This window comes from Streptomyces sp. NPDC002467 (assembly GCF_042889825.1).
Lineage (GTDB): Bacteria > Actinomycetota > Actinomycetes > Streptomycetales > Streptomycetaceae > Streptomyces.
The window spans coordinates 1-54,641 of the sequence record NZ_JBIARJ010000033.1; the positions used below are offsets into that span (position 1 = coordinate 1).

Sequence of the window (54,641 nt, forward strand, 5' to 3'; positions counted from 1 at the left end):
AGGGCCTGTCGTCAAACTCCCGTCTGCCCCGCGACGCCTGGCACGCGCTCTCGCCGCACCGGGCGGAAGCCAAGTACGTCCAGTACGCGGGCTTCCGCCCGGCGCACCGAGAGCACGCACCAGACGCCGCGGGGCCGCCCTCCGGGCGACGACGGGAGTTTGACGACAGGCCCTAGGCGGACGCCCGCCGCACCAGGGACGTGGCGGTGACCACGGATCTGGGCGCGGCGGGCTCCCCGGGCATCCCGGGCTCCCCGCCCAGGGTCTCCAGGAGCATCCGCGCCATCAGGCGGCCCATGCCCTCTATGTCCTGACGTACCGTCGTCAACGGAGGGTCGGAGCTCTCCGCCACCGGTTCGGCGTCGTCGAAGCCGACGACCGCCACCTGCGCCGGAACCGTCAGCCCGCGCTCCCTCAGCACCCGCAGCGCACCCGTCGCCATGAGGTCGTTGGCGGCGAACACCGCGTCGACGTCCGGACGGCGGTCGAGCAGTCCCGCCATCGCGCGGGCCCCGCCCGCCACGGTGAAGTCGCCCTCGGCGACCAGCGCGTCGTCGGCGGCCGGCAGCACGTCCCGGTAGCCGCTCAACCGGTCGGCGGCCGAGGTCTGGTCGAGCGGGCCGGCGATGTGCGCGATGCGCCGGCGCCCCTGCGCGACCAGGTACCGTACGGCCTCCCGAGCGCCCCCGCGGTTGTCCGCGTCCACGTACGCCACGTCCCCGGGTTCCGAGGAGTCGCCCGTCCAGCCCGGTCGGCCGCCGTAGACCGTGGGCAGGCCGATCCGGCGGGTGATCCCGGGCAGCGGGTCGTCGGTGTGCAGGGAGAAGGCGAGGGCCCCGTCGACGTGCCCGCCGGCCAGGTAGCGCTCGATCCGCTCGTAGTCGCCCCGGTCCTCCACCAGCAGCAGCACCAGCTGCGCGTCGTGCGCGGTCAGTTCCTTCGAGATGCCGCGCAGCTGCCGGGAGAAGAAGGGGTCGGAGAAGATCCGGGTCTCCGGCTCGGCGATGATCACCGCCACGGCGCCGGTACGCCGGGTGACCAGGGTGCGGGCGGCGGGGTTGGGCACGTAGCCCAGGTCCCGGACGGCCTCGCGCACCTTGTCCACCAGGTGCGCGCGGACCCCGTCGCCGCCGTTGACCACGCGGGAGACGGTCGCCCGGGACACGCCGGCGCGTGTCGCCACCGCTTCCAGGGTGGGTCGGCTGCCGGGACGCTGTTCGGGCATCGGCGCTCCTCCTGGGTGTCCGCGGGCGGTCGCCGCGCCGGGCAGCAGGTTAGCCCGTACCGCCGGGAGGCCGGGGGCGCTCCGGGCGGTACGGGCCGTCCGTGGTCCGGACCTGTCCGGTCCGGGCCGGTCAGTGGCCGAAGTCGAACCAGTTCACGTTCACGTAGTCGGAGCCCTGGCCGCTGGTGAAGGTCAGGTAGACGTCGTGGGTGCCCGTGACGCCGCCGATGTTCGCCGGGACCGTCCGCCAGCTCTGCCAGCCCCCGGTGTTCGCCACGGAGAAGCTGCCGATCGGGGTGCTCGTGCGGCTGTCCAGCCGGACCTCGACGAGCCCGCTGACCCCGCCGGCCGCGCCGGAGGCCACCCGCCCGTAGAACTGCCGCGCGGGAGCGGACCCGAAGTCGACGCCCCGGTACAGGGCCCAGTCGCCGTTGGCGAGGGCGGCGAGGTTCTGTCCGCCGCCGGTGTCCGAGGTGGTCTCCTTGGCCACCCCCGCATGGTCGTCGTACGACTCGGCCTGGATCGCGGCGTACGCGTCACGGTTGCCCGCCGGAGGCGTGGTGGGCGGAGGCGTGGTCGGCGGGGGCGTCGTGGGCCCGGTGCCCGTCGACCGGAGCACGGACACGTAGTCGACCACCATGGGGTGGCCGGGTTCGGTGCCGGCGTCGGGCCCGCCGCCGAAGGCGTCGGGGAAACCGCCGCCCATGGCGACGTTCAGGATGACGAAGTAGCCGTGGTTCGTGGCGTTGGTCCAGGTGGCCGCGTCCACCTGGTTCGCGCGCACCGTGTGGAAGTTCACCCCGTCGACGTAGAAGCGCATCTCCTCGACGGCCGTCGACCTGTCCCACTCCACCGCGTACGTGTGGAACTCGCTCTGGCAGCTGGATCCGGGGCAGGCGCGTTGGCCGCCGATGCCGGTCGTCTCGTTGCAGGGACCGCCCGGGGTCGTGCCGCAGTGCATGGTCGCCCAGACGTTGTCCATGCCCTGGACGTTCTCCAGGATGTCGAGTTCGCCGATGCCCGGCCAGTTCCACCAGTTGCCGCGGTACGGGGCGCCGAGCATCCAGAAGGCCGGCCAGTAGCCCTTGGCCGCCGGGCCCGTCACGTTCGGCATCTGTATGCGGGCCTCCGTGCGGAGCTTGCCGCCCGGCGCCGGGGCGAAGTCGGACCGCCGGGTTTCGACCCGTCCGGAGGTCCAGTTGCCCGCGGCGTCCCTCCTCGGGGTGATCCGCAGGTTGCCCGTCCCGTCGAGGGAGACGTTGGCGGGGTCGGCGGTCATCGTCTCGATCTCGCCGGTGCCGAAGGCCGCGGGGCCGCCGGGGTAGCTCGTCCCGGTCGTGTACTGCCAGTCGGCCGTGTTCACGCCGGAGCCCGCGGGTCCGTTGAACTCGTCCAGGAACACCTGGGTCCAGCCGGCCGGGGTGGGGGGAGCCGCGGCGCCGGCGGGCAGGGTCGCGGCGGCCGCGGCCGCCAGGACCACGGCGATCGTGCCGAACGCGGTCAAGACGGCCCGCCGCACGGGCGGCCGCTTCCTACGGGGTGTCTCTCGCATGGGTGCCCTCTCTGAAGCGCCGTGCGGCGCGGTGCGGGGGGAAGAGCCAGGGGAGTTCGCCGTTCGGAGCCGCCGAAAGCCTTTGAGAGCGCTCTCAGGCCGGCGCCGCTGGACACTGTGCTCCCCACCCGTTCGGGCGTCAAGAGATGGAACCGGGAAAGGGCCTGCGGGGCGGAGCGGTTCATTGGTCGAACGCTCGGCCGTCACCCGTCAGGCCCAATCGGCAGGAGGAGATCAGTACGCCGGGCCCAGGACCTCCTGGGCGCCCGGGAGTTCGTGGACGGAGGCCGCCGTTCCCGTGAGCGGCAGCAGGGAGGAGAGCGGGCACACCACGGGCATCTCGTGGTCCACCTCCCAGTCGCCGACCGTGCCGCGGCCGCCGCGGCCCGCCCGGTCGGTGGTGCATACGGCGTACAGCTGACCGGCGCAGCCCCGGCAGAACAGGAGCCGGTGGCCGCTCACCGCGCCTCCCCGTGCACCGGGCCCGGCACGGCCGCCGGAGCGGGGGCCGGTCGGGGCGGCCGCTTCTCCCGAGTGCCGGGCGGGCCGGCCGCTTGTAGCGTCGGTCGCGTCAGGAGTCCCGGTGAACCGACAGGACTTCCCAGGCCGGTTCGCATCCGCGGAACGAAACCCGCCGGTGCACCGAGCCGCACGTGTGCAGCCCGCGCCGGCGCCGAGCAGGTCCGCCCCTCGCGACCCGACGACCGGGCGCACGCGCAGCCCCCGTGAGAGAGGCCGTGCCGATGACGAACGACGCCCCGATAGCGCCGAGCACCCCGATCGCCGCGGAGCCGAGCTTCCTCCGCATCGAGAAGGGCTCCGCCGGTCCCGAGGAACTGGCCGCGATCGCCCTCGTGGTCGCCTGCTGCGCGCGGCGCACCTCCGTCGACGCCGTCGGCGGCGCGGGCCGGGACCGGTCCGGGAACGCGGCGCGGCGCGCCGGGCACCGCCCGGGGCTCCGTCCCGCCCGGTCGAACACCGGCTGCTGGGCGGGCTGCTGGGCCTGCCGCTGAACCCCGCCCGCCGGCCGCGCGCACGGCCGGCGGGAGGGAGAACGAGGTGGTCACGCCCGGCGCAGCACCGTCGAGAGGGCGCCCCGCAGCGCCGCCCGGGGATCCGGCACGGCGCCCTCCGAGCGCCACGCCACGAACCCGTCCGGACGTACGAGCACGGCGCCCTCGGCGCTCGTCCCGTGGACCTCCGCCCAGTCGGCGCCGGCCTGCGGGACCAGGTCCGCGTCGGGCCCGGAGCCGATGGCGTAGGCGTCCAGCCGCATCGACAGGTCCCCGGCCACCTGTTCGGCCGCCGCCCGCCACGGCGTGCCCGCGCCGCTGAGCAGCACGAACGAGCGCTCGTACAGGTCCAGCGAGGACACGCGCTCACCGGACCGGGACAGCCACATGTGCGGGGCCCGGGTGCCGGTGTCGCCCTTCAGTCGCAGGGCGTCGGGGATGATCGGCCGGCCGGGGTCGCCGCCGACGACGGCTCCCCGCGGGTAGCAGTAGCCCATCGCGGTGGTGAGCACCCCGCTGCCCGGCCCGCCGCCCATCGTGGGCGGCGGGGCGTACCCCGGGTGGCTGTGCTCCGCCGAGCGGGCCGAGGCGCGCTCGCTCGTGGCCCTGGCCACCGGGAGGCGCTCGGCCTCGTACGTGTCGAGCAGCTCCATCCCGGCCGAGCCGTCCAGCACCGCCGCGATCTTCCAGGCCAGGTTGTGCGCGTCCTGGATGCCGGTGTTGGAGCCGAACGCGCCCGTGGGGGACATCTCGTGGGCCGCGTCGCCCGCGAGGAACACCCGGCCGACGGAGTACTGCTCCGCCACCCGTTCGGCGGCGTGCCACGGGGCCTTTCCGCCGATCACCACGTCGAGGTCGGGCACACCGATCGCCGCCCGGATCTGCTCCACGCACCGTTCGTCGGTGAAGTCCTCCAGCGTCTCGCCGTCCTCCGGGTGCCAGGGGGCGTGGAAGACCCACTGGGTGCCGTTGTCCACCGGCAGCAGCGCCCCGTCGGCGCCGGGACGCATCAAGTAGCAGACGATGAACCGCAGATCGCCCAGCACCTCGGGGAGCCGCTGCGAGCGGAAGGTCACGCTCACGTTGTGGAACAGCTCGCCGCCACCCGTCTGGGGGATGCGCAGCTGCTCCCGCACGGGGCTGCGCGGACCGTCCGCGGCGATCAGGAAGTCCGCGCGCACGGTGGTGTGCTCGCCGGTCTCCCGGTCCTTCACCACGGCGGTCACCCCCGTCGCGTCCTGGTCGAAGTTCATCAGCTCGGTGGAGAAGCGGATGTCACCGCACATCGCCCCGCTCTGCGCCGCCAGCACCGGCTCGATGTTGTTCTGGCTGCACAGGCACCAGCCGGTCGGGCTGAAGCGGCTCAGCTGGCCGGACGGATCGATCTCCTTGATCAGCCAGTTGTGCTGCTCGCTGTCGATCAGCGAGGTGGCCTGCAGAATGCCCTGGTTGCCCTCCAGTACGGACGCCGCCCGGCGGATCGCGTGCTCGGCCCCCGCCGTTCGGAACAGCTCCATGGTCCGGGCGTTGATGCCCCTCCCGCGCGGGTGCAGGGACGTACCGGAGTGCTTCTCGACCAGCAGGTGACGTACTCCGTGGCGGCTCAGGAAAAGCGACGTGGACAGGCCCACCAGGGAGCCGCCCACGACGAGAACCGGTACGCGAACATCGGCTTTGTCTTCCATCAGCTGCGGGCTCCTGTTTTCTGTGTGGGGGAGTGGAGTCTTTATGCCACCGATCGAACTCCAGGCCCGGTTGATTCGCCGGTTGTCACCCGCTTGATCCGGACATGTAGCGGTACGCCCCCACCCGGACGACGATGAGCGACAGCGGCGCCCCCGACAGACGCGCCCGGCCCGCCGTTCCCGACCGAGGCGGCCGCCGGCCCGGGTGGACGCCACCGGTGACGGACGAGGGGTCCGTACGCGATGGATCTCCACCCCCTCATGAAGGAGTGAGTAGATGACAACCACCTTGTCCGAACGGGTGTCGCAGTCAGCCTTCGACGGCTCCATGCTCCGGGTCGTCCTGCTGATGGACCTCCACGAGGGCCGCCAGCAGGAGTTCTTCGAGGCGTACGAGCGGCTCCGCCACGACATCGCGTCGGTCCCGGGACACATCAGCGACCAGCTGTGCCAGTCCTTCGAGAACCCCTCCCAATGGCTCATCACCAGCGAGTGGGAGAGCGCCCCGCAGTACCTCGCCTGGGTCAACAGCGACCACCACGCCGAACAGGTGAAGCCGCTGGGAGCCTGCGCCCGCGCCATGCGCCCGCTCAAGTTCACCGTCCTGCGCGAGACGGGCCGCGGCTACGACCAGGCCTCCCGCCCGGCCGGCGCCCGCCTCCAGCCCGTGCCCCGGCTCGGCGCCGGGATCGTGCGCCACGCGCTGACCTTCACCGTCAAGCCGGGCAGCGAGAAGGAGGTCGCCGCCATCCTCTCCAGCTACGCCTCCCCGGCGGCCCGCGTCGACGACCACACCCGCCTGTGCCGCACCTCGCTCTTCATGCACGGCAACCGGGTCGTACGGACGGTGGAGGTCCAGGGCGACCTGATGGCGGCCCTGCGCCACGTCTCCGAACAGCCCGAGGTGCGCGCCGTCGAGGAGGCCATCAACCCCTACCTCGAAGTGGACCGCGACCTCGGCGACCCTGAGTCCGCCCGCATGTTCTTCATGCGCGCGGCCCTCCCCGCGGTCCACCACATCGCCGCCGAGGCACCGGACTCCGCCGACGTGACCCGCCACGCGCTCTTCTACCCGGCCAAGCCCGGCTGCGGAACCGCGCTCGCCGAGTTCCTGGCCCGGCAGGACGAGGAAGCCGCGCACCTCCCCGCGAACCCCGTTCGGAGCAGCAGCATCTTCCAGCGCGACGACATCGTCGTCCGGCTGATCGACGTGAACGGCCCGTTCGACGAGGAGCGGGTGGCCGCCCTCGGCGCCCGCGACCCGCGCAAGGCGGCCGAGCTCGACCGCCTGATGGACGCACCCGGCGGGCGCTCCGGCCCCGCGCGACACACCATGAACCTGATCACCGACCGCCGGGCCCCCGCTCGGTCCTGACCCCCCGTCCCCCACCGGGACCACCCGTCCTCACCCCCACATCCCCGTCCAGGCACCCCACACGCCAGGAGGAACCCGTCATGACCAGACAGCGCCCACGCATCGTGGACCTCGGCGAGACGCCGCCCAACCGCAGGCGCGGAGGCGACCTGAGGGCCGTGCTCACCCCGACCTCGGTGGGCTCCACCAGCGGCTTCATGGGCATGGCGATCATGGCGCCCGGGGAGTCCATCGCCGAGCACTACCACCCGTACTCGGAGGAGTTCGTGTACGTAGTCGCCGGCCGGCTGGAGGTGGACCTCGACGGCGAGGCCCATCCGCTGCGCACCGACCAGGGCCTCCTCGTCCCGCTCAACGTGCGCCACCGGTTCCGCAACATCGGCGACACCGAGGCCCGCATGGTCTTCCACCTCGGCCCGCTCGCCCCGCGCCCGGAACTCGGCCACGTCGACACCGAGGAGGCACCGCACCCGGAGGGCACCGCCTGGGAGCAGCCTCCGGACCGCACGGGAGTCGTCTCGTGACCCGCCGCCGGGTGGCGGTGACCGGGGTCGGCGTCGTCGCCCCCGGCGGGATCGGGGTCTCGGCCTTCTGGGACCTGCTCTCCAACGGCCGCACGGCGACCCGGGGCATCACCCTCTTCGACCCGGAGGGGTTCCGCTCCCGGATAGCCGCCGAGGTCGACTTCGACCCCGCCGCCCACGGCCTCACCGAGGAGGACGCGGCCCGGGCGGACCGCTACATCCAGTTCGCCCTGGTCGCCGCCCGCGAGGCCCTGCGGGACTCGGGACTCGACCTCACCGCGGACGACGCCTGGCGCACCGGGGTCTCCCTCGGCACCGCCGTCGGCGGCACCACCCGCCTGGAGCACGACTACGTCGCCGTGAGCCAGTCCGGTGCCTGGTGGGACGTCGACCACAAGCTGGCCGGACCCCACCTGCACCGGGCGTTCACGCCCGCCACCCTCGCCTCCGCCGTCGCGGAGGAGACGGGGGCGCGGGGCCCGGTGCAGACCGTCTCCACGGGGTGCACCTCCGGACTCGACGCCATCGGGTACGCCGTCCACTCCATCGCGGAGGGCCGGATGGACGTCTGCATCGCGGGCGCCTCCGACTCGCCGATATCGCCGATCACGGTGGCCTGCTTCGACGCCATCAAGGCGACCTCGCCGAACAACGACGACCCGGCCCACGCCTCCCGCCCGTTCGACGCGGACCGGGACGGGTTCGTCCTCGGCGAGGGCGGAGCGGTCCTCGTGCTCGAAGAGATGGAACACGCCCGCGCCCGCGGTGCGACCGTCTACTGCGAGATCGGCGGCTACGCCACCTTCGGCAACGCCCACCACATGACCGGGCTGACCGCCGAGGGCCTGGAGATGGCCAGGGCCATCGAGACCGCCCTGGCCCAGGCCCGGGTCGGCGCCGAGGAGATCGACTACGTCAACGCGCACGGCTCCGGCACCAAGCAGAACGACCGCCACGAAACGGCGGCGGTCAAGCGGGTGCTGGGCGACCACGCCTACAAGACGCCGATGACCTCCATCAAATCCATGGTGGGCCACTCCCTCGGTGCCATCGGCGCGATCGAACTCGCCGCCTGCGTCCTCGCGATGAACCACCAGGTGGTCCCGCCGACCGCCAACTACGAGACGCCCGACCCCGAGTGCGACCTGGACTACGTCCCCCGCACAGCCCGCGCCCGCACCCTGCGCAACGTCCTGTCCGTCGGCAGCGGCTTCGGCGGGTTCCAGTCCGCCGTCGTCATGTCCCGGCCGAAGGAAGAGGTGTCATGACCAGCAGTCGTACGGTCATCACGGGCATCGGGGTCGTCGCGCCCAACGGCATCGGCGCCGACGCCTTCTGGAAGGCGACCCAGTCCGGCACCAGCGTGCTGGACCGGGTCACCAGGGCCGGGTGCGAGCACCTGCCGCTGCGCGTGGCCGGCGAGGTACGGGGCTTCGACCCCGGCAGCCTGGTCGAGGACCGCTTCCTGGTCCAGACCGACCGCTTCACCCACCACGCGCTCGCCGCGGCCGACCTCGCGCTGGAGGACGCCCGCCTCGGCCGCGCCGACTACGAGGGCGACCCCTTCTCCATCGGGGTCGTCACCGCCGCCGGCTCCGGTGGCGGCGAGTTCGGGCAGCGCGAGCTCCAGCACCTCTGGGAGCAGGGGCCGCGCTACGTGGGCCCGTACCAGTCCATCGCCTGGTTCTACGCCGCGAGCACCGGCCAGATCTCCATCCGGCGGGGCCTCAAGGGCCCCTGCGGGGTCGTGGCCAGCGACGAGGCGGGTGGACTGGACGCCTTCGCCCACGCCACCCGGGCCATCCGCCAGGGCAGCCGGGCCATGCTGGTCGGAGCCACCGAGGCGCCGCTCGCGCCGTACTCCATCGTCTGCCAACTGCAGTACGAGGGGCTGAGCACGCAGGACGACCCCGAGCGGGCCTACCGGCCGTTCACCGTCAAGGCCTGCGGGTACGTCCCCGCAGAGGGCGGTGCGATGTTCGTCGTCGAGGACGAGGAGGCCGCGCGGCGCCGCGGAGCCACCGCGCGCGCCGTGCTCGCCGGCCACGCCGCCACCTTCAGCGGCACCCAGCGGCCGGAGGAGTCCGGCGAGGGCCTCGCCCACGCGATCCGCGGGGCACTGCGAGAGGCCGGCTGCGCCCCCGAGGAGATCGACGTGGTCTTCGCGGACGCGCTCGGCACCCCGGAGGCCGACGCCGCCGAGGCCGCGGCCATCACCGCCGCCCTCGGCGCGCACGGGCGCCGGGTGGCGGTCACGGCGCCCAAGTCCGGTACGGGACGGGCCTACTGCGCGGCGCCCGCCCTCGACACGGCCGCCGCGGTCCTGGCACTGGAGCACGGGGTGGTCCCGCCGACCCCGAACGTCTTCGACGTGTGCCACGACCTCGACGTGGTGACCGGCAGCGCCCGCCCCGCGGAGCTGCGCACCGCGCTCGTGCTCAGCCGGGGCCGGATGGGCTCGAACTCCGCCCTCGTGCTGCGCAAGGGCTCCTCGGCGCCCCAGTAGTCCGGAGGGACTCGTGCAGTCCCCTTCCAGGAAGAGAGAAAGCGACCATGTCCGACCGACTGACCCTGGAGGAGCTGGCGGCCCTGATGAAGACCGCCGGCATCACCGTCGACCCCTCCGAGATGGCGAACCGTCGCGATTCCGCCTTCGACGACTTCGGCCTCGACTCGCTGGGCCTGCTCGGCATCGTCGGCGAGCTGGAGAACCGGCGTGGACGGGCGCTGCCCACGGACGCCGACCGCTGCAAGACCCCCGGGGAATTCCTCGACCTCGTCAACAACAGCCTGATGACAGGAGCATGAGATGGCAGGACACACCGAGAACGAGATCCACGTCGACGCGCCCGTCGACCTCGTGTGGGAGGTGACCAACGACCTTCCGAACTGGCCGAAGCTCTTCAGCGAGTACGCCTCCCTCGACATCCTCGAACAAGAGGGGGACACCACCCGCTTCCGACTGACCATGCACCCCGACGAGAACGGCACGGTGTGGAGCTGGGTCTCGGAGCGGACCGTCGACCGCAGGGGCCTCCAGGTCAAGGCGCGGCGCGTGGAGACCGGCCCGTTCGCCCACATGGACATCCACTGGCAGTACTCCGAAGTCCCCGGCGGCGGAACACGGATGAAGTGGACCCAGGACTTCGCGATGAAGCCGACGGCCCCGGTCGACGACGCGTGGATGACCGACAACATCAACAAGAACTCCAAGATCCAGATGGCGCTGATCCGGGACAAGATCGAGGAGCGCGAGCGCGAGAGCCGCGACTCCGTCACCAGCCGTCGGTAGGAGCCGGCAGGGACGAGCAGGAACGAGTAGGAACCAGTAGGAACGAAAGGCGCACACCCGGATGCACACCAAGCACCGCGCACTGATCGTCGCCCGCATGGCGCCGGGATCGGCTCCCGACATCGCCGGCCTGTTCGCGGACTCGGACGCCGGTGAACTCCCGCACCTGGTCGGGGTCACCCACCGCAGCCTGTTCCAGTTCGGCGACGTGTACCTCCACCTGATCGAGTCGGACCGGCCCCCCGGCCCGGAAATCGCGAAGGTCACCGAGCACCCCGAGTTCCGGCAGCTCAGCGACCGGCTCACCGCGTACGTCAGTGCGCACGACCCGGACACCTGGCGCAGTCCGAAGGACGCGATGGCCCACGAGTTCTACCGCTGGGAGAACCCCCGCGCCAAGTGACCCGGCGGCCCGGACGGGACCCGCACACCCGTGTGTGCGGGTCCCGCCGCGCTTCCCCCTCCACCGCCCCACCGCCCCGCGGGAAGACGCGCGCTTCCCGCCACCGCCCCGCAGGAAGACCGGAAGACCAGGAGACGGCGATGACCCCGAACGGCAGCGGCAACGACCACGGCGAGGACCACTTCCCGGCGGATCCGGCCCGTCCGCACGACGGCGACCACGGCCGGGGCTCGCTGCGCGTGCTCGTCCTGTCCGCGTCCTCCCGCACCGGCTCGGTCAACGCCCGGCTCGCGGCCCTCGTGGCCGCCCGGATCGGCCGGGCCGGGGCGGTCGCCGACCCCGCCGCGCTCGGCGACTTCCCCATGCCGCCCTACGACGGCGACGCGGAGGTCGACGAGGGGCTGCCGCCGGGCGCGCTGGCCCTGTGCGCGCGGATCGAGGCCGCGCAGGCGCTGGTCATCGCCTCGCCGGAGTACAACGCCTCCGTGCCGGGCGTACTGAAGAACGCCATCGACTGGGTCTCGCGCTACCGCCCGCAGCCCTTCAAGGACAAGCAGGCCCTGCTGGTCTCCGCCTCGCCCTCGATGGTCGGCGGCAACCGCGGGCTCTGGGCCCTGCGGGTACCGCTGGAACACCTCGGCGCCCGCGTGTACCCCGACATGTTCAGCCTCGCGGGCGCCCACCACGCCTTCGAGGACGACGGCTCCCTCGCCGACCTGGGACTCGCCGAACGGCTCGGCGCCACCATCGGCTCCTTCCTCGACCTCGTCGAGGCCGACACCCGCTACCTGTGCCTGCAGCGCCGCTGGTACGAGTTCCTCGGCGACCGCACGGACGCCCCGGTGACCGCCAGGACCCAGGATTGATCTTCGTGGCACGGCCGGTGAGCTATGTTTGAGCGCGAGTGTGGTGAGAAGGAGGCCCTCCCGTGTCATCGGGGCAGCAGGCACGCGCGCAGGCAGCGGCGATCAAGCCGAGCAGCCAGTCGTCCGAGGAGGTCCGCCCCCCGGCCGACCGGGTCCTCGCGCTCTTCGACGGCCGTCGACTGTCCCCCGGCCAGCGCCGCATCGCGCAGTACCTGATCGACCACCTCACCGAGGCGGCGTTCCTCTCCATCACCGAGCTCGCCGAACGGGTCGGCGTCAGCCAGCCGTCGGTGACCCGCTTCGCGGTCTCCTTGGGCTTCAGCGGCTACCCGGCCCTGCGCGACGTGCTCCAGCCGATCGCGCTGAGCGCGGTCGCCGGAGCCCCCGACATCCGCGAGCAGATCCGCCGCAACGAACTGCAGGCGGCCGTCGACGCGGAGATCGACAACCTGGAGAACGTTCGCCGACTGCTCGCCGACACCAACCAGGTGCTCGACATCGGCCGCGATCTGGCGGCCTCGGTGCCCCTCACCGTCCTGGGCCTGCGCATCTCTGTCTCGCTGGCGGAGTACTTCGCGTACGCCGCCCGGCGCATCCACCCCGACGTGCGCCTGGTGACCCGTGGCGGCAGCGTCGCCTTCGACGCCCTGCTCCAGTCCAGGGAGGCCGGCGGCACGTGGGTGCTGGCCTTCGCCATGCCCCGGCACGCCAAGGAGACCCTGGCGGCACTCCGGTCCGCCCGCAGCACGGGGCTGCGCGTCGTGCTGATCACGGACCCCACGGTGGGGCCGATGGTCGACGAGGCGGACGTGGTGCTGACCGCCGGCACCGGCTCGCGCCTGGTGTTCGACTCCTACGCGGCCCCCGGGATGCTCTCCGCGGCCCTGCTGCAGTCGATGGCCGACGCCGACCCGGAGCGCACCCAGGCCCGGCTCGAACAGTACGAGCACGCGGCGGAGCAGCACCACTTCTTCCTGTAGGCCCGCGCGATCCCGCCGGAATCCCGGCTTCCCCCGTTCGAAACGGCTTGGACCTGGACATATACATGCCGCGAGGTGCATGAAATTTTTCATACCCTTGCTTACTCGACGGTATATATGTTTACTGACGACGGCGCTCCGGATCCACCACGATGCCAAGGAAGACCCTCCCCAGGTCCTCCTGAACGGGCGGCCGGCACGACGAACCTCCTCACGTCGGGCCGGGCGCCGAGTCCAGGCTTTCGGATCCCGCAGAGCGCCCATGGCGGCCTCGGTCAACCCCTGGGCCGAGGCCGCCCCCAAGCAACGTCTCGATCAGAGTTCGACACCACTCGGAAGTGACGAGAATGCCCCAGACCGCGACCCTCACGCGCAGCCCGGACTGGCCCCTCCAGGTCAAGGCCCCCGGGACCCACGACTGGGAACGCAGCGCCACGCGCTGGCTGCGGGACCTCCTCCCGGCCCGCTACGGCAGCTATCTGACCCTGACCCGCCATCACGCGCTCCTGGCCCGGCACGTCCAGCTCCAGTTGCAGCACGAGATGCGCGCGGTGCGCGTGGCCATGCAGACCAGCCGGGCCGAACTGCCGATGATGGGCATGGCCGAGTCGGTCATAGAGAACACGATCCGCATGTACGCGGTGGAACTCGAACAGCTGGGCCGTCTCGCCCGCGGTGCCCGGCTCGTCAGCGACGCGCTCCTCGTGGGGACACCCGCCCAGCGCAGGCGCTGAGCCCGGTCAGGCCGTGCGCCAGGAGCGCAGGCGGTCGGCGACCTCGTAGACGGTGGCGCGGAGCGTGCGGATGTCCGTGATGAGCTCGCGCCACTGCTCGTATGGGGCCTCGACCGTCCGGCCGGACGCCTCGATGTAGGCGACGGCGACCCCGTACGCGAAGTACTCGTTGGAACCGGGGAGCGGACGGAGCAGCACGATCGCCTCCAGGAGGGCGGCCGCGCGCCAGTAGGCGTCCGGATCGTCCACCCCCAGACTGGGCGTGTTCACGCGGTGCCGGGCGACGGCCGCGACCAGCGCGGAGTGGTCGGCCACGGCCACGTCCTTGAACAGGGCCTCCTGCCGCTCCAGCAGCCAGCGGTGATCGATGTGCAGTTCCACGCGTCCGAGTATCCCCGCCCGGGACCCGGCCGTGGGGCGTTTCGGGCCGGGCGGGGAGACTCGGGGCCGGGCGGGGGCCGCTACGGCTTGGGCAGGGTGCAGCCGGGGCGGTTGAGGTCGATCACGTTCTTGGGGCCTATGCAGGGCACGATGATGTACGTCTCCTGCGCGTAGTTGATGCCCTGGCGGACCGTCACGTTGCCGTTCTGGTCCACCTCGCACGGGTTGTTCTCGGTGCAGCGCGCGCCGTCCTCGTTGCCCGTGTTGTTGACGGCGACGACCTTGCCCGTCGCCTTGTCGATCACCGGCGACCCGGAGGTGCCGCCGATGGTGTTGCAGGACGAGGTGTAGCGGACCGAGTCCTTCCAGGTCCAGTCGCCCTCCTTGAGGCGGTAGGCGAAACCGTCGACGTCGCAGTTGTAGATCCGCTTCCAGTACCCGGACACGACGCTGATCGCCGAACCCTGCACCGGGTGCGCGTCGTTCAGGGTGAGCGCGCCGATGCCGTACTGGCTCTGGATCTGCGCGTAGGTCTTGGTCAGCTGGTAGATCGAGATGTCCGTGTCGGTCATCGTCGCGTACGAGACCTTGCTCGCCCGGAGCGTGGCGACCTTGGAGCCGGCCGAGTTGAGCAGCGAGAACGAGCGGCTGGACCGCTGGTCCTTGATGACCTCGCCGGCCGCGGGGAAGCCCGTTTCCAGGCAGTGCCCGTTGGACAGGACGAGCGCCGGGTCGTTCGGCTGGGAGCCGGGGGCGCGGACGACGGATCCGGAACAGTTGCTGAGCGCGACGGTGCCCGCGAAGTCGACCGCGACGGCGGTCTCCCCGGTAGCGGCCACGGCCGGTGCGGCGGCGGCTCCGATCAGGAGCAGGGTGAGTGACGCGCCGACGAGAGGCTTCTTCATGTGGGGGTTCCCCTCTGAGGACGAAAACGCAACCGAAGATCCTCCGGTTGTCATGCGCATTGTTGAGACCTCCGCCCCAACCCGCAAGACCGCGTGGCGAGTTGGGAGCCCTGGACGGGGGAGGGGAGCAGCTTGGCCCGTGAGGCCCGGAGATCTGGTCCGCGCAGGGGTGTTCCGTAGCCGATGCCCCGCCTCCTACGGTCGGTGCAGCACAGTCCCGGACCAGGAGGCAGCGTGAAGCGCGAGATCGACATCGAGCAGCTCGTGACGGCGATGAAGAGCGTCGACGAGGCGGGCCGGCTCTTCGAGGAGGCGCTTGCCGTGTACGAGGCGCGAGGTCTCCAGCGCAACGGCGACGACTTCAAGGTGGCGGGCGGTTCCGTCCAGACCCTCCAGGGCGCCGAGGAGATGGCCCGCGGTGCCCGCAAGTTCCTCGCCGACCTCGCGCTGGTGGTCGGCTACGCGAGCGCGGGCTTCGAGGAGCGTGTCGCCGGCCGGTACGAGACGGCGTGCAAGGGGTTCGGCGCCCTGTCGGGCGGCGCGGCCCGGATGGCCCGCCCGCTGCTCGACCCGACCGTGAGCGGGCTGCGGCTGCTGCGGTCGGTGGACCTCTTCGAACCCTCCTTCGGGGAGGCGATCGAGGAGGTGCTGCGGGCGGAGAAGGCGACGTACCCCGACCCTTCGATGTTCCGCGTCACGTCACAGCGGGCGGCCACGACCCCCGTGGGTGGCCGCCCCTGAGCCCCTGCGCGGGGTCGTGGACCGGCCGGGATCCGTCCGGGATCCCGGACGGCGCTCAGCTCGCCGCGGCCTCGGTCTCGGCCTGGCTCCCGGCCGGGGATCCGGGTGCGGGGATCGCGTGCTCCGCGGCGCGGCTGACGTGCTCCCACGCGGCCCAGGTGAACACGCGCTTGCGGGCGATGTCGAAGGCCAGGTCGTAGGCCGTGGTGCCCAGCAGGAGGCGCAGCGGCGGATCGTCGCTGTCGACGAGGTGGAGGACCGCCTCGGCGGCGAGCTTCGGGTCGCTGTCGACCGACCCCTTGGCGAACTGCCGCTCCAGCTCGGCGCGCAGCGGCGCGTAGGCCTCCAGCGGGCTCGTGGAGTGCATGGCCGAATACAGGTTGGTCCAGTAGCCGCCGGGTTGGATGATGCTGACCTTCACCCCGAAGTCGGCCGCCTCCATCGCCAGTGACTCGCTCAGCCCCTCCAGGGCGAACTTGCTCGCGCTGTAGAGGCCGGTGGAGGGGAAACCGCCCAGGGCGGCGATGCTGGACGTCTGCACGATGTGCCCGGACCCCTGGGCGCGCAGGGTGGGCATCACCGCCTGGGACACCCAGAGCGCACCGAAGAAGTTGAGGTCCAGCTGGGCCCGGGCCTCCGCTTCGGTGAACTCCTCGACCATGCCCATCGACAGCGCGCCGGCGTTGTTGAGGACGATGTCGAGCCGCCCGAAGTGCTCCACCGCCTCGGCGACGGCCGCGAACACGGCGTCGCGGTCGGTCACGTCCAGGGCGAGGGGCAGTACCCGCCCCGGATGCGCGGCCGCCGTCTCCTCCAGCGGTCCGACGGTACGGGCGGCGATCGCCACGCGGTCGCCGGCGGCCAGTGCCGCGTCGGCGAAGGCGCGGCCGAGGCCCCGGCCGGCGCCGGTGATGAACCAGACCCGGTCGGCGATTCCGTCCGAGGTGTGCATGGTGGGTTCCTGCCTTCTGCGTAGTGGGGGGCGGGGTCCGTCAGAAATTGATCATGTGTCCGGCGAGGCCGTGCACGGCCTCCTTCACCGCCTCGCCCAGGGTCGGGTGGGCGTGCACGTTGCGGGCTACCTCGTGCACGGTCAGGTCCCACTGCTGGGCCAGGGTGAGTTCGGGCAGGAGCTCGGTGACGTCCGGCCCGATCAGGTGGGCGCCGATGATCTCGCCGTGCGTGGCGTCGCTGATCAACTTCACGAAGCCGGCCGTGTCGCCCAGGCCGTGCGCCTTCCCGTTGGCGGTGAAGGGGAACTTGGCGACGGCGACGTCGAACCCCTTCTCCCTCGCCTGGGCCTCGGTCCAGCCGAAGCTCGCGATCTGCGGCTGGGAGTAGGTGGCCCGGGGAATCATCGGGTAGTCCAGTTCCATCGTCTCGACGCCCGCGATGGTCTCGGCGGCGACGACGCCCATGGCCTCGGCGGTGTGCGCGAGCATCAGCTTGGCCGTGACGTCGCCGATCGCGTACAGGTGCGGCACCGAGGTCCGGCAGCGCCCGTCGACGTCGATGGCGCCGCGCTCGGTCAGTCGTACGCCCGTGGCCTCCAGGCCGTAGCCCGTGACGTTCGGCGCGAAGCCGATCGCCTGCAGCACCTTGTCGGCCACCAGGACCCTCTGGGCGCCGTCCTTCCCGGTGACCGTCACCCGCACCTGCGTCCCGGACTCGTCGATCGACTCGACCCGTGTCGAGGTGAGTACGTCGATGCCGAGCTTGCGGTAGCGCTTGGCCAGTTCGGCGGACACGTCGGCGTCCTCCAGCGGGGCGATCCGGTCGAGGAACTCGACGATGGTGACCTTCACGCCGTAGTTGTGCAGGACGTACGCGAACTCGATGCCGATGGCGCCGGCGCCCGCGATCACGATCGACCGCGGGACGCCGTCGCTGAGGATCTGCTCCTCGTAGGTGACCACGCGCTCGCTGCGCCGGGTGCCCGGCAGCAGCCGGGGCGTGGCGCCGGTCGCGATGACGCAGTTGTCGAAGGAGATCGTGCGGATCGTGCCGTCCGACTGGGCGACCTCCAGGGTGTTCGCGTCCAGGAAGGTGCCCCGGCCGTCGAACTCCGTGATCCCGTTCTTCTTCATCAGGTAGTGGACGCCCTTGACCCGTCCGTCGGCCACTTGGCGGCTGCGCCGGAACGCCGCGCCGTAGTCGAAGGACACGCTGCCCTCCACCTCGATGCCGAAGGTCTCGGCCTCGTGGGTGAAGAGGTGGGCCAGTTCGGCGTTGCGCAGCAGCGCCTTGGTGGGGATGCAACCGACGTTGAGGCAGACGCCGCCCCAGTACTTCTCCTCCACGACCGCCACCCGCCGGCCCAGCTGGGCGGCGCGGATGGCGGCGACGTAACCGCCGGGTCCCGCACCGAGGACGACGAGGTCGAAGCGCTTGCACATGAGGAATTCCTTGAGGTCGAAACGAACGGAAACCGGACGGAGAGCGGACGGACTGTCCTGTGGCCTGCCGGACCGTCAGGACGGCTCCGGCCGGGCCGGAACGACGGACGGGGCGTGCGGGCCGTCGAGTGCCGTGCAGGACGGTCGCCACCGGCGCTCGTAGGCCTGGCGGGCCGGTGCCGGGAACGAGGCCAGTACGAAGGAGACCGTCCGCTCGTCGGCGCCGTCCAGGAGCCAGGGCAGCAGCTGTGGCGCGTACGGGCCGACCCGCACGGCGTGCACCTGCCTGAAGTGCTCCCACAGGTCCGCGTCCAAGGCGGACTGCACCAGGGGGAAGACGGAGTTCTCCTCGTGGTCGAGATGTCCTACGAGCCCGGACAGTAGGGATTCGGTGAGCTCACCGAACAGGTCCAGTTCGATGCCGGGGGCGGTCAGGGCCCCGTTGACGGCCCCCACGAGGGAGGCGATCGCGGCGTGCTCGGCCTCCATCGCCTCCAGCCGCGCCAGATCGAACGGGTTGCCCGCGAGGGCCCGGCGCAGCGGCGGCCACAGCGCGTCGTCCTCGGCCGACTGGTGCGCGGACAGGGCCCGCCTGAACACCTCCCAGTCGGCGCCCACCCGCAGGACGTACCGGGGATCCGAGTCGAACCGGGCGGTGGCCCGGGTGATGTGGGTCAGTTCCCGTCGCAGTTTGTTGTGCGTCGCGTACATCACCGTCATGTCGAGCCTGTCGCTCACGGCTGTCTCTCTCCTCCCGCGAAAGGGCGGCTGAGCATGATCGATTCCTCCAGGGGTAGGCGGAGCGGGGCGGGGCGGTGAAGCGGGTGCCCGCCGTCGGACGGGGCACGCGCCGGGCATCTACAGCCTCCGCCCGCGTGACCGCGCGATCAACGTAGAATCCGCTGGTTGATCAATAACCTCGCGGTTATCGAGGTACGGGGGCGGCCATGGAACTGAGGGACATAGAGATCTTCTTGACTCTGGCCGAGGAACTGCACTTCGGCAGGACGGCCGAACGGCTGAGGGTTTCCGCGCCGAGGGTGAGCCAGGCGATCAAGAAGCAGGAACGGCGCATCGGCGCCGCCCTGTTCGACCGGACCAGCCGCGCGGTGAAACTGACTCCGGTCGGCGAGGTCCTGCGCGCCGAGCTCCAGCAGGCGTACGACCTGATCCAGGGCGGGCTCGCCCGGGCGAGCGAGGCCGCGCTGGGCGTGCGGGGGACACTGCGACTGGGCGTGATGGGTGTGATGGGGCAGGAAATGCGTCCCGTGATCGAGGCCTTCCGGGAGCGCCACCCCGAGTGCGACGTCGAGGTGCTGGAGATCCACTTCAGCGAACCGTTCACCCCGCTGCGCACCGGCAGGACCGACGTGCAGCTGATGTGGCGGCCCGTCCACGAACCGGACCTGAGCGTCGGCCCGACCCTGCTGACCGAGGACCGCGTGCTCGCGATCGCCACGGACTCGCCGCTCGTGGAGCGGGGGACCGTGTCCCTGGAGGACCTCGCGGACCTGCGCGTCCTCGACCCCGGCCCCGAGGTGCCCAGGTACTGGTTCGAGGCCATGGTGCCGGGCTGCACCCCGCTCGGACGCCGCATCGCGCGCGGGCCGGTCGGCCGTACCTTCCACGAGGTGCTCGCCCTCGTCGTGGCGGGGCAGATCGCCTGTCCCGTCAACGCGCACGTCCCCCGTTACTACACCCCGCCCGGCATCTCCTTCCTGCCGATCCACGACGCCCCGGTCACGGAATGGGCGCTGGTCTGGCCCGCCGCGGACGAGAGCGCCCTGTTGCGGGCCTTCGTGCGGACGGCGGAGGAGTTCGACCCCCACCACATCAGCGAGGCCACCCGCTGAGCCCGTCCCGGGGGTCCGCGGTGCGCCTCGGGGTGCCGGTGCGCCTCGGGGTGCCGGTGCGGCCGAGTCACGGCGCGGGCCCGGTCGCCGGGCCGGCCGCCGCGGCCGGCCGGTAGTCGAGGACGACCGCGCCCGACTCGAAGGTGGTCGTCCCGGCGAGGGTCCAGGTCGTGGAACCGCCGTGCTCGGGGAACAGGCGCCGTCCACCGCCCACGACGACGGGGTGGAGGAACAGCTTGAGTTCGTCGACGAGGCCGTGGCCGAGCAGGTGGTTGACGAGCCGGCCGCTGCCGTAGATCAAGAGGTCCCGGCCGGGCTCGCTCTTGAGTCCGGCCACCTCCTCGGCGACGTCCCCCTTGAGCACCGCGGCGTTCCACTGCGGGTTCTCCAAGGTCGTCGAAGCGACGTACTTGGGCATGTTGACGAGTCGGGCCGCTCCCTCGTCGGCGTCCCCCAGCGTGGGCCACACCTTCGACAGCTCCTCGAAGGTCCTGCGGCCCAGCACGAGCGCCCTGCTGCGGGCCAACTGTCCCGCGTGGAACTTGCCGTGGTCGTCGTTCCAGAACGGCGTCGTCCACGAGGGTTCCTCCGCGACCCCGTCCATCGACAGGCAGATCACCGCCACCAATTTGCTCACGCCCATGCCTCCAGAAAGGGGTCGACGGGTGTTTTCGGCCAGAGCCCTGTCCGCGCAACACCCTTGAATACCTTGCTGGTTGGTTTTCGACTCATCAAGGAGCGATCATGGAACAGGTCCTTTAGGCAGACTCAACGACGGGGGCGTCGGATGTTGGAACGGTTCGAGCTGGAGACGCTCTTCGCCCTGGCCGACGAATTGCACTTCGGCCGGGCGGCGGCGCGGCTGCACGTGAGCACCGGCCGGGTCAGCCAGACGCTCAAGCAGATGGAGCGCCGCATCGGGACCCCGCTGTTCACCCGTACCAGCCGCTCCGTGTCCATCACCCCCGCCGGGCAGCAGCTCCACGACGACCTCCGGCCCGCCTACGACCAGCTGAGGGCCGCCCTGGAGAAGGCGATGGCCGCCACGGGCACGGTCAGCGGCCCCCTGCGCGTCGGCTACACCACGCTGTGGTGCGGCGACCTCGTCGTCCGGGCCGCGGACGTCTTCCGCATGCGGCACCCCGATGTCGAAGTCCGCATCCAAGAGGTGCTCATCCACAACCCCATCGGCGCCCTGCGCGCCGGGGAACTCGATCTCCAGCTCTCCGAGTTCCCCATCGTCGAGCCGGACATCACCATGGGCCCCGTCGTCCTCAACGAGCCCCGCGCGCTCCTGGTCCCCGCGGACCACCCGCTCGCCCGGCAGGAGACCGTGTCCCTGGAGGACTACGCCCTGGCCCCGCTCATCACCGTCGAAGGAGCCGTCCCGGACTACTGGCTGGAGGAGCATTTCCCCTCCCGTACTCCTTCGGGCAAGCCGGTCCCGCGCGGCCGCGCCGTCACCTACTGGCAGGAAGTCCTGCCCGACGTCAGCGCGGGCAAGGGCGTCACCACGGTCTGCGCGCGAGCCGTCCACCACCACATGCACCCCGGGGTCGCGTTCGTCCCCTTCCGGGACGCGCCGCCCATCCGGTACGGGCTGATGTGGCCCACCGGCAGCGAATCCGCCCGTGCCCGGCTCTTCATGGACACCATCCTCGAAGTGGCGGACGCCGCACGCACGGTCCACTGACCGGCCGGCCGGTCGGCCATAAACTCCGGGCATGGACATGATCAATCGCCTCTTCGTCGCTCACGCCCGTGTCTGAGCGCCGGTGGAGCCTTCAGGAGCGGATCCTGGTGGACGCCACCCCCTCCGAGGTCCACCGGATGGTGTCCGACCTGCGGAACATGGGCCGGTGGAGCCCGGAATGCCGCAAGGTCTGGGTGCCGCGGCCACCGGCCCGCATCGGCGGCCGGTTCGTCGGATTCAACCGGCGCGGGCCGTTCCTCTGGTTCACCGTGGGCCGCATCGCGGCCCTTCGGGCACCCGAAGGTCCATCCGGGCACGGCGAGTTCACCTTCGACGTGGGCATCTTCGGGCTGCCGATCGCCCGGTGGGGCTACCGCTGCGAACCGGAGGGCGACGGCACGCTCGTCACGGAGACCTGGCAGGACCTGCGTCGGGGCCGGGGCGCACGGCTCACCGACCTCCTCGGCTCCGTCTTCGCAGGGACGAACCCGCAGCGCCGGGTCGAGATCAACCGGGCGGGGATGCGCACCACGCTGACCCGCCTGGCCGCCGCATGCGGCGGCCGGGCGGATTGAGGAACATCGCTCGGCCGGGCCGGTCTCGCGCGTCGGGGACCGGCCCGGCCGAGCCGCAGGCACGCGACGAACCGACGGCTATTCCGCGGCGACGGCGCGCAGGATGTCCAGCCGGGCCGCACGGCGGGCCGGGCGCCATCCCGCCAGGACTCCGGCCGCCACGCCCACCGCCGCGACCACGGCCAGTTGCAGCGGCGGGAAGGCGAACGAGAAGGCGCTGTCGCCCGTCCCGTCCGAGGCCTTCACCAGCACCCACCCCAGCAGTGCCCCCAGGGCCAGGCCCCCGGCCGTGCCGAAGGCGGCCACCAGGACCGACTCCCAGCGGACCATGGCCCGCAACTGTGCCCGGCTCTGGCCGACCGCCCGCAGCAGCCCCAGCTCGCGGGTGCGTTCGTGCACGGCGAGCGTCAGCGTGTTGGCGATGCCCAGCAGGGCGATCAGCACGGCGAGGGCGAGCAGCGCGTAGACCAGGGTGAGCATCATGTCGATCCCGGCCGCCGAGTTCTTCGCGTACGCCTCGCGCGTCTGGACCTCCGGCCCGCCGAACCGCGCGGCCGTCCGCTTCACCGCCGCCACGCCGTCCGCGAGCGGCACACCCTCCCTGAAGGACACGCTCACCAGCCTGTCCGAGTCCTGTGCCCGGTGCGGGGCCCAGGCCGCGCGCGTGATGACGTAGTCGCCCGCGAGATCCGCGTTCGCGTAGACCGCGCGGACCGTGAACGTCTGCTTCTGTCCGTCGGCGAAGGCGAGTTCGACCGGGCTGCCCGGCCGCCACCCGTACCGGTCGGCTTCCTTCCCGGCCACGGCGATCCCGTCCGTCCCGAGTGCGTCGAGGCGTCCGTCGACGCGGCCCAGGTCCAGGCCGACCGCCAGCGCGGCCGGGTCGGTCACCGTCAGCGCCCGACCGGATCCGTCGACCTCGGCTACCCCCTTGCCCAGACCCACCGCACCCGCCACCTCGGGGAGCGCCGCGACGGCCGGGGCCAGGCCCGGGCTGAGGCCGCTGCCGCCGGCGCCGAAGGCGGGCGCGCTGATGGCCACGTCACCGGCGAAGGAACGCGACACCGTGCGGTCCATGGTGGCCTTGAGGGAGGCTCCGAACACGGTGAACAACGAGACGACGGCGACCCCGATCATGAGCGCGGTCGCGGTCGACGCCGTCCGCCGTGGACTGCGCAGCGCGCTCCGGCCCGCGAGGAGCCCCGTCACCCCGCGCAGTCGTTCCAGCGGGCGCGCCAGGATCCGTACGGCGTACGAGGACACGACCGGGCCCAGCACCACGAACGAGGTCGTGGCCAGTACCGCGCCCGCCCCCGACAGCCACAGCGAAGGCACCGCCAGGGTCCCGCCCGCGAGGGCCAGGGCGGCGGCCGCGCCCAGGGCCGCGCCGATCACCGTGCGGGTACGCGAGGTGCCCGCGCGGTCCACGCAGCTCTCGCGCAACGCGGCCAGCGGCGCCGTACGCCCGGCCCGCAGCGCCGGTAGCAGGGCCGAACCGAGGCAGACGACCACGCCCACGGCCAAGGGCAGCGTCATCGACAGGCTGCTGATCACCAGGTCCCCTTCGGGGAAGGGGAATCCGACGGCCGGGAACAGGGCCTGGAGTCCCGCGGCGATCCCGATGCCGCCCACCAGCCCCGCCGCGGAGGCGAGCACCGCGACGACGGCGGCCTCCGCCAACGTGCCGGCGACGACCTGCCGGCGCGAGGCTCCGAGGGCGCGCAACAGGGCGTTCTCGCGGGTGCGCTGGGCGACGACGATCGCGAAGGTGTTGTGAATGCCGAACGTCGCGACGAGCAGGGCGATGCCGGAGAAGACGAGCAGGAGCGTGGTGAAGAGCGAGAGGAAGCGTCCGGAGACCATGTCGCCGTTCTCGTCGGCGGATTCCCGGCCGGTGATCGCCTCGACGCCTCGCGGCAGCACGGGGGCAAGGGCCTCCACCAGTTCCCGCGGGCTGGTGCCCGGGCCGGCCCGCACGTTGATGGAGGCCGCCCGGTCGGGGCCGGACGTCAGGTACTTCGACGCGTCCGCCTCGGTCATGCCCGTGTACGTGACCTGCCCCATGCCGTCGGCGCCGCCGAAGGTGGCCAGGCCGACGACCGTCACCCGGACCGGGTCGGGGGTGCGCAGCACGGTCGTGTCGCCGACCTTCAGCCCGCCCGCGCGGGCGGCGCCCCGGTTGACGACCACTTCGCCGGAGCGCTCGGGGGCGCGGCCCTCGACGAGCCGGTACGGATTGAGTTCGGGGTCGGTGATCCAGTTGCCGGCGAGGGTGGGCGGGCCCTGGCCGCCGATCGGTTCGCCGTCCGCGCCGAGGAGCTGTCCCGCGCCCTCGACGACGGCGGCCGCGGCCGCCACGCCCGGGGTGCGGCGGATCCCTTCCAGGAGCGCGGTGGACACGGGCTCCCGGCTGCCCTGGGCCGAGCCCGGGACGGTGACGACGCGGGCGCTTCGGACGACCGCGTCGCTGCCGCTCGCGGCGCTCGCGAACATGCCGTCGAAGCTCGTACGGAGCGTGTCGCCCATGACCAGCGTCCCGGTGAGGAACGAGACGCCGATCAGTACCGCCGAGAAGGTCCCGGCGAAGCGGCGCCCGTGCGCGCGCAGCGAGGCGGAGGAGAGCCGCCAGAGGGTGCGGGTCGAGCTCATGACCCCGCTCCCGCGGGAGCCGTGACCGCTCGGAGCGGGCGCGTGTCGAAGGCCTTGAGCCGGTCCAGGACCCGGTCGGCGGTCGGCGCCTCCATCCGGTCCACCAGCCGCCCGTCCGCGAGGAACACGACCTCGTCGGCGTGGGCGGCGGCCACCGGATCGTGCGTGACCATGACGACCGTACGTCCCATCTCGCGGACCGCGCGGCCCAGCAGCCCGAGCACCTCCTCGCCGGCACGGGAGTCTAGGTTGCCGGTCGGCTCGTCCGCGAAGACCACGTCGGGGCCGCCGGCGAGGGCGCGGGCGACCGCGACGCGCTGCTGCTGTCCGCCCGACAGCTCGGCGGGCCGGTGGCGCAGTCGGTCGCGCAGTCCCACGACGTCGATGAGGGTCTCCAGCCAGGCGGCGTTCGTGCGGGTGCCGGCGAGGTCCTGAGGGAGCGTGATGTTCTCGGCGACCGTCAGGGTGGGCACCAGGTTGAAAGCCTGGAAGACGAATCCCACGCGCTCGCGGCGCAGCAGGGTGAGCCCGCGGTCGTCCAGGTCGCCCAGTTCCGTACCGCCGATCCAGGCGGACCCGGAGGTGAGGGTGTCGAGCCCCGCCGCGCAGTGCATCAGAGTGGACTTGCCCGACCCGGAGGGCCCCATGATCGCGGTGAACCGGCCGGCCGGGAAGTCGACGCTCACCCCGTCCAGGGCCCGCACCTCCGTGTCGCCCCGGCCGTAGACCTTCAGGGCGTCGACGACCCGGGCGGCGACGGTCCCCCCGCCGCCCGGGAAGGTGGTCACGGTGCTCATGCCGGACCGTCCTTGAGGGAGCGGCCGAACTGCTCGTCCAGGACGGACAGCCGGCGCCAGTACTCGTCCTCGTCGATCTCGCCCGAGGCGAAGCGGCGGCCCAGGATCGTGATCGGCGAGTGCTCGCCGTAGGCGGCGCCCCGGTTCTGCCACGGCCCTCGGCGGCCGCGCCACACCGTGCGGCGCAGGACGGTGACGACGGTGATCACGACCGCCGCCCAGATCAGCGGGAAGAGCAGGACCCACGGGCCTGGCCCTTCGTAGGCAAGGGTGTTGAGGGTGTTCATCGCGGTTCGACTCCTCTGGAAGCGTGGACTTCTCGTCCTGCTCCGAGAGTCGCTCCGGGAGGGGCCCCGGGTCGTCGTACGGCCGGCTGTACCTCGGCTGCTTCCGGCGGAGTACGGCGAAGGGCCCGGGGCCGCCTATCCGAGCCAGCCGGGCCGCACCAGCCCCGATTCGTAGGCCAGCACGACCAGCTGCGCGCGGTCGCGGGCGCCGAGTTTCACCATCGTCCGGCTCACGTGCGTCTTCGCGGTGAGCGGGCTGACCACCAGCCGGCGGGCGATCTCCTCGTTGGACAGGCCCATGCCCACCAGCGCCATCACCTCCCGCTCCCGGTCGGTGAGCCGCTCCAGTCCGGCCGCCGCGGCGGGCTGCTTCGAGCGGGCCGCGAACTCGGAGATCAGCCTGCGCGTGACGCCGGGGGACAGCAGGGCGTCGCCGCCGACCACCGCACGGACCGCGCGCAGCAGTTCCGCCGGCTCGGTGTCCTTGACGAGGAAGCCCGAGGCACCGGAACGGATGGCCTCGAAGACGTACTCGTCCAGCTCGAAGGTGGTGAGCATGACCACCCGGACGTCGGCCAGCACCTCGTCCGCAGTGATCCTGCGGGTGGCGGCGAGCCCGTCCAGCACCGGCATCCTGATGTCCATCAGCACCACGTCCGGGCGCAGCTCCCGGACCAGCCGCACGGCCTCGTCCCCGTCGCCGGCCTCGCCGGACACCTCGATGTCCGGCTGGGCGTCGAGCAGCGCCCGGAACCCGGCCCGCACCAGCAGCTGGTCGTCGGCGAGCAGTACGCGGATCACGGATCCTCCCGATTCGAATCGGCCTCCAGGGGCAACCGTGCCACCACCCCGAACCCGCCGTCCGGGCGCGGACCGGCCTCGATGCCGCCACCCAGGGCGGAAGCCCGCTCGCGCATGCCGATCAGGCCGTTGCCGCTGCCGTCCGACGGGTCCCCGGTGGGCGGGCCCTCGTCGTCCACGCGCAGCTCCAGCGCCCCCGGCCGCCAGCCGATGCGGACGCGGGCGGTACGCGAGCCCGAATGCCGCACCACATTGGTCAGCGCCTCCTGGACGATGCGGAAGGCCGCCAGGTCCAAGCCTGGAGCGAGCGGCCGCGGGGCCCCTTCCACGGACACGTCGACGGTGAGCCCCGCCGCCGCGGCCTGCTCCACCAGCTCGGGCAGCCGGCCGAGACCGGGGGCCGGGGTGCGGGGGGCGTCCCCTGGGGCGCGCAGGGTGTCGAGGACCTGGCGGACCTCGCCGAGCGCCTCCTTGCTGGCGGCCTTGATCGTGGTGAGCGCCGTACGGGCCTGCTCGGGATCGGTGTCGAGGAGGGCCAGCCCGACCCCCGCCTGCACGTTGATGACCGAAATGCTGTGGGCGAGGACGTCGTGCAGTTCGCGGGCGATCCGCAGCCGCTCCTCCCCGACGCGACGTCTCTCCGCGGCCGCCCGCTCGGCCCGCTCGCGGGCCCACTGCTCACGGCGCGCGCGGACCACCTCGGCCAGGGCGAGCATCGCCAGCACCCACGCGGTGATGCCGAGCTCCTGAGCCCAGGGCGTCGGTCCGTCCCCGGCGGGCGGGAGCCACCGGTAGAGCCAGTGCCCGATGAGCAGGTGCCCGGCCCACAGCAGCCCGACGGCGCCCCAGGCGGCTCTTCGGCGGCCCGCGATGACGGCGGCGAAGCAGGCCACGGCCAGACTGACGAAGACCGGGCCGTAGGGGTACCCGGCCCCGATGTACACCAGATTGACGGCGGCGACCGCGTACACCACGGCCACCGGGTGCCGGTGCCGTACGACGAGCAGGGCCGGTCCGAGCAGCAGCAGGAGCCGCCCGAACCAGTCCAGTGACACCCGCCCGGTCTGTGCCCGCTCGGCCCATCCGGAGCCGACCTGGGCGACGACGGCGACGAACAGCGCCGAGCGCCAGGCCGGGCTCCGCCCGGTCCGCTCCACCCATCGCCGCCACGGAGGGCCCGGGCGCCCGTACTGCTCGTCCATACAGCCACGCTAGAACGCACCCGCCGTCACCCGCGTCACCCCGGAGTGGCGTTTCCGGCGTACTCCCCAGGTAGTACGAGGTCACACGGATTCAGGAGACCGCCCCGGAGCCCGACGGGCGTTTGACGGCCCGGCCGACCAGGAAGGTGTCGACGGACGGGATGCCCAGCCCGCCGATGTCCCGGGTCAGGAAGGCGTAGAGGTCGGCGAGGCCGCGCAGCCGGCTGTCGGCCCTGCGGCCGGACGCCGTCTGGGTCGAGGAAATGGACACCGTACTGCCCGCCGAGGGAGCGGCCTGGGTCGTCGACGCCGTCGACGGCGCGGTCCAGTACCTCCAGGGGCCGGCCGCCTGGTGCGTGAGCATCACGCTGGTCGAGGACGGCGAGCCGGTCGCGGCCGGCCGGCCGGAGGCGGCGGAGCTCGCGGGCCGCTCGCTGAGCGCCGTGCCGCCCGCAGTCGGCGCGGTCCGCAACCTCGGGCCGACGTCGTGGCAGATCGCGGACGTCGCCGCCGGCCGGCTCGACGCCTTCTGGGAGTACGGCCGGGACGACTCGAACCTCCTGCCCGGAGCGCTGCTCGCGCGCGAGGCGGGGGCCGAGGTCACCGACCCGTCGGGGGCGTACTGGAGGGCCGGGGCGACGGGTTTCGTCGCCGCCCCGGCCGCACTGCACGGGCAGCTGCTCGCACTGCTGCCCCGCCCGGTGCGAACGGGTTCGTGACGTCAGGCGGCGGGTCGGCGGAAGAGGGCCGTCCAGAGGAAGTCCTCGCCGAACGAAGCCGACTCGGCGGGCTCGTCGCGCATCCTGCGCAGCTCGACCTCCGTGAAGTCGGAGAAGATCCAGCGGAGCGACTCCGGGGTGTAGGCCAGGCCGCCCTGGAGGCCGGACGCGCGGTAGAAGTCCGCGTCGGGCAGTTCGGATCCCATGCCGCCGGCCGCGAAGCACGACAGGGCGAGACGACCGCCGGGTGCCAGGGACCGTTCCAGCAGGTCGAGGTAGCTGACGCGGCGGTGCGGGGGCAGGTGGTGGAAGCAGCCGGAGTCGTATATCAGGTCGTACGGGCCGCTCAACTCGGCCCGGGTGAGGGCGAAGGCGTCCCCGCAGTGGAAACGGACGGCGGCGCCCGCCTCGCGGGCGCGTTCCTCGGCCCAGGCCACAGCCGTCGGCGACAGGTCCACGGCGTCGACCTCGAAGCCCCGGGAGGCGAGGTACAGCGCGTTGCGGCCCGGGCCGCAGCCGAGATCGAGGGCGCGGCCGGGGGAGACCAGCCCGCGGTCGAGGTACGACACGAGGCTCTCGTCGGGCTTCGCGACGAAGAAGGGCACCGGCTTCGAGCGGTCGGCGTAGAAGCCGTCCCACCAGGAGGCGCCATCGGAGGTCCAACGGTCGGCCTCCGGCGCGAACAGGCCGTCGAGCAGATCGAGCACGTCCTCCATCGTGCGGATGCGGCGGTCGAGGTGCAGGTCCGTGCGCTGGTCCGTGTGCTGGTCCATCAAGTCCCCTTTCCGAGACCGGAATCGTATCCCGGAAAGAGGAGAAACCCCAGGTCAGAGGGCATGCGCGGGGGCCTTGTGGGGCCGCGTGGCGGCCCCTGTCCGGGGTGGTGGCACCCGCCCTCCTCCTCGGGGGCGCGAGGCGGTTCCAGGGCCCGCCCAGGCCCGCCACGGGGCTGTTCCGGGCCGTTCCGGAGCCGCTTTCTCGGGGAGTCGCACGGTGCCGGCAGCGCCGATCGCGAGGGCCTCTAGGGTGGGCGCCATGACGGTGGGCACGGGTGTGGGCGAACGGGTGTTGTACGGGTGCATGGGGCTGGGCGGGAGTTGGGGGCCCGAGCCGTACGGCGCCGGGGACATCGATGCCGCCGAGGCCGCGGTCGTCGCCGCACTCGACAGCGGGATCACGGCCTTCGACCACGCCGACATCTACCGCGGCGGCAAGTCCGAGGCCGTCTTCGGCGAGGTGCTGGCCCGGACGCCCGGTCTGCGCGAACGCATCACCCTCCAGACCAAGTGCGGGATCCGGCTGCCCGACGGGGACCGGCCCGGGATGTACGACCTGCGCGGGCGGAGCATCACGCGGCGCGTGGAGGAGAGCCTGGTCCGGCTGCGGACCGACCACGTCGACGTGCTCCTGCTGCACCGCCCCGACCCGCTGGCCGATCCGGACGAGATCGCGTCGGCCCTGACCTCCCTGCACCGGCAGGGCCTCGTAAGGAACTTCGGCGTGTCCAACATGGGCGCCGCGCAGATCGCCCACCTCCAGGCCAAGCTCGACGTACCGCTGGTGGCGAACCAGCTGGAGATGAGCCTGTACCGGCGCGACTGGGTCGAGGCCGGCGTACTGCTCAACACGCCCCACCTCGTGGGCAACGGCTTCCCCTTCGGGACGCTGGAGCACTGCCGCGATCACGGCATCCGCCTCCAGGCCTGGGGGGCGCTGGCCAACGGCCGGTACACCGGCCTCCAGGAGACGCCCGCCGAACGGGCCACCGCGGCGCTCCTCGCCGACCTCGCCGGCCGCAAGGGCACCACCCCCGAGTCCGTGCTGCTGTGGTGGCTGGCCCGGCATCCCGCCGCCATCGCTCCGGTCCTCGGCACCTCGCGCCCGGAGCGGATCCGCGCCTGCCGCGACGCGGCGACGCGCGAACCGGACCTCACGCACGAGGAGTGGTACGAACTCTGGACCACGGCCCGCGGCGTCCCCCTGCCCTGACTGCTGTGCGGCCGTTCCGAGAGCCGTTCCGCGAGTCACTCCGCGGGCCGCGCGCCGGGACCCCCTCCCGGCGCGCGGCGCGCCGCCCTCAGCCGCCCGCCGGGAACGGCGGGGCCTCTCCCGCCTCCCCGATCAACTCCCAGAAGTGGTCGACGAGCCGGCGCAGGAACACGGCGCGCTCGGCCGCGATCTCCTTGAGCCGGGCGTCGCCGTTGCGCGCGACGAGATGGCCCATGTAGCGCTCCGAGAACCCGGAGAACTCGGCGTTCATCGTGCGCAGCGCGTCGCCCACGCTGGTCTCGTCGCAGACGACGATCTCCGCGACGGGTTCGACGTAGGTCTTCCAGCGCCCGGCCACGGCGGCCCGCAGGCACTCCTCCAGCTCCTCCACCCGTCCCATGATCCCGACGAGCCCCCGCAGGGACAGTCCCAGCGCGTCGACGAGTGCCCTGGTCTGCCGCGCGTCGCCGTGCCACTGCCGCGCGTCCTCGGCCGCGCGGTACTCGAAGGGATCCATGCCTATGCGGTACGCCAGCCGTTCCACGGTGAGTTGCCGGGCCAGCCGGTGCTCGGCGAGGGTGCGCGGCCGGATGCCCATGAGCGTGGTCGTGTCGCACCACAGGGCGGCGGCCAGGGCGAAGAGCTGCTCGTCCGTGGGCACGTGGGAGCCGCGCTCCCAGGCCACGACGAACTGGGGGTGGACGGGGACGCCGCAGGCCGCCATGGACTGCGCCACCTGTTCGGACGTCAGACCCATGCGCTCACGCGCGGATCTGGCCTCGACGGGGGAAAACGGAGTGCTGTACACGTACGAGACACCTCGCAACACCCTCGGACGCGGAGGGGCGTGCGAGGAGGGACGGATTGATGGGTGAACACCAAGCGCGGGTGCCTCAGTGGGCGGGTTCCCCGATGTCGTCCCAGTCGATCTCCATCGTGCTGCGGCTGGTGAAGACGTTGAACAGCAGGTTCAGCGCGATCGCCGTGAGCGCGCCCAGGGTGATCCCGCTGTCCAGCACGGCCCGTACGTCGTCCGGCATCCGGTCGAAGAACGGCGCGACCGTCGTCGGCAGCAGCGCCGCGCCCAGACTGACCGCCAGGATGAGCGTGTTGCGCTCCTCCCGCAGATCGACCTTGCCCAGGATCTGGACCCCGACCGCGGCGACGATGCCGAACATCGAGATGGCGGCCCCGCCCAGCACAGGATGCGGGATCGAGGCGACCAGGCTGCCCGCCTTCGGCAGCAGCCCCAGTACGACCATGAACAGCCCGGCCGCGACGACCACGTACCGGCTCATCACCTTGGACATGCGCACGATGCCGATGTTCTCGGCGAAGGCCACGTACGGGAACGAGTTGAGGACCCCGCCCAGGACGGTCGCCGCGCCGTCGGCGCGCAGCGCCCGGGCGACGGTGTCGGCGTCGACCTCCTTGTCGGTGATCTCCCCGATGGCGTACACGTCACCGGTGGTCTCCACCATGGTGATCAGCATGACGACGAGCATCGCGACGATCGGCAGCAGTTCGAAGCGAGGCATGCCGTAGTGGAAGGGCGTGGTCACCCCGAACCAGTCGCTCTCGCCGACCGCCGAGAAGTCGACGTCGCCGAAGGCCCACGCCACGGCCGTACCGCAGACGAGTCCGAGCAGGACGGCGAGGCTGGACAGGAACGGCTTGCCGATCCGGACCATCGAGAGGATGAAGAGCAGGGTGCCCAGGGCGTAGGCGAGGTTCTTGGGGGCGCCGTAGGCGGGGGTGCCGATCAGGTGGGCGCCGCCCGCGGCGTCCTGGAGGGCCACGGGTATCAGCGTGATCCCGATGATGGTGAGGATCGTGCCGATGACGATCGGCGGGAAGTACTTGACCAACTTGCTGAAGACCGGGGCGAACGCGAACGTGGCGATGCCCGCCGTGATCACCGCTCCGTAGACGACGAGCAGGCCGGCCGTGCCGCCGCCCGCGCCCGTGCCGATGGCGATCATGGGGGAGACCGCGGTGAAGGTGACGCCCTGGACCAGGGGGAGCCGGGCCCCGACCTTCCAGACGCCGAGGGCCTGGATGATCGTGGCGATGCCGCAGGTCAGGAGGTCCGCGTTGATGAGGTGGACGAGCTCTTGGTGCGAGAGGCCGAGCGCGTTGCCGACCAGGACGGGGACGATGACCGCCGCCGCGTAGAACGCGAGGAGGTGCTGGAAGCCGTAGAGCGCGAGCCGGGGGACCGGCAGCAGTTCGTCGACGGGGTGGGACTGCTGCGGGTGGGACCGCCGTGAGGACGGTCGGGTGATGCGTGCCATCTCTGCCTTGCCTTGCGAGGTAGGTGAATGAGAAGACCGCCGCCTCTCGAGCCCTGGATGGCAGGGCGAGGGCAGGCCGGATCGTGCCGAGCCGACGCCGGGCGGTGTTGCCGGCACCGCGTCGCTCCGCACTGTGCGATTGCGTCCCGGATTGGCGGGACTTCCTTCGATCGTGGCGTCGAATCCATGTTTGTTCATGTGATCCGAAGGTCGCCTGATCGGCGGGGCGCTCACCATAGCCAAAGCTCGTGTTTCCTCGCGAGTAACCGCGAAGGGGTCTACGGGCGTAGGAAGCGGGCCCCGAACAGGTCAGCATCCGTCAGCTCGCGCTGCGGCGGGGCCAGTTCGGGCGTCGACGGCGACCGCGCACTACGGCTGAAAGACGGGCTCTTCCCGCTCCTTCTCGGCGCGTCGCGACCGGGCGTCCTCGTCGGTGGCGGAGTCGTACGAGACCAGCTTCGGCAGCAGCGCCGCGAGCAGTGCCACCGATGCCACGCAGGCCAGACCGCCGCTCCAGAACGCCGTACGGGTACCGGTCCAGCCGGCCACGGCGCCCGCCCGGACCCCGCCCAGCTGCGGCCCGACGCTGTACGAGAGCACCTCGATGCCCGCGAGCCGCCCCCGCAGCTCCTCGGGGATCGTCTGGTTCCAGATCGTGCCGCGCCCCAGCCCGCTCAGCATGTCCCCGGCGCCCGCCACCATCAGGCACAGCAGCGCCGGCCAGATGCCCGGTGACCAACCGGCGCCCGCGACGGCCAGCCCCCACACCGTCGCACCGCACACCACGAGCAGCCCGTGCCGGCGCACCCGCGACAGCCAGCCGCTGGTAAGCCCCAGCAGCAGTGAGCCCACCGCGCCGGCCGCGTACATCAGGCCCAGGGCCCACACCGCGTCGAGTTCGTCCGCGAGGAAGGGGTAGACGGCGTTCGGGAAGGCGAAGAACATCGCCGCCAGGTCGACCGCGTACGTGCCGAGCAGTACGGGCCGGCTCCACGCGTACCGAGCCCCCTCCGCGATCCCCCGCAGCGACGGGCGCCCGGCGCCCTCCACGGGCGGGGCCGGACGCAGCCGCAGGCACAGCAGGACCGATACGACGAACCCCGCGACGGTGACCGAGTACGCCGCGGGGTAGCCGGCGTACGCGACGACCACTCCGGCCAGGGCGGGCCCGGCGATGGCTCCGAACTGGTAGCGCAGCCCGTTGAGCGCGGCGGCGGCCGTCTGCTGGTCGTGCGGCACGATCCGCGCCATCAGGGAATCCAGGGCCGGTCGCTGTAACCCGGTCAGCGCCGACACGCCCGCCGCGACCGCGTACAGCGGCCACAGCATCGGCTCCGGCAGCAGCGCGTTCACCAGGAGCACCAGCGCGAGCACCCCGAGCCCGGCCTCGGTCAGGAGGATCAGCCGCCGCCGGTCGACGGCATCGGCGAGCGCGCCCCCGTAGAGCCCGCACACCACCAGCGGCACCAGTTCCACCGCGCCCATGGCGCCCACCGCCAGCGGCGAGTCCGTCAGGTGCTTGATCTGGAGCGGCAGCGCGATCATCGCCATGAACGAGCCGAAGAAGGTGACCGTGCCCTGGTAGAACAACAGCCGGAAATCGGGGCTGGACCGCCACGGGGAGAGGTCGGGGAGTACGGCGGCCAAACGGGATCTGCTCACGACCGGCCATCCTCCCCGCCCCGCCCGGGGCGGGCAACGGAATATCCGCGTCCGCCGCAGGCGCGGACCACGCGCCGGGTTCGTCCGGGATTCGCCACGGACGGGGGAATCCGGTGCCCCGTGCGTGGCAACGCGGCTCCGCCGTGGCAGCCATGGACCATGCAGCCGGTGTCACCCCTCCTGCGTACGGCCGCGTCGTACGCCTGGCGCCTGCTGGTCGTCGGCGCCGCCGTCTACGCGGTCTTCGTCGTGCTGGGCCGGTTCCACGAGATCGCCGTGGCGCTCTTCCTCGGCCTCGTGGTGTCGGCGCTGCTGTCCGCGCCCACCCGACGCCTCGCCCGCGCGGTGCCCCGCTCGATCGCCGTCACCCTCAGCCTCGTCGGCAGCGCGGTGCTGCTGCTGGGCGTGCTGACGCTGGTCGGGGAGGCGGTGGCGGGGGAGAGCACCACCCTGGTCCGCGAGTTCCGCGAGGGGCTCGCCAGCATCCAGGAATGGCTCGGCGGGCCGCCGTTCCGAGTGAACCCGAACACGCTCTCCAACCTCCAGGAGAAGATCGGCGAGTACCTGTCCACCCACCGCTCCACCCTGCTCAACCAGGCGGTCAGCGGCGCCGGGCAAGTGGTCCGCGTGCTCACCGTCATGGCTCTCGCGATCTTCTGTTCCGTCTTCTTCCTCTACGGCGGCGACCGGCAGTGGTCGTGGTTCCGCGAGCAGCTGCCCGTCTCGGCACGGGCGCGCGTGGGGATCGCCGGGAGCGCGGCCTGGCGCACCTTCACCGGGTACACCCACGGCATCGTCATCGTCGCGGCCGTCAACGCCGTCCTCGTCGGGCTGGCCCTCTACCTCCTCGGCGTCCCGCTCGCCGTTCCGCTGGCCCTGCTGGAGTTCCTCGCCGCCTTCATCCCCCTCGTGGGATCCCCGGTGGCGCTGGCGGTCGCCGCCGTGGTCGCGCTCGCGGCGAAGGGGCCGCTGGTCGCGGGGGTGGTGGTCGCGCTGATCGTGGTCATCGGGCAGTTGGAGGGGCACGTACTGCATCCGCTGGTCATGAGCCGGGCGGTCCAGCTGCACCCGCTGGTGGTGGCGATCTCCGTGGTCGCGGGGACCATCGCGGCCGGAGTGGTCGGTGCCGTGGTCGCGGTCCCCCTCGTCTCCGTGGTCTGGTCGGTGCACACGGCCCTGCGCGAGGACCGGATCAGGGCCCGGCATCCTGCACAATCGGCGGATGAGTGATGAAGACCCCTACCTCTGGCTGGAGGACGTGTCCGGCGAGGAAGCCCTCGCGTGGGTGCGGGAGCGCAACGCCGAGACCGTCGCCGCGCTGACCGCGGACCCCGGGTTCAAGGTGCTGGAACGTGAGATCCGCGAGGTGCTCGACGACGACGGCCGGATCCCCTACGTCGTCCGCCGGGGCCCGTACCTGTACGACTTCCGGCAGGACGCCGACCGCGTGCGCGGGGTGTGGCGCCGCACCACGCTGGAGGAGTACCGCACGGAGCGGCCGGCCTGGGAAACGGTCCTGGACCTGGACGCCCTCGCCGAGGCCGAGGGGGAGAAGTGGGCCTGGGCGGGCGCGGCCGTGCTGGCCCCCGCATACCGGCACGCGCTGGTCATGCTGTCGCGCGACGGCGCGGACGCCTGCGTGGTGCGCGAGTTCGACCTCGAAACCCTGGAGTTCGTCGAGGAAGGGTTCACGGTCGCGGAGGCCAAGACCCGGATCGGGTGGATCGACCGGGACCGGCTCTGGATCGGCACGGACTTCGGCCCCGGCTCCATGTCCGGGTCCGGCTACCCGCTCCAGGTGCGCCGCTGGCGGCGCGGCACGCCGCTCGCCGAAGCGGAGCTCGTCTACGAGGGGCGGGACACCGACCTGTCGGCCTCGGGTTGGCACGACGACACCCCCGGCTTCGCACGCGATTTCGTCCACCGCCAGATCGACTTCTGGAAGCAGGAGCTGTTCCTCCTCCCCGAGGAGGCCGACGCACCGCCGGTGAAGATCGACGTACCGGACGACGCGGGCGCGCACGTCCACCGCGACTGGCTGACCGTCACCACCAAGTCGCCGTGGCTCGGCCATCCCGAGGGCACCCTGCTCGCCTTCCGGTTCGAGGCCTTCCTCGCGGGCGACCGGGAGGCCGAGGTGCTGTTCACCCCGGACGAGCGCACCGCCCTCGCCGGCTACAGCTGGACCGCCAACCACCTCATCCTCGGCACCCGCGCCGACGTCTCCTCCCGGATGGAACTCCTCACCCCTGGCCCGGAGGGCTGGCGGCGCGCACCCCTGCCCGGCGTGCCGCCGCTGTCCACGGCCTCGGTGACCTGCACGGACCCCGACGCGGGCGACGAGTACTTCCACCACGTCACCGGCTTCCTCCAGCCCTCCACCCTCTACCGGGGCACGGCCGGCGGAGACAGCGAGAGCCTCAAGCAGGAGCCCGCCCTCTTCGACACCTCGGGCCTCGCGGTACGCCAGTACTTCGCGACCTCCGCGGACGGTACGAGCGTGCCGTACTTCGTCGTCGGCCCCGAGGACGGTCCCGGCCCCGCCCCCACCCTCCTCTACGGGTACGGCGGATTCGAGATCTCCATGGTCCCCGGCTACAGCGCGGTCACCGGCCGGGCCTGGCTCGCGCGCGGCGGCACGTACGTCGTCGCGGGCATCCGGGGCGGGCACGAGTACGGGCCCGCCTGGCACAAGGCGGCCCTCGGCGCGAACCGGGTCCGGGCGTACGAGGACTTCGCCGCCGTCGCCCGGGACCTCGTCGCCCGGGACATCACCACCCACGCCCAGCTGGGCATCGAGGGCGGCAGCAACGGCGGGCTGCTGATGGGCGCGATGCTCACCCGGGCCCCCGAGCTCTTCGGGGCGGTCGTCGCCCACGTGCCGCTGCTGGACATGCTCCGCTTCCACAAGCTGCTGGCCGGCGCCAGCTGGATCGCCGAGTACGGGGACCCCGACGACCCGGCCGACCGGACCCACCTGGAACGGATCTCCCCGTACCACCAGGTCCGGACGGACGGGCCCGCCTACCCGCCGCTGCTCCTGCTGACCTCGACCCGCGACGACCGCGTCCACCCCGGCCACGCCCGGAAGATGGCGGCCCGACTGCGCGAGCACGGGCATCCGGTGTTCTTCCACGAGCACCTCGGCGGGGGCCACGCGGGTGCCACCGACCACGGGCAGACCGCCTTCAACGAGGCACTCGTGCACACCTTCCTGTGGGAGCGGTTGACCCCGCAGAGGTGACGGCCTAGATCTGGCAGCCGATCTCGGCCGCGACGCGCTCGCCGGAGGAGACCGCCGCGTTCAGCGTGGCGTTCTCCACGTCCGTGTGCTCGCCCGCGAAGTGGATCCGGCCCTCCTGGAGCGCCTCGCACCCGGCGATCGAGGTGTACTGGCCCACCTTGTAGTAGTGGTAGGCGCCCCGCTGCCACGGTGCCCGCGACCAGTGGTCCTCGTACGCCCGGCCCGTGAACGCGGCCCTGGTGCCCGGGAACACCTGCTCGATCTGGTTCAGGAACCAGTCGACGTCGGCCGCGGGCGCCGGGCCGTGCCCGGTGCCGGTGAGCACGTCCCGGGCGGTGTTGCCGCCGGGGAAGTCGACCAGCAGCGCCGGAGTGCCGTTCGGCGCGCCCGCGACCGAGCCGTCCCAGGCGGTCTGGTAGCCGACCGGGCCCGTGTTGCTGATGCCGTTGTAGCCGAGCTGGGGCCAGGTCTTGACCGAGAGCTCGGTGACGATCTTCCCGTTCTGCCCCATGCCCTGCTCCCGGATGGCTGTCAGCTTGCGGGCGGACAGGCCCGCCCCCGACAGGTCCACGTCGCGCAGTGTGCTGAACGGCAGGGCCAGCACCACGTGGTCGGCGGGCACCGAGACCGTGCTGCCGCCGTGGTCGAAGATGCAGGTGTAGGAGCCGTCGCCGTTCCGGCGCAGGGCGATGAGCTGGTGCCCCTGACGGACCGTGCCGGCCGGCAGTTGGGCCGCCATGCCGCTGACGAGCTGGTCGTTTCCGCCGACGAGGTGGAACTTCTCGTCGAAGCCGCGCCCGCCGCCGAAGATCGACGAGGAGCCGAGGAAGCCGATCATGCCGAGTGCGGAGGCCTCGCCCGGTTCGCCGCCCGACTGGAGCTGGAGGGTCTGGATCAGCTGGCCGAGCCGGGAGCCGGGGGCCAGTCCGATCTCGTCGAGGTAATCCAGGCAGGAGAGCCGGTCCAGCCGGTACGCCTCCGGTGTGTGGGCGTCGTAGCGGGCCGTGCCGGCGGCCGCGTACGAGGCGCTGAACGCGTCGTACGCGGCGGCGATCCAGTCGTCCTGCTGCCGGAGCCCGGGGTAGGAGCCGCCGTTGACCCAGGCCGCGTAGTCCCCGGCGTGGAGTTCGCCGCCGTTCGCGATCTCCCGCTGGAGGCCGAGGTCCCGGGCCAGCTGGAGGACGGCGGTGTCGGTGGAGCTGATGAAGGCCCCGCCGTGCTCGTGGACGGCGCCGGCCGCGAAATAGCCGCGCAGGGACCAGCAGCGGCCACCGATGCGGGCGGGGTCCGCCTCGTACACGGTGGTGGCGACCGGGTTCGCCCCGTTCCAGAGCCGGTGCGCGCAGCGCAGTCCCGCCAGTCCCGCGCCGACGATCACGATGCGCGGGGCGGTGGGGCCGGTGGCGGCCGCCGCCCCGCGCGGGGAGAGCAGGCCGCCGGGGAGGGCGGAGGCGAGGGCGGCCGCGCCCGCGGCGCCGAGTATCCGGCGACGGCTGGGCATGGAGGAGCGGCCTGAGTTCTGTTCCTCGGTGCGGCGGGCGCGTTCGCGGCGGGTCCGCTCGGCGTTCTCGCCGGCGACCTCCGCGACGGGCATGCCGCGGCGGCGGGCTTCGGCGTGGAGCGAGAACGCGCGGCGCAGTGGGTCGGGGATGCCGGCGCGATGGGCGGGCTGGGGCACGTGCTGCATGTGATCCCTCTTCTCGGAATCCTGCGGAGACGGGCACGGATTCGGACTGAGGGGGAGTGAAGCGCTGGCGCAACACTGTTGTCAACGGTGTTGCGCCACATTGGGCGTGCGGAATTGCGGAAGGAGGGTGGTGGAGGCCCTAGGCTCCGCGCAGCGTCCGGACCCGGGTCTCGATGGAGGTGATCAGGGCCTCGACCCGGGCGTGGAAGATCTGTGCGTCCGTCACCTCGGCCAGTTCGCCGCTCAGTCGGGTGATGTTGGGGAATCCCTCGGGGTCGACCAGGCGGTACTCGCGGCTCCAGGAGGTCTCGTCGGCCTCCCGGATCTCCGGGGCGAACAGCAGGTAGGCCGCGCGCTGGCCGACGTACGCGAGCAGCGAGTCCCCGACCATCCGGTAGTGGACGGCGGCCTCGGCCCCTTCGAGTCCGGCTTCCGTCACCGCGCCGAGGATCAGCTCGACGACCCGGAACTCGTTGGGTCGGCGGGTGGTCCGGCTGGCCATGGTGGAGCCGACCACCGGGTACTTGAGGGCGACTTCGAGGGAGCCGTCGGCGAGGGCCCGCAGCCGGTCCTGCCAACCGAGGCCCTCGGGGATGCTGTCGAGCACTTCGCCGAGGGTGCGGTCGGCGACGGAGAGCAGCAGGTCGTCCTTGTCGCGGAAGTGCCGGTAGATCGCCGTCGGGTCGGCGCCGAGTTCCTCGCCGAGACGCCGGACGGTGAAGGCGTCCTCGCTGCCGCGGGCCGCGATGCGCAGGCTCGCTTCGATGATCGCGTCGGGTGTGAGGTGGCTGCCCGCGCGCTTGGACCGGGTGGTGGTCTCAGATGACTTCGGCATGGTGCGGCCAGTGTATCGATTTGGAACAGAGGCAGCGCAACACCGTTGACAACAATGTTGCGCTCCCGTTCACTCCTCCTCAACGAACAAGCCGTGCGGGTTTCGACCCGCCGAGCCGGAGGAAGCGTTGATGGGCAACACGAGCCAGCGGGCCGACACCCTCTTCGTGGGAGGGCGGGTCTTCACGGGCACCTCATCCACCCCGATCGACGCGGCAGTGGCCGTCGCCGGCGGCCGGATCCTCGCCGTCGACGACGAGGCGGCGGTACGCGCCCTCGCGGACGACGCCACCGAGGTGGTCGACCTCGCCGGAGGCCTCCTCATCCCCGGCTTCCAGGACGCCCACGTGCACCCCGCCGTGGCCGGAGTCCAGATGCTCGGCTGCGACCTGAGCGAGGAGCGCACCATCGACGGCTACCTCGCCGTCGTCGCCGCCTTCGCCAAGGACCACCCCGACACGGACTGGATCCGCGGCGGCGGCTGGTCGATGGACGTCTTCCCCGGCGGCACCCCGACCCGCGCCATGCTCGACGCGGTCGTTCCCGACCGGCCCGTGCTGCTCACCAACCGGGACGGCCACGGCGCCTGGGTCAACACCCGGGCGCTCGAACGCGCGGGCGTCGACGCCGCCACCCCCGACCCGGCCGACGGCCGGATCGAGCGCGAGGCGGACGGCAGCCCGGCCGGCACCCTCCAGGAGGGCGCCGTCGAACTGGTCGCCCGCCACGTGCCCATCGCCACCCCCGACGAGGCGCACGCCGGTCTGCTCGCCGCACAGGAGCACCTGTTCTCGCTCGGCGTGACCAGTTGGCAGGACGCCATGATCGGAGCCTTCCCCGGCAACCCCGACAACTACGGCGTCTACCTGCGCGCGGCGCGCGAAGGCTCCCTGCGCGCCCGCGTCGTCGGCGCCCTGTGGTGGGACCGGGAACGCGGCCTGGAACAGATCCCCGACCTGGAGGAGCGCCGCCGCACCGGACAGGTCGGCCGCTTCAACGCCACCACCGTGAAGATGATGCAGGACGGCATCGCCGAGAACTTCACCGCCGGAATGCTGGAGCCCTACCTCGACGGCTGCGGCTGCTCCACCGGCAACTCGGGGCTCAGCTTCATCGACCCCGAGGTGCTCACCGAGGCCGTGTCCCGCCTCGACCGCTCGGGCTTCCAGATCCACTTCCACGCGCTGGGCGACCGCGCCGTCCGCGAGGTGCTCGACGCGCTGGCCGTGGCCCGCGCCGCCAACGGCTCCAACGACAACCGCCACCACCTCGCCCACCTCCAGGTCGTCCACCCCGACGACATCGCCCGCTTCGCGGACCTGGAGGCCGCCGCCAACATCCAGGCGCTGTGGGCCGCGCACGAACCGCAGATGGACGAGCTCACCATCCCCTTCCTCGGCCCCGAACGGGCCCGCCTCCAGTACCCGTTCGGCGACCTCCAGCGCGCCGGGGCCCGCCTCGTCGCGGGCAGCGACTGGTCCGTCAGCAGCCCCAACCCGCTGTGGGGCATCCACGTGGCCGTCAACCGCTCCGTACCGGACGAGGCCCCCAACTCGCCCGACACCTTCGAACCGGCGCCACCGTTCTTCCCCGAGCAGGCCCTGACCCTCTCGCAGGCCCTCACCGCCTACACCGCCGGCAGCGCCTGGGTGAACCACCTCGACCACGTCACCGGCACCGTCGAGCCCGGCAAGTACGCGGACCTGGTCGTCCTCGACCGGAACCCCTTCGAGCACCCCCCGCTGGAGATCGCCGACACCCGCGTGCTGCGCACGTACATCGACGGCGAAGCGGTCTTCGTCGCCACCGACTGAGCCTCCCCCAAGGCACGGCCACCCCCGACCGAGCATCACGGCCGATCCCGCCCGGCCGAGCGTCACCCACCCCGCAGAGCTCATCCCTCAGGGAGTCAGACGATGTCATCAGCCCGTACGAGAACCCCGCTGATCCGCCGCACCCTCACCGCCGCCGCCCTCGCGGCCGCCACGATGCTCGTCACGAGCGCGTGCAGCGGCACCGCTCACCCCGAGAAGGACCAGGCCACCGCCTACAAGATCACGAACCAGACGCCCGCCGCCGCGGGCAACCTGGACTCCTTCACCTGGTCGATCTTCGCCGAGCCGACCACCATCGACTACGCCTACTCGTTCGACTACCCGCCCAACCAGATCCTCGCCAACGTCTGCGAGAGCCTGCTGCGCTGGAACCCGGACCTGACGACCTCGCCGAACCTCGCGACTTCGTACTCCAACCCCACGCCGACCACCTGGGTCTACCAGATCCGCCCCGGCGTCCGCTTCCACGACGGCACGAAGCTCACCGCCGACGACGTCGTGGCCTCCCTGCGCCGCAACCTCGACCCGGAGACGGCCAGCGTCTGGGCGAGCCCCTTCCGCAACGTCAAGTCAGTGGACAAGACGGGGCCGCTGGAGGTCACCGTCACCCTCACGCAGCCCGACTCCAAGTTCAACAAGTACCTCGCCGCCGGCCCCGGCACCGTGGAGTCCGCCGCCACCCTCGCCAAGTCCGGCAAGAACTACGGAAACCCGCAGACCGGCGTGAACTGCACCGGCCCGTTCGCCTTCGACAACTGGACCGCCGGCCAGTCGCTCACCCTCAAGCGGTTCGACGACTACTGGAACCCCGCGCTCAAGGCCAAGTCCGGCCAGGCCAAGTTCGTCTTCCTCGCCGACGCCACCACCCGCGTCAACGCCTTCCAGAGCGGCGAGGTCGACGGCGGCTGGATGGTCCCGCCGAACGCGTACGCCCAACTGGGCAAGACCCCGGCCGGAACGCTCTACTTCGGCCGCAACACCACCGTCGCCGACGAGGTCGTCAGCAACCTCAAGGGCCCCCTCGGCGACCCCCGGGTGCGCCAGGCCCTGCTGATGGCCACCGACCGCAAGGGAATCGTCAAGGCCGGTGCCGGCGGGGTCGGCGAGGTCGCAGACTCGCTCGTCACCGACAACCTCTGGGCCGACGCCCCCGACGCGACCCGCGACAGAATCGCGAAGGACCTGCCCAAGTACCCGTACGACCCGGCCAAGGCCAAGGCGCTCGCCGCCGAAGCCGGGGTGAACGGCCAGAAGGTCGTCATCGCGACGAGCCCGCTCGACTCCCAGACGACGATCATCACCCAGGCCATAGCCCAGGCCGCCACCGCCATCGGCCTCAAGCCGGAGATCAACTCCCTTTCGGCGGAGAAGTACACCACCCTCTTCACCGACCCGGCCGCCCGCGAGGGCATCGACCTGTTCCTCACCTTCTGGTACACGTCGATCACCGACCCGCTCGACATGTACAGCTCCCTCCAGACCGGCGCCTACAGCAACTACGGAAACTGGTCCAATCCCGCCTTCGACGCCTCCGTCGACAAGGCCATCGCCTCCTCCGACCCGGCCCTGCGAGCGGATGCCAACGCCGAGGCGCAGAAGGTCGCCCTGCGGGAACTGCCCTGGCTGCCCCTGTACACCCAGCCCGTCAGCGTCTTCCTCGGCAAGAAGATCACCGGCGTCCAGCCCTCCATCGCCTACCTCTACTACCCGTGGGCGGCCGAGATCGGGGCCAAGGGATGACGGGCCCGGCGGCGAACGCCGCCCTGGCCCGCGCCGGACGGGTGCTGCGCCGGCTGGCCGGAATGGCGGCGACCCTCCTCGTCACCTCCTTCCTCGTCTTCTCCTCCCTCTTCCTGGCGCCCGGCGACCCGGCGAGCTTCCTCACCAAGGGCCGCAGCCCCAGCCCCGAGCAACTCGCCGAGATCCGCCGGCAGTACGGCTTCGACGAGCCCTTCCTCGTCCGCTACTGGAACTGGCTCGAAGGAGTGCTGCACGGCGACTTCGGCCGCTCCTACCTCTTCCACCAGGACGTCGGCTCGGTCATCTGGTCGCGACTGCCCTCGTCCCTGTTGCTGATCGGCGTGTCCGCCCTGATGATCGCCGTGTTCGGCATCGGCTCCGGGATCGTGGGCGCGCTGCGCCGCGGCTCGCGCACCGACCGCTCGCTCATGCTCCTGGTGACGGTGGGCGCCGCCGCGCCCGCCTTCGTCGCCGCGCTGCTGCTCAGGTCCGTCCTGGGCGTACGACTCGGCTGGTTCCCGACGATCGGCAACGGCGCCGGCGTCCTGGACCGGCTGCACCACGTCATCCTCCCGGCCGCCGCCCTGTCCGTGACCTTCACGGCCCTGGTGACTCGGGTGACCCGCTCGGCCATGCTCGACGAACTGCGCCGCGAACACGTGGAGGTGGCGCTGAGCCGGGGAACCCCGCGGCGGACCGTCATCAGGCGACACGTCCTGCGCAACGCGCTCGGGCCGATCGTCACCGTCTCCGCGTTGCTCGTCTCGGGGATGCTCGTCAGCACCGCGATCGTGGAGACCGCCTTCGGGATGTCCGGAGTGGGCTCATTGCTCGTGCAGTGCGTGGACCAACTGGACTTCCAGGTGGTGCAGGCGATCGTGCTGCTCGTGGTGGCCGCGTTCGTCATCGTCAACGCCCTCGTCGACCTCGTCCAACCGCTGATCGACCCGCGCTCCGCCGCGGCGGGGAGCGCCCGATGAACACCCTCCGCGAAGCGGGCACCGGCGCCGGCGCCCGCACCCCCGACACCCCGCGCCCCGTACGCACCCGGCCCGACCGGTTCGCCCGGCTCCGCCGCCTCGGCGGCGGCCCGCTCCAGCGGACCTGCCTCGCACTGCTCGTCCTCTTCGTCCTGGTCGCGCTGTTCGCCCCCTGGATCGCGCCCCAGGACCCGACCTTCGGGGCACTCGGCGACACCCTGCTCGGACCGAGCGCCCAGCACTGGCTCGGCACCGACCAGGGCGGACACGACACCCTCTCGGCGCTCCTCGTCGGCACCCGCACCAGCCTGATCGGCCCGCTCTCCGTCGTCCTCTTCTCCACCGTCCTCGGGATCGCCGTCGGCCTGTTCACCGCCTGGCGCGGCGGCTGGATCGACACCGCCGTCGGCCGGGCGCTCGACGTCCTGTTCGCCTTCCCGGCCTTGCTGCTCGCGATCCTCGCGGTGGCCCTGTTCGGCAAGGGGATGACGGCCCCGGTGCTCGCCATGGCGATCGCCTACATGCCGTACACCGCGCGCGTGGTGCGCGGACTCGCCCTGCGGGAGAAGTCCCGCCCCTACATCGCGGCCTACCGGGTGCAGGGCCACTCCGCCCTGTACGTCACCGTCCGCAGGCTGCTGCCCAACATCGCCCCGACCCTGCTCGCGCAGTCGACGGTGAACTTCGGCTACGCGCTGCTCGACCTCGCCGCGCTCTCCTTCCTCGGGCTCGGCGTACAACCCCCCACACCCGACTGGGGCGCCATGATCAACCAGGGCCAGACGGCCGTCCTCCAGGGGCAGCCCCTGTCCGCGATCGCGCCGGCCGTGGCCGTCGTCCTGGTCGTCGTCGCCTTCAACATCGTCGGGGAAGACCTCGGCGACCGCCTCGCGGGGAGGGACTCCTGATGACACTGCTGGCATACGAAGGCCTGCGCGTCACCCTCCCCGCGATGGCCCGCCCGGTCCTCGACGGGATCGGCCTGCGGGTCGCCGCCGGGGAGGTCGTCGCCCTCGTCGGCGAATCCGGCTCCGGCAAGTCCGTCACCGCCCGCGCCGCCCTGGGGCTGTTCCCCCAAGGTGCCGAAATCGGCGGACGGGTCCTGGTGGACGGCACCGACCTGGTCGGCGCCGACCCCGCGAGCCTGCGCGACGTACGCACCAACAAGGCGGCGATGATCTACCAGGATCCCCGCGCCGCCATCAACCCGGTGCGCCGCGTCGGTGACTTCCTCACCGAGCCGCTGCGCCTGGTCCACGGCTGGACGAAGGCGCGCGCGGAGCGGCGGGCCGCCGAACTGCTCGATGCGGTCGGTCTCCCCGACCCGGTCCGGCACCTGGGGCAGTACCCGCACGAACTCTCCGGCGGCATGCTCCAGCGCGTCGTCATCGCCGCGGCCCTCACCACCGAACCGAAACTGCTGCTCTGCGACGAGCCGACCACCGCGCTCGACGTCAGCACCCAGGCGGAGATCCTGGCCATCCTGGGGCGGCTCCAGCGGGAACGCGGCCTCGGGCTCCTGCTCATCACCCACGACATCGAGCTGGCGGCCTCCGTCAGCGACCGGATCTACGTGATGTACGCGGGCCGGATCGTGGAGACGGCGCCCGTCGCGGAACTCTTCGCCTCCCCCCGGCACCCCTACACGGCGGGCCTGCTCGGCTCCTCGCCACCACTCGCCGGTCCCGTGGCCCGCCTCACCCCCATCCCCGGCGCCCCGATGGGGCTGCTGGAATCCGCCCCCGGCTGCGCCTTCGCACCCCGCTGCCGGTTCGCCGAACCGGGGCGCTGCGACCAGGCCCCGCCGCAACTGCGGCCGCACGGCCCGGCCGAGGTGGCCTGCCACCTCGCCGCCGAACTCACCCGCCAGGAGGACAGATGAGCAGCGGAGAACTCCTCAGGGTCACCGGCCTTCGCAAGACCTACCGCACGGCCGGCACGGAGGTCGTCGCCGTCGACGACCTGTCCTTCTCCCTGCGTACGGGCGGCGCGCTCGGCATCGTGGGGGAGTCCGGGTCCGGGAAGACCACCACGGCCCGGATGCTGATCGGCCTCGAACGCCCCGACGCCGGCGAGATCCTCGTCCAGGGCACACCGCTCGCGGCCTCCGTACGGGGGAGGCCGGCGCGGCTGGCGAGGGCCAAGGCCGTCCAGATCGTCTTCCAGGACCCCTACCTCTCGCTGGACGCCCGGCTGAGCATCGGCGCCACGATCGACGGGGTGCTCCGGCTGCACGGCACGACCGACCGCACGGCCCGCGCCGCCCGGGTCCGCGAGCTGCTCGGGCAGGTGGGCCTCGGCGACCGAGAGGCCGCGGCCCTGCCGCGCCGCCTCTCGGGCGGCCAGCGCCAACGGGCGGCGATCGCCCGGGCGCTGGCCGTCGAACCGGCCGTCCTCGTGCTCGACGAGGCGGTGTCCGCGCTCGACGTGTCCGTACAGGCACAGGTGCTGAACCTGCTCTCGGACATCCGCCGGGACACGGGCATCGGCCTGGTCTTCGTCAGCCACGACCTGGCCGTCGTGCGTTACGTGTGCGACGAGGCGCTCGTCATGTACCGGGGCCGCACGATGGAGCACCGCCCGGTCTCCGAGCTGCTCACCGACCCCCACCACCCCTACACGAGGCTGCTGTTGGCCTCCGTACCGCGACCGGGCTGGGACCCCGACTCGATCAGCCGCCGGCGCCGCGAGATCGACCCCCTCGCCGGCGCCCCCACGGCATGAGGCGGCGGCCGGGGCCCGCACCAGGGCCCCGGCCGGTCCGCCCGTCCCGTGGGTAAATCGCCGGCCGGGGTCGGGGTCCGGGGGGTACCTTCGGTGCGATTCCGACCGTCCCCCTTCCCGAAGGCTGCCAGGTGACGTTGATCCGCTCCGCCCGCCCCCACGAACTCCCCGCCCTGTTCGAGCATCCCGACGACCACGAGCGCAACGTCGCGACCCGCGCGTACCTCGACGAGCTGCTGAAGACGGAGTGCACCCGGCCCGATTGGTGCCTGGTCGCCGAGGACGACGCGGGGCGGCTCGTGGGCAGTGTGGTGCTGTGGACCCTGCCGGGACACGCGGTTCCCTACGCCTTCGTCCTCTTCGAGGCCGCGGCCGGGGACGCACGGGTGGGATCCGCGCTGCTCGACGCGGCGGCCCGCGCGGCGCGCGAGCTCGGCGCGGACGAGTTGGAGCACGTCGTCGACTCGCCCGCGCAGGCACCGCAGTTCCAGCGGGAACCGGAGCGCCGCGGCGAGCTGCTGCGGGCTTCCGGCTTCCGAGTGGTGCGTGACGGGCGCCGGTTCGGACTGCGCGTCCCCGCCGAGCTGCCGGCCGACGACCCCCGGCTGACCTTCCGCTCCCTGCCGGAGCTCGGACCGGAGCCGTTCGTCGACCTGCTGGAAGAGCTGCTCGCCCTGACCTCGGACGCCCGCCTGGCCGCCTACGTCCGGGACCTCGGCGCACGGGGAGCGGCCGAGCGGCTCTTCGAGGAGACGGCGGAGCTGGCGCACGAGCCGGGATGGTGGGAGATCGGTTACGCCGAGGACGGCACCGCCGCGGTGATCAGCCTGCCGGCGCGGAACCCGAGCGTCCACGTCATCGGCTTCGTCGGCGTCGCGCCCGCCCACCGCGGCAAGGGCTACGCCGCCTCCGCAGTGGTCCGCGGCACGCGCCTCCTCGCGGCGAACGGCGCCGTCGAGATCCGCGGGGACTGCGACGCGGCCAACGGGGCCATGGCGAAGGCGTTCACCAGGGCCGGTTACGAGAACTTCGCCGACAGACTGGAGTTCAGCCGGGCCCTGTGACCCACCGGGCCCGGTGAACGTCTCCGGTCAGGCCCTAGGCGCCGGCGGGGTCGGGGACGAGGCCGTCGGCGACCAGGCCGGCCAGTACCGCCTGGCCCAGGACGTGCACCGCGGACTGGGGGCGGACCATCACCGTGAACTCCTTGATCCGGCCCTCCTCGTCGAACTGCAGCAGGTCGATCCCGTGCACCTGCTTGCCGCCCACCGTGGCCCGGAACGGCAGGATCGCCGACGGGGCCTCCTGCCCGTCCCCGCTGGTCTCCGCCGCGCCCTCGAAGTGTCCGACGTACCGCAGGTCCTCGAAGGTGCGCAGCAGCACCCCGAAGAGGCCCAACACCATCGGCTTGCCCTCGAAGGGCTTGAACTTCACCGGGCTGTAGAGCCGGATGTCATCCGTGAACAGGTCGTCCAACAGGCTCAGATCGCGCTTCTCCACCGCGTCGCGGAAGCGTTCGGCAGTCTCCACGGGCCCCTCCTCGAAGTCGTGCCCTACTCATGAATATGAGTAATCAATTTCATGAGTAGGATGCAGGCAAGGGCGAGGAAAGGGAAGGGGCTGCTCCCATGGCGTTGAGACATGCCGTGCTGGCGTCGCTGCTGGGCGGAGAGTTCAGCGGCTACCAGCTGGCGAAGGGGTTCGACATAGGCGTCGCCAACTTCTGGCACGCCCTGCCGCAACAGCTCTACGCCGAGCTGGCCAAGCTGGAGAAGGAAGGCCTCGTGGCCGGCCGCGAGGTGGTGCAGGAGAGCAGGCCCAACAAGCGGCTGTTCCGCGTCACCGAGGCCGGCCTCGCCGAGCTGGAGGCCTTCGCCGAGGCCGCGTCCAAGCCCTCCGTGATCCGCGACGACCTCCTCGTCAAGGTCCAGGCCGCCGACGGCATCGACACGGCGCCCGTCATCGCGCAGCTCGAAGAACGCGCGGCCGCGGCCGAGGCGAAGATCGGGCTCCTCGACGCGCTCCTGCTCCAGATGCGCGGTGAAGCGGACGAGGAGGAGTTCCTGCTCTGCGGCAGGGGAGTCGGCGGGTACCTCACCGCCCTGCGCGGACGCGCCTTCGAGCAGGGCCACCGGGAGTGGTGCCTGCGCGCCGCGACCGTACTGAAGGAAAGGCGGACGGCCCGTGCCGAGCAGTGAGCACCGCGCGTACCTCCGTTACGTCGCCCTCGGCGACAGCCAGACGGAAGGACTGGGCGACGGCGACGACACCCTCGGCCACCGGGGCTTCGCCGACCGGCTCGCCGAGCACCTCGCGGCCGTCGAACCGCGCCTGCGGTACGCGAACCTGGCCGTACGGGGACGCGTCGCGGCCCAGGTCCACGCCGAGCAGCTGGCGCCGGCGCTGGCCATGGAGCCCGACCTCGCCAGCGTGGTCTGCGGGGTCAACGACGTGCTCCGGCCGTCGTTCGACGCCGCGCGGACGGTCGGACACCTGGAATCGATGTTCGCCGCGCTCACGGAGGCCGGTGCCCAGGTGGTGACCGTGACCTTCCCCGACATCGGCAGGATCGCCCCCCTCGCCCGGCCCCTGCGCCCCCGGGTGTTCGAGCTCAACGACCTCATCCGGGCCGCGGCCGAGCGGCACGGCGTGGCCGTCGCCGAAACCGGCCGCGAGGCCGTCGGCTCCGACCCGCGCCTGTGGGCGGTGGACCGGCTCCACGCAAGCCCCCTGGGCCACGAACGGATCGCCGCGGCCCTCGCCCACTCCCTGCGACTGCCCGGCAGCGACCGCGGCTGGGCGGACCCGCTGCCGCCCCCGCCGCCCGTCGCGGGGCTGCGGACGGCGGTGGACGAAGCGCGCTGGCTGGCAGGCTTCCTGGGTCCCTGGCTCGGCCGCCGCCTGCGCGGTCGCTCCTCGGGTGACGGCCGCACGGCCAAGCGCCCCGAACTGCTGCCGATGGACGGCTACCAGGTGGACGGCTACGAGGTGGGCGGGACGGCGTAGCGCGCGAGGAACAGGTCGACTCCCGAGGCGACCACGCGGCCGAGTTCCGCCCGGTCGATCTCGGAGTCGGGGCTGAAGGTGCGGACCAGCTGGAGGATGCCGACGGTGCTCGCGACGAGCTGCTGGGCGGCGAGCTCCGGGTCGGGGACGTTCAGCCTGCCGAGCCCGTCCAGCTCGGTGATGGCCTCGGTCAGCGGCCCGTTGTTCATGTCGTACGTGACCTGGTACCAGAGCCGCCCGAGCTGCGGGAAGCGGTCGATCTCGCCGATGACCAGGCGCCGCAGCGACATGATGTCGGGGCGCAGGAGCACGGTCGCGAAGTCGGCGGTCAACCCGATCAGCGCGGCCCGCAGGTCGGCGGCCTGGGACAGGTTGGCGTTGCAGGATTCGAGGTCCGCGTACGTCTTGGGCAGGATTCCGGCGATGACGGCGAGGAAGAGCCGCTCCTTGTTGCCGAAGTGCTTGTAGATCGTCGCCTTCGAGACCCCCGAGCGGCTGGTGATCGTGTCCATGGAGGCCGCCGAGTAGCCCTCGGCGAGGAATTCCGCGACGGCCGCGTCGATGATCGCCCGACGCTTGCGCTGGGCGCTGTCGGAGGGGTCCGGGATGATCGGGATGCCGTAGGCGTCCGTGTCGTCCGTGTCCTCCGTGGCGTTCGCGTCGCTCGCGGCGTTCTTGGTGTCGGCGTCCATCGGGGCTGTCCTTCGCATCTCGAGCGGGGCCTCAGTATATGAACTGAACGGTTTCGTAGAGCAGCCCCTCAGATGCGGACGCTCCCCATGAGACCCCGCTCGTAGTCGCGCTGCGCCTGCCGGAGCTCGGCCGCGGTGTTCATGACGAACGGCCCGCCGCGCGCGACGGGCTCGCGGATCGGTTCGCCGGCGAGGACCAGGACCTCGGCCGCGGCGCCCGGGGCGTGGACGGCGAAGCGGTCCGCGTCGTGGCCGAGTACCGCCAGATGTCCGTCCGGCAGCGGCCCGTCGGGGGTGGCCGCCTCCCCGGAGAGCACGTACAGCATGGCGTTGTGCCCGCGCGGAACGGAGAACTCCGCGCGGCCGCCCGCCGCGATCCGGGCGTGCACCACGAGCACCGGGGTGTGGGTCGCGAACGGGCCGGTGACGTCGTGCGTGGTGCCCGCGATCACCTTGAGCTCGGAGCCCTCCGGCGTGCGGGCGGTCGGGATCTCGGCGGGGGAGGCGTACTGGACCCGTGGCGGCGTCGCCTTCAGGCGGGCGGGGAGGTTCACCCAGATCTGGAGCAGGTGCTGGGGGCCGCCCTCGGAGAGCAGGCCCGGGGTGGGGCGTGCGAGGTGCACGAGGCCGGAGCCGGCGGTGAGCCACTGGACCTCGCCCGGATTCACGACCCGCTTGTGGCCCGCGGAGTCGATGTCCTCCATCGGCCCGTCGATCACGTACTGGATGGTTTCGAAGCCGCGGTGCGGGTGGGGAGGGGCGCCCTTGGCCTCGCCGGGTCCCAGCTCGTGCGGGCCGACCTGGTCGACCATCAGGAAGGGGTCGAGGAAGGGCAGTTCGGGCTGGGGGAAGGGCCGGCGGACCGGGAATCCCTCCCCTTCGTAGGTGTGGAACGGCCGGACGACGCGGGTGGTGGACCTGAGTTCCGTGGTGGTTTCCATGCGCCGAATGAACTATACGGATCGGTTCATTGTCAAGACTGAACTGTTCAGTTGACATGACTGAACCGATCGGTTTAGTTTTGGGGCGTCGAGACCGCCACACCCATTCGGGAGAAGCAGATGTTCAGCGACACCCTGACCCAGGTACGGCACCACACCGTCGAGATCGAAGGCGTCGAGGTCTTCTACCGGGAGGCCGGAGACCCGGCCCGTCCCACCCTCGTCCTGCTGCACGGCTTCCCCAGCAGCTCCGCGATGTTCCGCGACCTGCTGCGCGAACTCGCCGACTCCTACCACCTGATCGCTCCCGATCACGTGGGCTTCGGCCAGTCGGCCATGCCGCCGGTGGAGGAATTCGCGTACGGGTTCGAGAAGCTGACCGAGATCACCCTGGCGCTGCTCGACACCCTCGGCGTGGACCGGTTCGCGCTCTACATCCAGGACTACGGCGCCCCGATCGGCCTGCGCATCGCCGCCCGCAACCCGGAGCGGGTGACCGCGATCATCAGTCAGAGCGGGAACGCCTACGTCGAGGGGTTCACCCCCTTCTGGGACGTCCTCTTCGCCCACGCCAAGGACCGCGAGTCCCACGAGGCCGAGGTCCGGGAGCTCCTGACGGTCCGGGCCACCCGCTGGCAGTACACCCACGGTGTCCCGGCCGACCGCCTGGCGCGGATCAGCCCCGACACCTGGACCCTCGACCAGGCCTACCTCGACCGACCCGGGAACAAGGAGATCCAGCTCCAGCTCTTCTGGGACTACCAGTTCAACCTCGACGGCTACCCGGCCTTCCAGGAGTACTTCCGCACCCACCGCCCCCCGCTGCTCGTCGCCTGGGGCAAGAACGACGAGATCTTCGGGGCGGCGGGCGCGGAGGCGTTCGCCCGTGACCTCCCCGACGCCGAGATCCACCTGCTCGACGCGGGCCACTTCGCCCTGGAGAGCCACGGGCCGGAGATCGCCTCGCTCATCCGCGAGTTCCTCGGCCGGTTGCCGCGCTGACCGCCCCTCCGATGCCGTAACGTGCAATCCATATGGGGGACATCAGCTGTCAACCTCCGCCGCGCATCCGGAACTGCTCCACGATCGGCGGAGCAACCCGGCCAAGGAGGCCCCATGACCACGCCCTTCGCGTCCGCCGCCGCGTACCCCGCCCGTCCCGGGACGCCGTACCCGGCGCGGCTCCACGCCCTGATCGCGGACCGGTTCGTGCTCGACGGTTCGCAGACCGTACTGGAACTGGGCGCGAGGGGCGCCGGCACCGGACCCGGCGTGCTCGCCCTGTCGTTGTCCCCGTCGGCCGACCACGTCTACGCCGTCCACCCGGACCCGGCGGTGCTCGCCGAGGCGGGCCGGCTCGCCGAGGAGCGCGGCTGCCCCAACGTCTCCTGGCTGGAGGGCGACGCCTCCGCGGTCACCCGCCTCTGCCTGCCGCGCATCGACCTGTGCGTCATCGGCGGCGCCTTCCACGAGATGGACGGCGAACGGGTGCTCGCCGATCTCGACACCGTGCTCGCCCCGCGCGGCGGCGTCGCCGTGATCACCTCCGCGGACCGTCTCGAAGACCTGACCGACGTGCTCGCGAAGTCGGTGTTCTCCCGGGTCGAGACCACGTCCTGGGAGCAGCCGGCCGCGCTCACCGCCGTCGTGGCCACGAGGCCACGCCTCTGACGACGGCACGCAACGGCCACGGCTACAGGGCGCGGCGCATGCAGACCCTCGGCCAGCGGTCCAGGCCGTGCTCCGTCTCCCGCGCTCGGATCTCCCGGAGGCCCGGAGTGAGCGCGTCGTCGTCCAGGCGCCGGAAGCCGCAGCGCTCGTAGTACGGGGCGTTCCAGGGGACTTCGGCGAAGGTGGTGAGCGTCAGGGCGGGCACCCGCTCCAGCAGGGCGTGGTCCGCGAGGTGCTCCAGCAGGGCCCTGCCGATGGCGCGGCGCGCGTGGTCCGGGTGCACCGAAACCTGCTCGACGTGCAGGGCCCCGTCCACCCGGTCGGCGATCAGGTACGCGACCGGCGGCGCGTCCTCGTCGTCCACGGCGACCCAGGCCAGGCCGGCCGCCAGGTACCCGGCCAGTTCCCCGAGGGGCAGCGGCTCGTCGTCGGCGATCTCCGGCATGCCGATGTCCCGGAAGCACAGCCCGGCGGCCCTCTCGATGTCCTGGAGGTCCGTCAGTTCCTCCCGGCGTACTGCTCGAATGCGCATGAGCGGCATTGTTCCACTCCAAGATCCCTTTCGGGTAAGGCAGTTGATCCAATGCGTCGGTGGGTACGATCGCTGCCGAGGGGGACACATGACATACGGAGGCGGCTCCGCGCTGCGCGCCTGCGGGTGCGCGGCGGCGGGTCTGTTGGTACTGACGGGCTG

Annotated in this window: 57 protein-coding genes (1 of these 57 running past the window's edge); 31 read left to right on the top strand and 26 right to left on the bottom strand. The window is 72.1% G+C overall.

Features of this window, described 5'->3' with window-relative positions; all coding sequences use genetic code 11:
* Positions 1-172: 172 nt before the first annotated feature.
* The 3 genes from ACFYYJ_RS39265 to ACFYYJ_RS39275 form a co-directional block, all read right to left on the bottom strand.
* The gene (locus tag ACFYYJ_RS39265; protein ID WP_385358528.1) at positions 173-1,225 is read right to left on the bottom strand and encodes a LacI family DNA-binding transcriptional regulator; all 1,053 of its coding nucleotides are present in this window, start codon (positions 1,223-1,225) and stop codon (positions 173-175) included.
* A gap of 130 nt (positions 1,226-1,355) precedes the next feature.
* Complete coding sequence (locus ACFYYJ_RS39270) at positions 1,356-2,777, bottom strand: glycoside hydrolase family 16 protein (RefSeq protein WP_389139438.1); 1,422 nt, start codon at positions 2,775-2,777, stop codon at positions 1,356-1,358.
* Positions 2,778-3,011: 234 nt separating this feature from the next.
* A complete protein-coding gene (locus tag ACFYYJ_RS39275) occupies positions 3,012-3,239 on the bottom strand; it encodes a hypothetical protein (protein WP_389139440.1) in 228 nt (75 codons plus the stop codon).
* 281 nt (positions 3,240-3,520) lie between these two features.
* On the opposite strand from ACFYYJ_RS39275, the gene ACFYYJ_RS39280 reads away from it, so the two are divergent.
* Entirely contained in the window at positions 3,521-3,790 is a 270-nt protein-coding gene (locus ACFYYJ_RS39280) for an acyl-CoA carboxylase subunit epsilon (RefSeq protein ID WP_385131110.1), read from the top strand.
* A 50-nt stretch (positions 3,791-3,840) separates the two neighbouring features.
* Here the strand turns inward: ACFYYJ_RS39280 and ACFYYJ_RS39285 are convergent, their stop codons facing one another.
* Entirely contained in the window at positions 3,841-5,475 is a 1,635-nt protein-coding gene (locus ACFYYJ_RS39285; RefSeq protein ID WP_385358522.1) for an FAD-dependent oxidoreductase, read from the bottom strand.
* A 277-nt stretch (positions 5,476-5,752) separates the two neighbouring features.
* On the opposite strand from ACFYYJ_RS39285, the gene ACFYYJ_RS39290 reads away from it, so the two are divergent.
* The 10 genes from ACFYYJ_RS39290 (at position 5,753) to ACFYYJ_RS39335 (ending at position 13,649) form a co-directional block, all read left to right on the top strand.
* A complete protein-coding gene (locus tag ACFYYJ_RS39290; RefSeq protein ID WP_385131106.1) occupies positions 5,753-6,850 on the top strand; it encodes a SchA/CurD-like domain-containing protein in 1,098 nt (365 codons plus the stop codon).
* 80 nt (positions 6,851-6,930) lie between these two features.
* Complete coding sequence (locus tag ACFYYJ_RS39295) at positions 6,931-7,374, top strand: cupin domain-containing protein (RefSeq protein WP_376656454.1); 444 nt, start codon at positions 6,931-6,933, stop codon at positions 7,372-7,374.
* Entirely contained in the window at positions 7,371-8,642 is a 1,272-nt protein-coding gene (locus tag ACFYYJ_RS39300) for a beta-ketoacyl-[acyl-carrier-protein] synthase family protein (protein WP_385131104.1), read from the top strand. Before ACFYYJ_RS39295 ends, ACFYYJ_RS39300 begins: the two co-directional genes overlap by 4 nt.
* Entirely contained in the window at positions 8,639-9,880 is a 1,242-nt protein-coding gene (locus ACFYYJ_RS39305; RefSeq protein ID WP_389139444.1) for a beta-ketoacyl synthase N-terminal-like domain-containing protein, read from the top strand. The genes ACFYYJ_RS39300 and ACFYYJ_RS39305 overlap by 4 nt, the downstream gene beginning before the upstream one ends.
* A gap of 47 nt (positions 9,881-9,927) precedes the next feature.
* The gene (locus ACFYYJ_RS39310; RefSeq protein WP_384583524.1) at positions 9,928-10,182 is read left to right on the top strand and encodes an acyl carrier protein; all 255 of its coding nucleotides are present in this window, start codon (positions 9,928-9,930) and stop codon (positions 10,180-10,182) included.
* A gap of 1 nt (position 10,183) precedes the next feature.
* The gene (locus tag ACFYYJ_RS39315; protein ID WP_385131099.1) at positions 10,184-10,666 is read left to right on the top strand and encodes an SRPBCC family protein; all 483 of its coding nucleotides are present in this window, start codon (positions 10,184-10,186) and stop codon (positions 10,664-10,666) included.
* Positions 10,667-10,727: 61 nt separating this feature from the next.
* Entirely contained in the window at positions 10,728-11,069 is a 342-nt protein-coding gene (locus ACFYYJ_RS39320; RefSeq protein ID WP_384746132.1) for a TcmI family type II polyketide cyclase, read from the top strand.
* Between the two features lie 233 nt (positions 11,070-11,302).
* Entirely contained in the window at positions 11,303-11,935 is a 633-nt protein-coding gene (locus ACFYYJ_RS39325; RefSeq protein WP_385133747.1) for an NADPH-dependent FMN reductase, read from the top strand.
* Positions 11,936-11,997: 62 nt separating this feature from the next.
* Positions 11,998-12,915: a MurR/RpiR family transcriptional regulator gene (locus ACFYYJ_RS39330; RefSeq protein WP_384583516.1), complete on the top strand. Its 918-nt coding sequence runs from the start codon at positions 11,998-12,000 to the stop codon at positions 12,913-12,915.
* A gap of 347 nt (positions 12,916-13,262) precedes the next feature.
* Positions 13,263-13,649, top strand: coding sequence for a hypothetical protein (locus tag ACFYYJ_RS39335; RefSeq protein WP_384583548.1), 387 nt, complete (start codon positions 13,263-13,265; stop codon positions 13,647-13,649).
* A gap of 6 nt (positions 13,650-13,655) precedes the next feature.
* On the opposite strand, the gene ACFYYJ_RS39340 is transcribed toward ACFYYJ_RS39335, so the two are convergent.
* Positions 13,656-14,030: a toxin Doc gene (locus tag ACFYYJ_RS39340; RefSeq protein ID WP_389139448.1), complete on the bottom strand. Its 375-nt coding sequence runs from the start codon at positions 14,028-14,030 to the stop codon at positions 13,656-13,658.
* Positions 14,031-14,110: 80 nt separating this feature from the next.
* On the bottom strand, positions 14,111-14,935 hold the full coding sequence (locus ACFYYJ_RS39345; RefSeq protein ID WP_385133730.1) for a serine protease: 825 nt from the start codon (positions 14,933-14,935) through the stop codon (positions 14,111-14,113).
* 234 nt (positions 14,936-15,169) lie between these two features.
* Here ACFYYJ_RS39345 and ACFYYJ_RS39350 point away from each other — a divergent pair, with 234 nt between their 5' ends.
* Positions 15,170-15,676 carry a hypothetical protein gene (locus ACFYYJ_RS39350; protein WP_389139450.1) on the top strand — a complete coding sequence of 169 codons (507 nt, stop codon included), beginning with the start codon at positions 15,170-15,172 and terminating at the stop codon, positions 15,674-15,676.
* Positions 15,677-15,731: 55 nt separating this feature from the next.
* Here the strand turns inward: ACFYYJ_RS39350 and ACFYYJ_RS39355 are convergent, their stop codons facing one another.
* From ACFYYJ_RS39355 to ACFYYJ_RS39365, 3 genes are all read right to left on the bottom strand, one after another.
* A complete protein-coding gene (locus tag ACFYYJ_RS39355) occupies positions 15,732-16,628 on the bottom strand; it encodes an SDR family NAD(P)-dependent oxidoreductase (RefSeq protein ID WP_389139452.1) in 897 nt (298 codons plus the stop codon).
* A 40-nt stretch (positions 16,629-16,668) separates the two neighbouring features.
* Positions 16,669-18,072: a dihydrolipoyl dehydrogenase gene (gene lpdA, locus ACFYYJ_RS39360; RefSeq protein WP_389139454.1), complete on the bottom strand. Its 1,404-nt coding sequence runs from the start codon at positions 18,070-18,072 to the stop codon at positions 16,669-16,671.
* A gap of 75 nt (positions 18,073-18,147) precedes the next feature.
* Positions 18,148-18,810: a hemerythrin domain-containing protein gene (locus ACFYYJ_RS39365; RefSeq protein WP_389139456.1), complete on the bottom strand. Its 663-nt coding sequence runs from the start codon at positions 18,808-18,810 to the stop codon at positions 18,148-18,150.
* Positions 18,811-19,019: 209 nt separating this feature from the next.
* Between ACFYYJ_RS39365 and ACFYYJ_RS39370 the strand changes: the two genes are divergently transcribed.
* On the top strand, positions 19,020-19,925 hold the full coding sequence (locus ACFYYJ_RS39370) for a LysR family transcriptional regulator (protein ID WP_385358508.1): 906 nt from the start codon (positions 19,020-19,022) through the stop codon (positions 19,923-19,925).
* A 67-nt stretch (positions 19,926-19,992) separates the two neighbouring features.
* Here ACFYYJ_RS39370 and ACFYYJ_RS39375 read toward each other — a convergent pair whose 3' ends face one another.
* Positions 19,993-20,568, bottom strand: a complete 576-nt coding sequence (locus tag ACFYYJ_RS39375) for a dihydrofolate reductase family protein (protein ID WP_385133742.1) — start codon at positions 20,566-20,568, stop codon at positions 19,993-19,995.
* Positions 20,569-20,712: 144 nt separating this feature from the next.
* On the opposite strand from ACFYYJ_RS39375, the gene ACFYYJ_RS39380 reads away from it, so the two are divergent.
* Together ACFYYJ_RS39380 and ACFYYJ_RS39385 are read left to right on the top strand one after the other, a co-directional pair.
* The gene (locus ACFYYJ_RS39380; protein ID WP_389139459.1) at positions 20,713-21,618 is read left to right on the top strand and encodes a LysR family transcriptional regulator; all 906 of its coding nucleotides are present in this window, start codon (positions 20,713-20,715) and stop codon (positions 21,616-21,618) included.
* 68 nt (positions 21,619-21,686) lie between these two features.
* Complete coding sequence (locus tag ACFYYJ_RS39385) at positions 21,687-22,193, top strand: SRPBCC family protein (RefSeq protein ID WP_389139461.1); 507 nt, start codon at positions 21,687-21,689, stop codon at positions 22,191-22,193.
* 78 nt (positions 22,194-22,271) lie between these two features.
* Here ACFYYJ_RS39385 and ACFYYJ_RS39390 read toward each other — a convergent pair whose 3' ends face one another.
* The 6 genes from ACFYYJ_RS39390 to ACFYYJ_RS39415 form a co-directional block, all read right to left on the bottom strand.
* Positions 22,272-24,842, bottom strand: coding sequence for an ABC transporter permease (locus ACFYYJ_RS39390; RefSeq protein ID WP_389139463.1), 2,571 nt, complete (start codon positions 24,840-24,842; stop codon positions 22,272-22,274).
* Complete coding sequence (locus ACFYYJ_RS39395; protein WP_389139465.1) at positions 24,839-25,639, bottom strand: ABC transporter ATP-binding protein; 801 nt, start codon at positions 25,637-25,639, stop codon at positions 24,839-24,841. The genes ACFYYJ_RS39390 and ACFYYJ_RS39395 overlap by 4 nt, the downstream gene beginning before the upstream one ends.
* Positions 25,636-25,926, bottom strand: coding sequence for an SHOCT domain-containing protein (locus ACFYYJ_RS39400; protein ID WP_385130037.1), 291 nt, complete (start codon positions 25,924-25,926; stop codon positions 25,636-25,638). Before ACFYYJ_RS39400 ends, ACFYYJ_RS39395 begins: the two co-directional genes overlap by 4 nt.
* Positions 25,927-26,061: 135 nt before the next feature.
* Positions 26,062-26,727 carry a response regulator gene (locus ACFYYJ_RS39405; RefSeq protein ID WP_385358495.1) on the bottom strand — a complete coding sequence of 222 codons (666 nt, stop codon included), beginning with the start codon at positions 26,725-26,727 and terminating at the stop codon, positions 26,062-26,064.
* Positions 26,724-27,929: a sensor histidine kinase gene (locus ACFYYJ_RS39410; protein WP_385358492.1), complete on the bottom strand. Its 1,206-nt coding sequence runs from the start codon at positions 27,927-27,929 to the stop codon at positions 26,724-26,726. The genes ACFYYJ_RS39405 and ACFYYJ_RS39410 overlap by 4 nt, the downstream gene beginning before the upstream one ends.
* 91 nt (positions 27,930-28,020) lie before the next feature.
* Positions 28,021-28,200, bottom strand: coding sequence for a hypothetical protein (locus ACFYYJ_RS39415; RefSeq protein WP_389139468.1), 180 nt, complete (start codon positions 28,198-28,200; stop codon positions 28,021-28,023).
* Here ACFYYJ_RS39415 and ACFYYJ_RS39420 point away from each other — a divergent pair.
* Positions 28,193-28,648 carry an inositol monophosphatase family protein gene (locus ACFYYJ_RS39420; protein WP_389139470.1) on the top strand — a complete coding sequence of 152 codons (456 nt, stop codon included), beginning with the start codon at positions 28,193-28,195 and terminating at the stop codon, positions 28,646-28,648. The two genes, ACFYYJ_RS39415 and ACFYYJ_RS39420, sit on opposite strands and share 8 nt — an antisense overlap.
* Positions 28,649-28,650: 2 nt before the next feature.
* On the opposite strand, the gene ACFYYJ_RS39425 is transcribed toward ACFYYJ_RS39420, so the two are convergent.
* Entirely contained in the window at positions 28,651-29,421 is a 771-nt protein-coding gene (locus ACFYYJ_RS39425; RefSeq protein WP_385130027.1) for a class I SAM-dependent methyltransferase, read from the bottom strand.
* 262 nt (positions 29,422-29,683) lie between these two features.
* Here ACFYYJ_RS39425 and ACFYYJ_RS39430 point away from each other — a divergent pair, with 262 nt between their 5' ends.
* Positions 29,684-30,637: an aldo/keto reductase family oxidoreductase gene (locus tag ACFYYJ_RS39430; RefSeq protein ID WP_389139472.1), complete on the top strand. Its 954-nt coding sequence runs from the start codon at positions 29,684-29,686 to the stop codon at positions 30,635-30,637.
* Between the two features lie 88 nt (positions 30,638-30,725).
* Here the strand turns inward: ACFYYJ_RS39430 and ACFYYJ_RS39435 are convergent, their stop codons facing one another.
* The 3 genes from ACFYYJ_RS39435 to ACFYYJ_RS39445 form a co-directional block, all read right to left on the bottom strand.
* Positions 30,726-31,466 carry a helix-turn-helix domain-containing protein gene (locus ACFYYJ_RS39435; protein ID WP_389139474.1) on the bottom strand — a complete coding sequence of 247 codons (741 nt, stop codon included), beginning with the start codon at positions 31,464-31,466 and terminating at the stop codon, positions 30,726-30,728.
* Positions 31,467-31,530: 64 nt separating this feature from the next.
* The gene (locus ACFYYJ_RS39440) at positions 31,531-32,931 is read right to left on the bottom strand and encodes a nucleobase:cation symporter-2 family protein (RefSeq protein ID WP_385358484.1); all 1,401 of its coding nucleotides are present in this window, start codon (positions 32,929-32,931) and stop codon (positions 31,531-31,533) included.
* A gap of 369 nt (positions 32,932-33,300) precedes the next feature.
* On the bottom strand, positions 33,301-34,593 hold the full coding sequence (locus ACFYYJ_RS39445; RefSeq protein WP_389139477.1) for an MFS transporter: 1,293 nt from the start codon (positions 34,591-34,593) through the stop codon (positions 33,301-33,303).
* 159 nt (positions 34,594-34,752) lie between these two features.
* Here ACFYYJ_RS39445 and ACFYYJ_RS39450 point away from each other — a divergent pair, with 159 nt between their 5' ends.
* Entirely contained in the window at positions 34,753-35,823 is a 1,071-nt protein-coding gene (locus ACFYYJ_RS39450; protein ID WP_385130017.1) for an AI-2E family transporter, read from the top strand.
* Positions 35,816-37,837, top strand: coding sequence for a prolyl oligopeptidase family protein (locus tag ACFYYJ_RS39455; RefSeq protein WP_389139479.1), 2,022 nt, complete (start codon positions 35,816-35,818; stop codon positions 37,835-37,837). Before ACFYYJ_RS39450 ends, ACFYYJ_RS39455 begins: the two co-directional genes overlap by 8 nt.
* A 4-nt stretch (positions 37,838-37,841) precedes the next feature.
* Here the strand turns inward: ACFYYJ_RS39455 and ACFYYJ_RS39460 are convergent, their stop codons facing one another.
* On the bottom strand, positions 37,842-39,524 hold the full coding sequence (locus ACFYYJ_RS39460) for a flavin monoamine oxidase family protein (protein ID WP_389139481.1): 1,683 nt from the start codon (positions 39,522-39,524) through the stop codon (positions 37,842-37,844).
* A 139-nt stretch (positions 39,525-39,663) separates the two neighbouring features.
* Positions 39,664-40,359, bottom strand: coding sequence for a TetR/AcrR family transcriptional regulator (locus ACFYYJ_RS39465; RefSeq protein WP_385358470.1), 696 nt, complete (start codon positions 40,357-40,359; stop codon positions 39,664-39,666).
* A gap of 130 nt (positions 40,360-40,489) precedes the next feature.
* Between ACFYYJ_RS39465 and ACFYYJ_RS39470 the strand changes: the two genes are divergently transcribed.
* The 7 genes from ACFYYJ_RS39470 to ACFYYJ_RS39500 all read left to right on the top strand — a co-directional run bounded on the left by ACFYYJ_RS39470 (position 40,490) and on the right by ACFYYJ_RS39500 (position 48,701).
* Positions 40,490-42,172 (top strand): amidohydrolase, encoded by a 1,683-nt coding sequence (locus ACFYYJ_RS39470; protein WP_385130011.1) that lies wholly within the window; start codon positions 40,490-40,492, stop codon positions 42,170-42,172.
* 102 nt (positions 42,173-42,274) lie between these two features.
* Positions 42,275-43,933 carry an ABC transporter substrate-binding protein gene (locus tag ACFYYJ_RS39475; protein WP_385358466.1) on the top strand — a complete coding sequence of 553 codons (1,659 nt, stop codon included), beginning with the start codon at positions 42,275-42,277 and terminating at the stop codon, positions 43,931-43,933.
* A complete protein-coding gene (locus ACFYYJ_RS39480; RefSeq protein WP_389139484.1) occupies positions 43,930-44,913 on the top strand; it encodes an ABC transporter permease in 984 nt (327 codons plus the stop codon). The genes ACFYYJ_RS39475 and ACFYYJ_RS39480 overlap by 4 nt, the downstream gene beginning before the upstream one ends.
* Positions 44,910-45,821 carry an ABC transporter permease gene (locus tag ACFYYJ_RS39485; protein ID WP_385358463.1) on the top strand — a complete coding sequence of 304 codons (912 nt, stop codon included), beginning with the start codon at positions 44,910-44,912 and terminating at the stop codon, positions 45,819-45,821. The genes ACFYYJ_RS39480 and ACFYYJ_RS39485 overlap by 4 nt, the downstream gene beginning before the upstream one ends.
* Positions 45,821-46,795, top strand: a complete 975-nt coding sequence (locus tag ACFYYJ_RS39490) for an ABC transporter ATP-binding protein (RefSeq protein ID WP_385358460.1) — start codon at positions 45,821-45,823, stop codon at positions 46,793-46,795. Before ACFYYJ_RS39485 ends, ACFYYJ_RS39490 begins: the two co-directional genes overlap by 1 nt.
* Positions 46,792-47,637 (top strand): ATP-binding cassette domain-containing protein, encoded by an 846-nt coding sequence (locus tag ACFYYJ_RS39495; RefSeq protein ID WP_385130003.1) that lies wholly within the window; start codon positions 46,792-46,794, stop codon positions 47,635-47,637. The genes ACFYYJ_RS39490 and ACFYYJ_RS39495 overlap by 4 nt, the downstream gene beginning before the upstream one ends.
* Before the next feature lie 131 nt (positions 47,638-47,768).
* Positions 47,769-48,701, top strand: coding sequence for a GNAT family N-acetyltransferase (locus ACFYYJ_RS39500; RefSeq protein WP_389139487.1), 933 nt, complete (start codon positions 47,769-47,771; stop codon positions 48,699-48,701).
* A 34-nt stretch (positions 48,702-48,735) separates the two neighbouring features.
* On the opposite strand, the gene ACFYYJ_RS39505 is transcribed toward ACFYYJ_RS39500, so the two are convergent.
* Complete coding sequence (locus ACFYYJ_RS39505) at positions 48,736-49,167, bottom strand: nuclear transport factor 2 family protein (RefSeq protein WP_389139489.1); 432 nt, start codon at positions 49,165-49,167, stop codon at positions 48,736-48,738.
* Between the two features lie 98 nt (positions 49,168-49,265).
* On the opposite strand from ACFYYJ_RS39505, the gene ACFYYJ_RS39510 reads away from it, so the two are divergent.
* Positions 49,266-49,835: a PadR family transcriptional regulator gene (locus ACFYYJ_RS39510; RefSeq protein WP_389139491.1), complete on the top strand. Its 570-nt coding sequence runs from the start codon at positions 49,266-49,268 to the stop codon at positions 49,833-49,835.
* Positions 49,822-50,643, top strand: coding sequence for an SGNH/GDSL hydrolase family protein (locus ACFYYJ_RS39515; RefSeq protein ID WP_385358451.1), 822 nt, complete (start codon positions 49,822-49,824; stop codon positions 50,641-50,643). Before ACFYYJ_RS39510 ends, ACFYYJ_RS39515 begins: the two co-directional genes overlap by 14 nt.
* Here the strand turns inward: ACFYYJ_RS39515 and ACFYYJ_RS39520 are convergent.
* Both ACFYYJ_RS39520 and ACFYYJ_RS39525 read right to left on the bottom strand, forming a co-directional pair.
* Positions 50,619-51,335: a TetR/AcrR family transcriptional regulator gene (locus ACFYYJ_RS39520; RefSeq protein WP_389139493.1), complete on the bottom strand. Its 717-nt coding sequence runs from the start codon at positions 51,333-51,335 to the stop codon at positions 50,619-50,621. The genes ACFYYJ_RS39515 and ACFYYJ_RS39520 overlap by 25 nt on opposite strands.
* 68 nt (positions 51,336-51,403) lie before the next feature.
* Entirely contained in the window at positions 51,404-52,276 is an 873-nt protein-coding gene (locus tag ACFYYJ_RS39525) for a pirin family protein (RefSeq protein WP_389139495.1), read from the bottom strand.
* Positions 52,277-52,396: 120 nt separating this feature from the next.
* Here ACFYYJ_RS39525 and ACFYYJ_RS39530 point away from each other — a divergent pair, with 120 nt between their 5' ends.
* Positions 52,397-53,278: an alpha/beta fold hydrolase gene (locus tag ACFYYJ_RS39530; protein WP_389139497.1), complete on the top strand. Its 882-nt coding sequence runs from the start codon at positions 52,397-52,399 to the stop codon at positions 53,276-53,278.
* A 114-nt stretch (positions 53,279-53,392) separates the two neighbouring features.
* On the top strand, positions 53,393-53,947 hold the full coding sequence (locus ACFYYJ_RS39535) for a class I SAM-dependent methyltransferase (protein ID WP_385358443.1): 555 nt from the start codon (positions 53,393-53,395) through the stop codon (positions 53,945-53,947).
* A gap of 22 nt (positions 53,948-53,969) precedes the next feature.
* On the opposite strand, the gene ACFYYJ_RS39540 is transcribed toward ACFYYJ_RS39535, so the two are convergent.
* Positions 53,970-54,479 carry a GNAT family N-acetyltransferase gene (locus ACFYYJ_RS39540; protein ID WP_385129989.1) on the bottom strand — a complete coding sequence of 170 codons (510 nt, stop codon included), beginning with the start codon at positions 54,477-54,479 and terminating at the stop codon, positions 53,970-53,972.
* An 88-nt stretch (positions 54,480-54,567) separates the two neighbouring features.
* Between ACFYYJ_RS39540 and ACFYYJ_RS39545 the strand changes: the two genes are divergently transcribed.
* A protein-coding gene (locus tag ACFYYJ_RS39545; RefSeq protein ID WP_389139500.1) for a hypothetical protein crosses the window boundary here: on the top strand, positions 54,568-54,641 show its start. Its footprint extends 808 nt past the window's final position; the window shows 74 of its 882 coding nt (coding positions 1-74); it begins with the start codon at positions 54,568-54,570; its stop codon lies beyond the right edge, outside the window.

Bases quoted from the DNA above. Each gene is read 5' to 3' on its own strand.
- ACFYYJ_RS39480 (WP_389139484.1), top strand. From the start codon at position 43,930: ATGACGGGCCCGGCGGCGAACGCCGCCCTGGCCCGCGCCGGACGGGTG.
- ACFYYJ_RS39485 (WP_385358463.1), top strand. From the start codon at position 44,910: ATGAACACCCTCCGCGAAGCGGGCACCGGCGCCGGCGCCCGCACCCCC.
- ACFYYJ_RS39430 (WP_389139472.1), top strand. From the start codon at position 29,684: ATGACGGTGGGCACGGGTGTGGGCGAACGGGTGTTGTACGGGTGCATG.
- lpdA (WP_389139454.1), bottom strand. From the start codon at position 18,072: ATGTGCAAGCGCTTCGACCTCGTCGTCCTCGGTGCGGGACCCGGCGGT.
- ACFYYJ_RS39305 (WP_389139444.1), top strand. From the start codon at position 8,639: ATGACCAGCAGTCGTACGGTCATCACGGGCATCGGGGTCGTCGCGCCC.
- ACFYYJ_RS39450 (WP_385130017.1), top strand. From the start codon at position 34,753: ATGCAGCCGGTGTCACCCCTCCTGCGTACGGCCGCGTCGTACGCCTGG.
- ACFYYJ_RS39335 (WP_384583548.1), top strand. From the start codon at position 13,263: ATGCCCCAGACCGCGACCCTCACGCGCAGCCCGGACTGGCCCCTCCAG.
- ACFYYJ_RS39280 (WP_385131110.1), top strand. From the start codon at position 3,521: ATGACGAACGACGCCCCGATAGCGCCGAGCACCCCGATCGCCGCGGAG.
- ACFYYJ_RS39470 (WP_385130011.1), top strand. From the start codon at position 40,490: ATGGGCAACACGAGCCAGCGGGCCGACACCCTCTTCGTGGGAGGGCGG.
- ACFYYJ_RS39390 (WP_389139463.1), bottom strand. From the start codon at position 24,842: ATGAGCTCGACCCGCACCCTCTGGCGGCTCTCCTCCGCCTCGCTGCGC.
- ACFYYJ_RS39425 (WP_385130027.1), bottom strand. From the start codon at position 29,421: ATGGACCAGCACACGGACCAGCGCACGGACCTGCACCTCGACCGCCGC.
- ACFYYJ_RS39290 (WP_385131106.1), top strand. From the start codon at position 5,753: ATGACAACCACCTTGTCCGAACGGGTGTCGCAGTCAGCCTTCGACGGC.
- ACFYYJ_RS39370 (WP_385358508.1), top strand. From the start codon at position 19,020: ATGGAACTGAGGGACATAGAGATCTTCTTGACTCTGGCCGAGGAACTG.
- ACFYYJ_RS39455 (WP_389139479.1), top strand. From the start codon at position 35,816: ATGAGTGATGAAGACCCCTACCTCTGGCTGGAGGACGTGTCCGGCGAG.
- ACFYYJ_RS39460 (WP_389139481.1), bottom strand. From the start codon at position 39,524: ATGCAGCACGTGCCCCAGCCCGCCCATCGCGCCGGCATCCCCGACCCA.
- ACFYYJ_RS39295 (WP_376656454.1), top strand. From the start codon at position 6,931: ATGACCAGACAGCGCCCACGCATCGTGGACCTCGGCGAGACGCCGCCC.
- ACFYYJ_RS39310 (WP_384583524.1), top strand. From the start codon at position 9,928: ATGTCCGACCGACTGACCCTGGAGGAGCTGGCGGCCCTGATGAAGACC.
- ACFYYJ_RS39345 (WP_385133730.1), bottom strand. From the start codon at position 14,935: ATGAAGAAGCCTCTCGTCGGCGCGTCACTCACCCTGCTCCTGATCGGA.
- ACFYYJ_RS39265 (WP_385358528.1), bottom strand. From the start codon at position 1,225: ATGCCCGAACAGCGTCCCGGCAGCCGACCCACCCTGGAAGCGGTGGCG.
- ACFYYJ_RS39315 (WP_385131099.1), top strand. From the start codon at position 10,184: ATGGCAGGACACACCGAGAACGAGATCCACGTCGACGCGCCCGTCGAC.
- ACFYYJ_RS39400 (WP_385130037.1), bottom strand. From the start codon at position 25,926: ATGAACACCCTCAACACCCTTGCCTACGAAGGGCCAGGCCCGTGGGTC.
- ACFYYJ_RS39495 (WP_385130003.1), top strand. From the start codon at position 46,792: ATGAGCAGCGGAGAACTCCTCAGGGTCACCGGCCTTCGCAAGACCTAC.
- ACFYYJ_RS39520 (WP_389139493.1), bottom strand. From the start codon at position 51,335: ATGGACGCCGACACCAAGAACGCCGCGAGCGACGCGAACGCCACGGAG.
- ACFYYJ_RS39530 (WP_389139497.1), top strand. From the start codon at position 52,397: ATGTTCAGCGACACCCTGACCCAGGTACGGCACCACACCGTCGAGATC.
- ACFYYJ_RS39490 (WP_385358460.1), top strand. From the start codon at position 45,821: ATGACACTGCTGGCATACGAAGGCCTGCGCGTCACCCTCCCCGCGATG.
- ACFYYJ_RS39410 (WP_385358492.1), bottom strand. From the start codon at position 27,929: ATGGACGAGCAGTACGGGCGCCCGGGCCCTCCGTGGCGGCGATGGGTG.
- ACFYYJ_RS39355 (WP_389139452.1), bottom strand. From the start codon at position 16,628: ATGCACACCTCGGACGGAATCGCCGACCGGGTCTGGTTCATCACCGGC.
- ACFYYJ_RS39270 (WP_389139438.1), bottom strand. From the start codon at position 2,777: ATGCGAGAGACACCCCGTAGGAAGCGGCCGCCCGTGCGGCGGGCCGTC.
- ACFYYJ_RS39395 (WP_389139465.1), bottom strand. From the start codon at position 25,639: ATGAGCACCGTGACCACCTTCCCGGGCGGCGGGGGGACCGTCGCCGCC.
- ACFYYJ_RS39510 (WP_389139491.1), top strand. From the start codon at position 49,266: ATGGCGTTGAGACATGCCGTGCTGGCGTCGCTGCTGGGCGGAGAGTTC.
- ACFYYJ_RS39320 (WP_384746132.1), top strand. From the start codon at position 10,728: ATGCACACCAAGCACCGCGCACTGATCGTCGCCCGCATGGCGCCGGGA.
- ACFYYJ_RS39285 (WP_385358522.1), bottom strand. From the start codon at position 5,475: ATGGAAGACAAAGCCGATGTTCGCGTACCGGTTCTCGTCGTGGGCGGC.
- ACFYYJ_RS39420 (WP_389139470.1), top strand. From the start codon at position 28,193: ATGGACACCGTACTGCCCGCCGAGGGAGCGGCCTGGGTCGTCGACGCC.
- ACFYYJ_RS39375 (WP_385133742.1), bottom strand. From the start codon at position 20,568: ATGGGCGTGAGCAAATTGGTGGCGGTGATCTGCCTGTCGATGGACGGG.
- ACFYYJ_RS39540 (WP_385129989.1), bottom strand. From the start codon at position 54,479: ATGCGCATTCGAGCAGTACGCCGGGAGGAACTGACGGACCTCCAGGAC.
- ACFYYJ_RS39535 (WP_385358443.1), top strand. From the start codon at position 53,393: ATGACCACGCCCTTCGCGTCCGCCGCCGCGTACCCCGCCCGTCCCGGG.
- ACFYYJ_RS39440 (WP_385358484.1), bottom strand. From the start codon at position 32,931: ATGGCACGCATCACCCGACCGTCCTCACGGCGGTCCCACCCGCAGCAG.
- ACFYYJ_RS39465 (WP_385358470.1), bottom strand. From the start codon at position 40,359: ATGCCGAAGTCATCTGAGACCACCACCCGGTCCAAGCGCGCGGGCAGC.
- ACFYYJ_RS39380 (WP_389139459.1), top strand. From the start codon at position 20,713: ATGTTGGAACGGTTCGAGCTGGAGACGCTCTTCGCCCTGGCCGACGAA.
- ACFYYJ_RS39475 (WP_385358466.1), top strand. From the start codon at position 42,275: ATGTCATCAGCCCGTACGAGAACCCCGCTGATCCGCCGCACCCTCACC.
- ACFYYJ_RS39525 (WP_389139495.1), bottom strand. From the start codon at position 52,276: ATGGAAACCACCACGGAACTCAGGTCCACCACCCGCGTCGTCCGGCCG.